This is a genomic window from Sporosarcina sp. P1, assembly GCF_002743155.1.
GTDB lineage: Bacteria > Bacillota > Bacilli > Bacillales_A > Planococcaceae > Sporosarcina > Sporosarcina ureae_B.
In genome coordinates, this window is sequence record NZ_PDYS01000008.1 from 57,672 (window position 1) to 115,342 (window position 57,671).

Annotated in this window: 51 protein-coding genes and 1 pseudogene (2 of these 52 cut by a window edge); 14 read left to right on the forward strand and 38 right to left on the reverse strand. The window is 47.7% G+C overall.

Annotation, left to right across the window (positions count from 1 at the left end):
- Both CSV73_RS09635 and CSV73_RS09640 read right to left on the reverse strand, forming a co-directional pair.
- Nucleotides 1–380, reverse strand: the 5' portion of a protein-coding gene (locus tag CSV73_RS09635; RefSeq protein WP_099627378.1) for a short-chain fatty acid transporter. 934 nt of this gene lie to the left of the window's left edge; only the first 380 of its 1,314 coding nucleotides appear in the window; it begins with the start codon at nt 378–380; its stop codon lies beyond the left edge, outside the window.
- 334 nt (nt 381–714) lie between these two features.
- Complete coding sequence (locus CSV73_RS09640) at nt 715–2,373, reverse strand: FAD-dependent oxidoreductase (protein WP_099627379.1); 1,659 nt, start codon at nt 2,371–2,373, stop codon at nt 715–717.
- A gap of 358 nt (nt 2,374–2,731) precedes the next feature.
- On the opposite strand from CSV73_RS09640, the gene CSV73_RS09645 reads away from it, so the two are divergent.
- Together CSV73_RS09645 and CSV73_RS09650 are read left to right on the forward strand one after the other, a co-directional pair.
- Entirely contained in the window at nt 2,732–4,471 is a 1,740-nt protein-coding gene (locus CSV73_RS09645; protein ID WP_099627380.1) for an amidohydrolase, read from the forward strand.
- Between the two features lie 237 nt (nt 4,472–4,708).
- Entirely contained in the window at nt 4,709–5,482 is a 774-nt protein-coding gene (locus CSV73_RS09650) for an SDR family NAD(P)-dependent oxidoreductase (RefSeq protein ID WP_085131520.1), read from the forward strand.
- A 77-nt stretch (nt 5,483–5,559) separates the two neighbouring features.
- Here the strand turns inward: CSV73_RS09650 and CSV73_RS09655 are convergent, their stop codons facing one another.
- The 4 genes from CSV73_RS09655 to CSV73_RS09670 form a co-directional block, all read right to left on the reverse strand.
- Nucleotides 5,560–6,225 (reverse strand): hypothetical protein, encoded by a 666-nt coding sequence (locus CSV73_RS09655; protein WP_085131521.1) that lies wholly within the window; start codon nt 6,223–6,225, stop codon nt 5,560–5,562.
- 249 nt (nt 6,226–6,474) lie between these two features.
- Nucleotides 6,475–6,624: a hypothetical protein gene (locus CSV73_RS16585; protein ID WP_099627381.1), complete on the reverse strand. Its 150-nt coding sequence runs from the start codon at nt 6,622–6,624 to the stop codon at nt 6,475–6,477.
- Between the two features lie 168 nt (nt 6,625–6,792).
- The gene (locus CSV73_RS09665) at nt 6,793–7,713 is read right to left on the reverse strand and encodes a S66 peptidase family protein (RefSeq protein ID WP_099627382.1); all 921 of its coding nucleotides are present in this window, start codon (nt 7,711–7,713) and stop codon (nt 6,793–6,795) included.
- Nucleotides 7,714–8,010: 297 nt separating this feature from the next.
- Complete coding sequence (locus tag CSV73_RS09670; RefSeq protein WP_085131531.1) at nt 8,011–8,274, reverse strand: hypothetical protein; 264 nt, start codon at nt 8,272–8,274, stop codon at nt 8,011–8,013.
- Between the two features lie 335 nt (nt 8,275–8,609).
- On the opposite strand from CSV73_RS09670, the gene CSV73_RS09675 reads away from it, so the two are divergent.
- The 4 genes from CSV73_RS09675 (at nt 8,610) to CSV73_RS09690 (ending at nt 12,269) form a co-directional block, all read left to right on the forward strand.
- A complete protein-coding gene (locus CSV73_RS09675; protein WP_099627383.1) occupies nt 8,610–9,746 on the forward strand; it encodes a betaine/proline/choline family ABC transporter ATP-binding protein in 1,137 nt (378 codons plus the stop codon).
- Complete coding sequence (locus CSV73_RS09680; RefSeq protein ID WP_099627384.1) at nt 9,739–10,392, forward strand: ABC transporter permease; 654 nt, start codon at nt 9,739–9,741, stop codon at nt 10,390–10,392. The genes CSV73_RS09675 and CSV73_RS09680 overlap by 8 nt, the downstream gene beginning before the upstream one ends.
- A complete protein-coding gene (locus tag CSV73_RS09685) occupies nt 10,389–11,285 on the forward strand; it encodes a glycine betaine ABC transporter substrate-binding protein (protein WP_233202870.1) in 897 nt (298 codons plus the stop codon). Before CSV73_RS09680 ends, CSV73_RS09685 begins: the two co-directional genes overlap by 4 nt.
- A gap of 225 nt (nt 11,286–11,510) precedes the next feature.
- Entirely contained in the window at nt 11,511–12,269 is a 759-nt protein-coding gene (locus tag CSV73_RS09690; protein WP_085131534.1) for a hypothetical protein, read from the forward strand.
- A gap of 76 nt (nt 12,270–12,345) precedes the next feature.
- Here CSV73_RS09690 and CSV73_RS09695 read toward each other — a convergent pair whose 3' ends face one another.
- The 16 genes from CSV73_RS09695 to CSV73_RS09770 form a co-directional block, all read right to left on the reverse strand.
- Nucleotides 12,346–13,023: an FG-GAP repeat domain-containing protein gene (locus CSV73_RS09695; protein ID WP_233202871.1), complete on the reverse strand. Its 678-nt coding sequence runs from the start codon at nt 13,021–13,023 to the stop codon at nt 12,346–12,348.
- A gap of 451 nt (nt 13,024–13,474) precedes the next feature.
- Nucleotides 13,475–14,626 (reverse strand): S-layer homology domain-containing protein, encoded by a 1,152-nt coding sequence (locus CSV73_RS09700; RefSeq protein ID WP_158232330.1) that lies wholly within the window; start codon nt 14,624–14,626, stop codon nt 13,475–13,477.
- A gap of 167 nt (nt 14,627–14,793) precedes the next feature.
- Nucleotides 14,794–15,810, reverse strand: coding sequence for a DUF1835 domain-containing protein (locus tag CSV73_RS09705; protein WP_158232331.1), 1,017 nt, complete (start codon nt 15,808–15,810; stop codon nt 14,794–14,796).
- Nucleotides 15,811–16,082: 272 nt separating this feature from the next.
- Nucleotides 16,083–17,492 (reverse strand): YfcC family protein, encoded by a 1,410-nt coding sequence (locus tag CSV73_RS09710; RefSeq protein ID WP_233191784.1) that lies wholly within the window; start codon nt 17,490–17,492, stop codon nt 16,083–16,085.
- 355 nt (nt 17,493–17,847) lie between these two features.
- Nucleotides 17,848–19,143, reverse strand: a complete 1,296-nt coding sequence (locus CSV73_RS09715) for an MFS transporter (RefSeq protein WP_158232332.1) — start codon at nt 19,141–19,143, stop codon at nt 17,848–17,850.
- A 325-nt stretch (nt 19,144–19,468) separates the two neighbouring features.
- On the reverse strand, nt 19,469–20,887 hold the full coding sequence (locus CSV73_RS09720; RefSeq protein WP_099627390.1) for an NAD-dependent succinate-semialdehyde dehydrogenase: 1,419 nt from the start codon (nt 20,885–20,887) through the stop codon (nt 19,469–19,471).
- A gap of 20 nt (nt 20,888–20,907) precedes the next feature.
- Nucleotides 20,908–21,936: a zinc-binding dehydrogenase gene (locus CSV73_RS09725; protein ID WP_099627391.1), complete on the reverse strand. Its 1,029-nt coding sequence runs from the start codon at nt 21,934–21,936 to the stop codon at nt 20,908–20,910.
- Nucleotides 21,933–23,594 carry a flavin-containing monooxygenase gene (locus tag CSV73_RS09730; RefSeq protein ID WP_304442430.1) on the reverse strand — a complete coding sequence of 554 codons (1,662 nt, stop codon included), beginning with the start codon at nt 23,592–23,594 and terminating at the stop codon, nt 21,933–21,935. Before CSV73_RS09730 ends, CSV73_RS09725 begins: the two co-directional genes overlap by 4 nt.
- Entirely contained in the window at nt 23,591–24,544 is a 954-nt protein-coding gene (locus CSV73_RS09735; RefSeq protein WP_099627392.1) for an alpha/beta hydrolase, read from the reverse strand. The genes CSV73_RS09730 and CSV73_RS09735 overlap by 4 nt, the downstream gene beginning before the upstream one ends.
- A gap of 324 nt (nt 24,545–24,868) precedes the next feature.
- Nucleotides 24,869–26,098: an MFS transporter gene (locus CSV73_RS09740; RefSeq protein WP_099627393.1), complete on the reverse strand. Its 1,230-nt coding sequence runs from the start codon at nt 26,096–26,098 to the stop codon at nt 24,869–24,871.
- Nucleotides 26,099–26,196: 98 nt separating this feature from the next.
- Complete coding sequence (locus CSV73_RS09745; RefSeq protein ID WP_099627394.1) at nt 26,197–27,180, reverse strand: Bug family tripartite tricarboxylate transporter substrate binding protein; 984 nt, start codon at nt 27,178–27,180, stop codon at nt 26,197–26,199.
- 41 nt (nt 27,181–27,221) lie between these two features.
- A complete protein-coding gene (locus CSV73_RS09750) occupies nt 27,222–28,187 on the reverse strand; it encodes an MBL fold metallo-hydrolase (RefSeq protein ID WP_158232333.1) in 966 nt (321 codons plus the stop codon).
- A gap of 31 nt (nt 28,188–28,218) precedes the next feature.
- A complete protein-coding gene (locus tag CSV73_RS09755; protein ID WP_099627396.1) occupies nt 28,219–29,238 on the reverse strand; it encodes a 3-keto-5-aminohexanoate cleavage protein in 1,020 nt (339 codons plus the stop codon).
- A gap of 35 nt (nt 29,239–29,273) precedes the next feature.
- Nucleotides 29,274–30,974 carry a class I adenylate-forming enzyme family protein gene (locus tag CSV73_RS09760; protein ID WP_099627397.1) on the reverse strand — a complete coding sequence of 567 codons (1,701 nt, stop codon included), beginning with the start codon at nt 30,972–30,974 and terminating at the stop codon, nt 29,274–29,276.
- A 41-nt stretch (nt 30,975–31,015) separates the two neighbouring features.
- On the reverse strand, nt 31,016–32,458 hold the full coding sequence (locus CSV73_RS09765) for a carotenoid oxygenase family protein (protein WP_199093045.1): 1,443 nt from the start codon (nt 32,456–32,458) through the stop codon (nt 31,016–31,018).
- Nucleotides 32,459–32,479: 21 nt separating this feature from the next.
- Complete coding sequence (locus CSV73_RS09770) at nt 32,480–33,454, reverse strand: NAD(P)H-dependent flavin oxidoreductase (RefSeq protein WP_099627399.1); 975 nt, start codon at nt 33,452–33,454, stop codon at nt 32,480–32,482.
- 300 nt (nt 33,455–33,754) lie between these two features.
- Here CSV73_RS09770 and CSV73_RS09775 point away from each other — a divergent pair, with 300 nt between their 5' ends.
- A complete protein-coding gene (locus tag CSV73_RS09775; protein ID WP_099627400.1) occupies nt 33,755–35,095 on the forward strand; it encodes a sigma-54 interaction domain-containing protein in 1,341 nt (446 codons plus the stop codon).
- 72 nt (nt 35,096–35,167) lie between these two features.
- Here the strand turns inward: CSV73_RS09775 and CSV73_RS09780 are convergent, their stop codons facing one another.
- The 5 genes and pseudogenes from CSV73_RS09780 to CSV73_RS09800 all read right to left on the reverse strand — a co-directional run bounded on the left by CSV73_RS09780 (nt 35,168) and on the right by CSV73_RS09800 (nt 40,282).
- On the reverse strand, nt 35,168–35,860 hold the full coding sequence (locus CSV73_RS09780) for an alpha/beta fold hydrolase (RefSeq protein WP_099627401.1): 693 nt from the start codon (nt 35,858–35,860) through the stop codon (nt 35,168–35,170).
- 24 nt (nt 35,861–35,884) lie between these two features.
- Nucleotides 35,885–37,390 carry a tripartite tricarboxylate transporter permease gene (locus CSV73_RS09785; protein WP_099627402.1) on the reverse strand — a complete coding sequence of 502 codons (1,506 nt, stop codon included), beginning with the start codon at nt 37,388–37,390 and terminating at the stop codon, nt 35,885–35,887.
- Nucleotides 37,391–37,451: 61 nt separating this feature from the next.
- Nucleotides 37,452–37,904, reverse strand: coding sequence for a tripartite tricarboxylate transporter TctB family protein (locus CSV73_RS09790; RefSeq protein ID WP_099627403.1), 453 nt, complete (start codon nt 37,902–37,904; stop codon nt 37,452–37,454).
- 34 nt (nt 37,905–37,938) lie between these two features.
- Nucleotides 37,939–38,883 (reverse strand): alpha/beta hydrolase, encoded by a 945-nt coding sequence (locus CSV73_RS09795; RefSeq protein WP_099627404.1) that lies wholly within the window; start codon nt 38,881–38,883, stop codon nt 37,939–37,941.
- A gap of 275 nt (nt 38,884–39,158) precedes the next feature.
- Nucleotides 39,159–40,282, reverse strand: a pseudogene (locus tag CSV73_RS09800) (IS4 family transposase).
- A 258-nt stretch (nt 40,283–40,540) separates the two neighbouring features.
- Between CSV73_RS09800 and CSV73_RS09805 the strand changes: the two are divergent.
- From CSV73_RS09805 to CSV73_RS09830, 6 genes are all read left to right on the forward strand, one after another.
- A complete protein-coding gene (locus CSV73_RS09805) occupies nt 40,541–41,323 on the forward strand; it encodes an IclR family transcriptional regulator (protein WP_158232334.1) in 783 nt (260 codons plus the stop codon).
- A 114-nt stretch (nt 41,324–41,437) separates the two neighbouring features.
- Complete coding sequence (locus CSV73_RS09810; protein ID WP_099627406.1) at nt 41,438–42,187, forward strand: SDR family NAD(P)-dependent oxidoreductase; 750 nt, start codon at nt 41,438–41,440, stop codon at nt 42,185–42,187.
- 43 nt (nt 42,188–42,230) lie between these two features.
- The gene (locus CSV73_RS09815; protein WP_099627407.1) at nt 42,231–42,989 is read left to right on the forward strand and encodes an SDR family NAD(P)-dependent oxidoreductase; all 759 of its coding nucleotides are present in this window, start codon (nt 42,231–42,233) and stop codon (nt 42,987–42,989) included.
- Between the two features lie 236 nt (nt 42,990–43,225).
- The gene (locus tag CSV73_RS09820) at nt 43,226–43,450 is read left to right on the forward strand and encodes a muconolactone Delta-isomerase family protein (protein WP_099627408.1); all 225 of its coding nucleotides are present in this window, start codon (nt 43,226–43,228) and stop codon (nt 43,448–43,450) included.
- A gap of 20 nt (nt 43,451–43,470) precedes the next feature.
- The gene (locus CSV73_RS09825) at nt 43,471–44,382 is read left to right on the forward strand and encodes an alpha/beta hydrolase (protein ID WP_099627409.1); all 912 of its coding nucleotides are present in this window, start codon (nt 43,471–43,473) and stop codon (nt 44,380–44,382) included.
- Entirely contained in the window at nt 44,379–44,837 is a 459-nt protein-coding gene (locus CSV73_RS09830) for an acyl-CoA thioesterase (protein WP_099627410.1), read from the forward strand. The genes CSV73_RS09825 and CSV73_RS09830 overlap by 4 nt, the downstream gene beginning before the upstream one ends.
- A 74-nt stretch (nt 44,838–44,911) precedes the next feature.
- Here CSV73_RS09830 and CSV73_RS09835 read toward each other — a convergent pair whose 3' ends face one another.
- Together CSV73_RS09835 and CSV73_RS09840 are read right to left on the reverse strand one after the other, a co-directional pair.
- On the reverse strand, nt 44,912–45,208 hold the full coding sequence (locus CSV73_RS09835; protein ID WP_099627411.1) for a substrate-binding domain-containing protein: 297 nt from the start codon (nt 45,206–45,208) through the stop codon (nt 44,912–44,914).
- A 57-nt stretch (nt 45,209–45,265) separates the two neighbouring features.
- On the reverse strand, nt 45,266–45,472 hold the full coding sequence (locus CSV73_RS09840) for a hypothetical protein (protein WP_099627412.1): 207 nt from the start codon (nt 45,470–45,472) through the stop codon (nt 45,266–45,268).
- Nucleotides 45,473–45,748: 276 nt separating this feature from the next.
- Here CSV73_RS09840 and CSV73_RS09845 point away from each other — a divergent pair, with 276 nt between their 5' ends.
- Entirely contained in the window at nt 45,749–46,669 is a 921-nt protein-coding gene (locus CSV73_RS09845) for a polysaccharide deacetylase family protein (protein ID WP_233202872.1), read from the forward strand.
- A gap of 143 nt (nt 46,670–46,812) precedes the next feature.
- Here CSV73_RS09845 and CSV73_RS09850 read toward each other — a convergent pair whose 3' ends face one another.
- The 9 genes from CSV73_RS09850 to CSV73_RS09885 all read right to left on the reverse strand — a co-directional run.
- On the reverse strand, nt 46,813–48,597 hold the full coding sequence (locus CSV73_RS09850) for a choline/carnitine O-acyltransferase (RefSeq protein ID WP_099627414.1): 1,785 nt from the start codon (nt 48,595–48,597) through the stop codon (nt 46,813–46,815).
- A gap of 294 nt (nt 48,598–48,891) precedes the next feature.
- Nucleotides 48,892–50,931, reverse strand: a complete 2,040-nt coding sequence (locus CSV73_RS09855) for a transglycosylase domain-containing protein (RefSeq protein ID WP_099627415.1) — start codon at nt 50,929–50,931, stop codon at nt 48,892–48,894.
- Between the two features lie 238 nt (nt 50,932–51,169).
- A complete protein-coding gene (locus CSV73_RS09860; RefSeq protein ID WP_158232336.1) occupies nt 51,170–52,672 on the reverse strand; it encodes an S-layer homology domain-containing protein in 1,503 nt (500 codons plus the stop codon).
- A 226-nt stretch (nt 52,673–52,898) separates the two neighbouring features.
- Nucleotides 52,899–53,417, reverse strand: a complete 519-nt coding sequence (locus CSV73_RS09865) for a hypothetical protein (protein WP_143560945.1) — start codon at nt 53,415–53,417, stop codon at nt 52,899–52,901.
- A gap of 146 nt (nt 53,418–53,563) precedes the next feature.
- Nucleotides 53,564–54,106, reverse strand: coding sequence for an AIM24 family protein (locus tag CSV73_RS09870; RefSeq protein WP_233191786.1), 543 nt, complete (start codon nt 54,104–54,106; stop codon nt 53,564–53,566).
- Between the two features lie 91 nt (nt 54,107–54,197).
- A complete protein-coding gene (locus CSV73_RS09875; RefSeq protein ID WP_099627419.1) occupies nt 54,198–55,457 on the reverse strand; it encodes a cytochrome P450 in 1,260 nt (419 codons plus the stop codon).
- Between the two features lie 230 nt (nt 55,458–55,687).
- Entirely contained in the window at nt 55,688–55,834 is a 147-nt protein-coding gene (locus CSV73_RS16960; RefSeq protein ID WP_143560950.1) for an arginase family protein, read from the reverse strand.
- A gap of 208 nt (nt 55,835–56,042) precedes the next feature.
- A complete protein-coding gene (locus tag CSV73_RS09880) occupies nt 56,043–57,134 on the reverse strand; it encodes an S-layer homology domain-containing protein (protein WP_099627420.1) in 1,092 nt (363 codons plus the stop codon).
- A gap of 95 nt (nt 57,135–57,229) precedes the next feature.
- On the reverse strand, nt 57,230–57,671 hold the 3' end of the coding sequence (locus CSV73_RS09885) for a DUF262 domain-containing protein (protein ID WP_099627421.1). Its footprint extends 1,250 nt past the window's final position; the window shows 442 of its 1,692 coding nt (coding positions 1,251–1,692); its start codon lies off the right edge, out of view; it ends in the stop codon at nt 57,230–57,232.

The window sequence follows — 57,671 nt, forward strand, 5'->3', positions numbered from 1 at the left end:
GCAATTTCCTTCGCGAAAAGGGCACCAATGACCAGACCGAACCCCCAGTTAATCCAACAAGCGATCAGTGCGACAACGGAAACAAGTATAATTGCGGAGCCAGGAGATTTTGCAACCCCTGCCAGCGTGCTCAATAGTTTCTTGAATATAGGGCTAATAGCCAAAACGTATCCCGCAACTAGCACGATCACCATTTGCATCGTGAACGATAACAGCCCCCAGAAGCCATCTCCCCAATGAACAATCATGTCGAGTGGACCCGAATCGGTGAATCCAAGACCGAGCGCGAATACAACCAGCGTTAAAATAGCAACGAAAATATACGGGTCTGGTAAATACCGCTCCATTAATGTGTTAGACCATCTAGTTAACAGTTTCATACTACCCCTCCCCTATCCTTAATTTTCATACAGATTTTTCTGTTAACTCAGTCTATATCCATTGAACTTATAAGTCTATCATTTCATCCAGTAATCGGTTAATCCCGATTAAAAGCGATACTGATTTCTTATCTCTATACCCACTGCGCAAGACCATGCTCTGAACTCAACTTGACGCAAGTATCCTGTATGATTTTTTATACTTCCGGGTAATTTCTTCACAGTCTGTTTTACTAGAGTCACGCTATAGCAAATAGAGAAGCATACATAATGCCTCTCCTAAGCCAATTTTGTGATGACTTGGCACTTTATCTTGTCGCACAGCTCCATACCACTAGTTCCCTTTGCAATGAAGGGCTGCGATATAACCGAATGTCATTCCAGGTCCGATTGTCGCACCAGGTCCCGGGTAGGATTCTCCCATGACAGCAGCTGAGCAATTGCCGCATGCATACAGTCCTTTGATTGGCGTGCCATCCTCTTTCAATACGCGGGCTTGAGTATCCATGACGACTCCGCCTTTTGTTCCAATATCACCGGGATATATTTTTAATCCGTAGAATGGCCCTTTGTTCAGCTCATCTAAGTTGGGATTTTTCAGCGTAGGATCGCCGTAATACAGATCATGCTGGGTTTCACCTCTATGGAAATCCAAATCCTTTCCTGTCTCCGCAAAGCCATTGAACCGATCCACTGTCTTCACGAGATTTCCATTCGGTATCGCTAATTTCTCTTCCAATCCTGCAATCGTGTCGCTTTTTAGAACCACACCGTGTTCATAATAGGCTTTAGGAAAATCCTGTCCCGGAAACAATCCCGCAAATAAATGCCGTTTCTTCGCTTTATGATCGAGGATGATCCACGAATAAATGGCCTTTCCGTCGGTTCTGTCATTGTGTGCATACATCGTATCCACAAATTCGTGATATGGCGTCGGCTCATTGATATAGCGGTTCCCGTCTTGATCTGTGATAATCATCGATGGAATTGCCCGGTCAGCCACTAAGAAGAAAGGCATTCCTGTATGATCAATGATAGATGGCGCTCCCCAAACTTTGTCCATGAAGCCGAATTTCGCGCCAAGCTTCTCGGCTGGATCCAATAAATCTCCCGTTTGTCCTGGTGGAGAGGATGTCCAATTTTTATCCGTCGGAGCTGGAAGATACTTCTCACGATACGATTGCTTCTGAGAGAAACCACCCGACGCGAAAATGACTCCTTTCGATGCCTTCACACGCGTCTCCTTGCCATCTTTCATAATCGTAATACCGACAATTAAATCGTCTTCAATAATAAAATCGATGAACGGGCTATCTAGCCAAAGCTCGCCACCCAATTCTTTGTACGTCAACGCGAGTCTACCGATCAACGCTTGGCCCAAAGCTGAATAGTTGGCTCTAAAAATCAAGTGCTTGACTAGACGCCAACCGAGCGTCAGACTTCTCGTCTTTCCTTTCCACGTTCTAGTAATCATATTAATATGACGGAAATCTTGACCTGTCATGACAAATCCTTTCGTATCCATCGCGGGCGGCTTCATCCGCTCTCTCCAATCGCCTAGCTGATTGAGGTTAAAGACCGTGGGCTCAATGGAACGCCCTTCTCCCTTTCCGCCTGCCAAATGAGGATAGTAGTCCGAGTAGTCTTTTGCATACGTAAACCGCATATGCTCGGAAGTTTCATGGAGATAGTCAAGCATCTCGATCCCTTTATTCAAATAGGTCTCTTTCATCTCGTCCGAAGTGTTGTCGCCGACCGTCGCGTCCAAATACGTCTTGGCCTCTTGAAAACTGTCCTTTACTCCACCTTCGACCAAATAGCGGTTGTTCGGAATCCATATCCCGCCTCCCGAAAGTGCCGACGCCCCTCCGAATCGTGACTCCTTTTCAATTAGGATCGTCTTCAAGCCCTCTTTCTTTCCTGTGATCGCGGCCGTAAACCCAGATGCTCCAGAACCGACTACAATTACATCATATTCGTAATCCCACTTCATAAAAATCCCCCTTTGTTTATGACTTCCTATGCTTATATGTAGGCAACTCCACCGGTCTAGTAATCTAGTTGCCTTTAAGCTTGCATGTAAATTATATGCATGCTTACAGCTTAATAGTATGTATTATTGTAAATAAAAGGTAGGAACTGCTCAACCATTGTGAATCGGTTGAAAGAACTATTCGATTCACACTTCCACATAACAAATCACCACGCTACTCACAATCATAGTACATCTTGACCGTTGACAATATATAGAATTGTCTGTAAATTATTACTAGCAAGATATTTTTTCCAGGAAAGGAGAAAATGGATAAAAAGCAGAAACTTACTTACATATATGGAAAAGAGGATGGATTATGGCTAACAAACTGATGATCACCACCACGCTTGTACTCGCTAGTGTAATTCTAGTAGGTCTTTCTGCAAATACTTTGCCGAAAAAATTGGACCCTCTTGCTCCCGACACCATCTACCATAACGGAACCGTCTTGACGATGGACAGCGATGAATCCTCGGCTGAAGCCATCGCTGTAAAAAACGGCAAAGTCATTGCAGTCGGTACTGACAAAGAGATGAGTCAATTGCAAGGACGGGATACCGTCATGAAAGACTTAAAAGGAAAAACGATACTTCCCGGATTTTATGATACGCATAGTCATTTCCCGGCTTCCGGATTACATGACATCGTCTTTGCTGATTTGAACAGCCCACCCGTCGGCGAGATTACTAGCATCGCAGATTTGATTGATGTTATGAAAGAGTGGGGGAAAGATGCTGCAGAAGGTGATTGGATACAAGGTCAAGGATATGATCAAACGCTTATGAAAGAAGGAAGACATCCGACACGCGAGGATTTGGATAAGATTTCAACTACGCATCCCATCCACATCATGCATTCATCCGGCCATTTAGCTGTCGTAAATTCGAAAGCTTTACAATTGGCAGGAATTACGAAAGAAACAGCCGACCCTAAAGGCGGCACGATAGTCAGAGATCCGAAAACAGGAGAACCAAATGGAATTTTAGAGGAGCATGCGACGGATCTAGTGAGCAAGATCATTCCTCCTATTACACAAGAACAAAATGAAAGCGCTACAATTCATGCAGTGGAACAATATGCCTCAGCAGGTGTGACGACTTCCATTATTGCCGGTGTAGATAAATCTGCTATGAGAAACCTTCAAAATCTTATAGAACGCAATGTAATTCCTATTCGAATCACCGCCATGGGAGCTGGCTGGGGTGGAATGATATCGCCTGGTGAAGAAGGTGGATTCACAACAGGATTCGGTAGCGACAGGTTCAAACTGGGACCAGTAAAAATTTCTTATGATGGTTCTATCCAAGGGTACACGGGGTATTTAACAGAACCCTATCATAAGACACCTGCTAATGACCCTGATTATAAAGGGTATCCTGGAATGGATAAAGAAGTACTGATCGAACGCGTAAAAACTCTCCATCAAGCTGGATACCAAATTGCAGTTCACGGAAATGGCGATGCGGCCATTGACGATATTATTGAAGCATACCGGATCGCTCAAGAAGAATTTCCGCGCCCTGATGCCCGCCATAGAATCGAACATGCACAAATGGCTAGAGAAGATCAGCTGGATTCCATGAAAGAGCTCGGGATCACACCTTCCTACTTCGTCTCCCACACGTATTATTGGGGTGATCAGCATCGAGACACATTTATGGGCCCAGAGCGCGCTTCTAGGATGAGCCCTCTCCAATCAACAATTGACAGAGACATCAAGTTTTCTATCCATTTAGATACATTCGTTGTGCCGATGTCTCCGCTACAGGCTATTTGGTCAGCAGTAAACAGGACATCAAGAAGTGGTGAAATCATTGGTCCTGAACAACGAATCACGCCTATGCAAGCACTCAAGTCCGTAACAAGCGATGCGGCTTGGCAAAACTTCGAAGAACAGAAGAAAGGTTCAATTGAAGTCGGAAAACTAGCAGATTTCGTGATTTTGGATGAAAATCCACTAACGGTCAAGCCTGAAAAAATCAAGGATATCCGTGTACATGAAACGATAGTCAATGATCAGATCATTTTCCCCGTCTCGACTAGCAGTAGTAAGTAACTCAAATAAGGGAAAAGCTTTTTGAAGCTTTTCCCTTATTGCTTTTTCCTCACCTTCTAAAAGGTAGATCACATTTGCCAGCTGTGCTACATCCATTCAACATGGTTTTAACATTTTATTGGCACGTAGTATACTTCGCTTAGTTAGACATTAAACTATATAGTTGATTCAACTTTAATTAGGGCGTATATTGGCCTTGTACAAATTAATAAATACTGACATAAAAGGAGTGTTTTCATGATAGGAATTATGGAAGGTAAAGCAGGATTAGTTACAGCATCGGGGTCAGGAATAGGTAGAGCAACTGCAGTCGCATTGGCAAAAGCGGGTGCGAAAGTCATGATTTCAGATGTGAGTGAAGAAACAGGGCACGAAACTGTACAAATTATTAAAGACCTTGGCGGTGAAGCAGCCTTTTTCAAATGTGACGTAAGTGACGAGGAGCAAGTAATTCAACTCGTCAATAAAACGGTTGAAACATTTGGCAAGCTCGACTTTGCCCATAACAATGCGGGCATTAACAAAGGGCAAAAGCCAATTGGTGAATTGGATTCAAAAGACTGGGATATTACATTGAAAGTCAATTTGTACGGCACATTTTACTGCATCAAGCATGAAGTAAATGCTATGCTGAAAACTGGCGGTGGTGCAATCGTCAACACATCATCAGGTTCGGGTCTTCAAGGCTCTCCAAATATGGCACCATATACTGCATCCAAACATGCTATTACCGGTTTAACTAAGTCAGTTGCATTGGAATACGGTCAAAAAGGAATTACGATTAACTCAATCGCTCCAGGTGCTACGATTACACCAGCGATTGAAAACTGGTCTAAAACTTCCACTGCACAATACGAGGCAGTACTTGCATCCCTTCCAGCTGGAAGAATGTCTACCGCAGAAGAACAAGCAAATGCCGTCGTATTCCTATGCTCAGACCTTGCAAGATCCATTAGTGGTGTAACACTTGCAGTAGATGGCGGATATACCGCGGGTAATATGCAACAGTAATTTATATAAATTATAGAAAAAGTGGATCAGGTAGGAAACCTGGTCCACTCTTTTTATTGTTTGGCACTTACCTGAGATTACAGACTCGGTATGCTGTGAACTAAACTCCATGAATTACTATCCGTCAATTCATTCATTTTCACTTCAATATCTCCGCCTAAATAAAGTGTTTCGCCTTGTACTGCGATAACCATCGCCTGTAGAGGGGGAACACTGTTGTTAGATTGGTAGACATCACCTACTTTAGGTATATGCGCTTCAGGTGTGAGGATTTCCAACTGTTCGTTTCCATGTTCAGTTATATAATTGACATCTGGTACTTCCAAATCAATAATATTCGCGCCTTCCTTAAACCCAGGGATCATCACCCAATATTCATTATGTTTAATTCCATTGGATTTATTGCTGATGACGCCGTTTCGTTCAATGGAAGACACCATTTCAATCGCGTGGAGATAGTGATAATCTAAAGAATCTGGCTGAGGGTTGATGATTAAAATATAATCGCCTACTTTAGCCTTCTCATCTTTATGCAATGTATATCGTTTATGATTCACTACAAAACTGTCCATATGTTTTGGTTTATACAAAGTAATTTCTTTAGCCGTTGCCAGTTGTTGTTCAAAATCTTCTAGTCGAACCAAGTGAACCGACTGCTTAAAAAAAGCTTTCACAGAGTAGACTTGATGCAGCTTATTTTGGTAATAAACAAATTGGCCTTTTCTAACATTTAAAAGATTCAATGGAATTCACACCTTCTTAAGTATTTTCTGATGGCAACTATCTTTTCTTCAGAATATAAACACATCATAACAATAATTATGGATTTACGATATTAAATCGGATCGTTTATAACATATTTCCCTAACGATTGTGTTAGATGAATACAAAAAACTCCAAGCAATAAATGCTGAGAGTTCTCCATGTATGCATATGATCCGTGCCAGTACCATTCAAAATAGTTCTCGAGTTATACGAGCACTTAATCTCACTTATTCATCTGCTTGTTTTTGCTTTTTTTCCAAATACGCCGTACGTATTTTTTCAAGATGCTTCTTTTTATCAAATAGCGCTGGCTTGTTCTTTTCATGATACTTCGCTACAGACGCCTTGCCTTTGCTATCCAATTGATACTTTCCCATATGATTCACCTACTATTCTTGTCGTCTTGAGAGAACATCTATTCAACTTATACACGTTACCTTATTTTACCAAACAGACCTTCTTACTTTATTAGTATACCCTAAATCTTACGGATAATAGTAAAAAATAAATAATGTATGTGAATGAATTGTATATGGACGTGACACCTACTTTACTACTGGCTCCATCACCGTCAACGTTCGATTCACCGTATCCATCCGAACACTCGCCCCAATAGGAACTGTGGCTTTATAGAAACTATGTGCGCTGGCTAGGTTGGTCAATAAAGGTTTGCCTAGTGGAACTAGAAATTCATTGATCAAATCTTCGTAGCTTTTCCCGTAGGCAGATTGACAGTTCGTGCATTGTCCCATAATGATGCCTACACAATCATCAAATTTCCCTGCCATCGCCAAGTGATTTAAGTATCGATACACCGTATTGACCGGCTCGTGCGTTTCTTCCAACAGAAGAATTCGGCCTTCTGTATTAATCTCAAACGATGTGCCTAATGTGCCCACGAATGACGTGAGATTCCCGCCTACAATCGGTCCTGTAACGTTTCCTGGAACTAATCCAATCAACGGAACTTCAGACGGATTCATAATCTGCCAAGGCGCCTTAACATTTGATGTCGCTGTAAAGAATTGATTGAAATTATATGAAGGCGTTCCTGGACTAAAGTCTAACAATAACAAACTTTGAAAACTGATAAGATCAGCGTATTCAAACAATACATTTAATAAAATCGTGATGTCGCTATATCCCGAAACAATTTTAGGATTTTGCTTAATGACGTTGAAATCCAGAAATGGTAAAATCCCTGCCACCCCGACTCCACCGCGAGTAGGTAAAATCCATTTCACTTCTGGATTTTTAAACATCTTCATTAAGTCCGAAGCCCTTTGCCGAGGAGTCGCTGCAAGAAATCCATTAGCGGAATACACATGCTCTCCCACCACGACTTTATATCCCATTCCTTGCAACATCCGAATCCCTTCCGTAATGCGATTAGCCGCCAGCGGACTTCCAAGCGTCACAACGCCTACTGTGTCGCCTCTTTTTAATTGTTGCGGTTTCGTAGCCATGAACTAGTAGCTCCTCTCCCCTTGTCAGTAGCACAAACTTTTTCTTTTGTATTAGCATATGTTTGTGTGGCTTTTTTGGGGACTGGAAACGGTACCAGGGGAACGAAAACGGTTGCGAACGGTACCTGCGAACGGTACCAGGTCCCCACACAACTCTCGTACAATTCTGAATTGTTTCCGAATTGTGTGGGGACCTGGTACCTTGAAAACACAAAAAACTCCGCCAGTTTGCATAAACCTGCGGAGTCTTTTTTAGAGTATTTGGATGCATAGTTTTGTACACAACTATCTGTGAAATCAGTCCCCTACGATATCTAAACACCACGTGAAATTTTCCCACGCCGAATACCAGCCGGTGAAAAGCTCGTGCGAATCATCCCAACGAACTTCAAATTTCTTTTGACCGTCAACCTCTACTAAATATAGCGCCAATGTAGAATCTTCCTTAGCGACCGCCAACTTCATACCGTTTTGAAGTTCTTCTTCAGTGAATGGCACATCAGACACCGATCGCAACTGTGCTTGCTCGAATACTTGCTTATTACTAATTCTATATTTCATAAAGACCCTCCACTAAAACATTTATTCATATGTACACTCGTACCTCTTCAGTATTTTATAAGAGTACAGAAGTATATTTTATACGTATTTACTCGTGAAATCAAATACAAAAGGTACCAGGTCCATACACAATTACAGAACTATTCAGAATTGTATATGATTTGTGTTGGGACCTGGCACCTAATCAATTCTTGAACAAACTTTACTAATATGTTAAGATATTATCTCAGACGACTTTCTTAATTTATTAAGGAGTGACGTCTATTTTTTAAATCCTAATTTCTAAAAGATTAGAGAAATCCGGATTTGCTTTTAATTACATACAGGAGGTACTTATGCTTAAGTTTGAAAACGTTACCAAAGTGTACGAAGGTGGATTTCAAGCCGTGAAATCTGTCAACTTCGAGATTGCTGAAGGTGAATTACTAGTTCTGATAGGACCTAGTGGTTCAGGCAAGTCTACTACAATGAAAATGATTAACCGGATTATTCCACACACCAGTGGGAAAATTTCTATCAACGGCAAAGATATCAAATCTTACAACGCCGCTGAACTCCGCAGAAATATTGGTTATGTCATTCAGCAAATCGGTCTTTTTCCTCATTATACGATTGAAAAGAATATTTCTATTGTACCCCAACTCAAAAATTGGGATGAAAAAGAAATTAAAACACGTGTAATAGAATTACTTGAACTAGTCGGGCTTGATCCCGAAATATATGCTACACGTTATCCGAAAGAATTATCAGGTGGACAACAACAACGTGTCGGCATTGCGAGAGCGCTTGCAGCAGATCCGGATGTTATTTTAATGGATGAACCATTCAGTGCACTTGATCCCATTACACGTGAACAGCTGCAAGAAGAATTACTTAAGCTACACAAAAAGTTAAAGAAGACCATTGTCTTTGTTACACACGACATGGACGAAGCGTTAAAGATGGGCGATCGTATTGCTATTATGAAAGACGGCAATTTACTTCAGTTAGACACTCCAGAGAAATTACTACACGAACCCGCTCACGGCTTTGTAGAAGAATTTATGGGTAAGCATCGAATTATCCAAAACCCTGAACTGATGCCTGTTACGGAAATAATGGCAGAGAAAGTTGTCACTACCCGTTCCAACATTTCTCCAGAACGAGCCATTTCGCTTATACGTCAACGAAAAATAACAGATCTTCTCGTCATAGATGATCATAAGAAGCTACTCGGGATTGTTTCTGCTTACGATTTAATTAAAAATGTAGATGGCATTAAAACCATTGATGAAGTGATGAAGCCAGCCGTACCTTTTTTAGTGGATACGGCAACAGCGAAAGATGCCATTATCATGATGGATACCTCACCGTTCGGCATGATTCCAATTGTTGATGAACATCATACACTGGTAGGACTCGTCAACCGCGGCTCCTTACTCTCTGCGATGTCTAGTCAATGGACAGATAAGGGGGCCGATCTACATGAATGATTTAAATATATGGCAACAACTAGTGGAACAAACCAAATTGCGCTGGCCGGAAGTGCTCGAAGCAACGTCCATCCATATTCAACTCGTATTCTTCTCGATGATCCTCGCGGTGCTCATTGCTGTAACGCTCGGGATTCTCATTACGCGCGTACCAAAACTTAAAACTGGAGTCCTTGGCGCGGCAGGCATCATGCAAACCATCCCTAGTTTAGCTGTACTGGGTTTTATGATTCCTATCTTCGGAATTGGCGTGAAAACCGCAATTGCTGCGTTATTCCTTTACTCTTTACTGCCTATTATGCGAAACACATACACGGGAATTAAAGACGTGGATCCAGCTACAATCGAAGCCGCGAGAGGTATGGGTATGACGAGCATGCAAATTTTGTTTAAAGTAGAATTGCCTCTTGCAGTCCCTATTATTATGGCCGGAATTCGAACAGCTGCGGTCATTAACGTCGGTAACGCGACACTGGCAGCATTCATCGGAGCAGGTGGGCTCGGCGACTTCATTTTCCTCGGAATTACACGTGGAATTGACGGATTGATTTTACTTGGAGCCATTCCAGCGGCGATCCTTGCGATTGCCCTTGAAACGTTCTTTAGCGCCGTTGAACGTTGGACGACGCCGGAAGGATTGAAATGATGTTAAAAAACAAACTTACACTATTACTTGTCACAATCTTACTGGCCAGCCTACTTTCAGGCTGTATATTCAATGAAAAAGATTCACTTAGACTCGGTTCCCGGAATAATACCGAAAGTATTATTTTGTCTCACATAATGGGACAATTAATTGAGGATAGATTAGGTATAGATATTCTCTACAAAGAAAACCTGGGTGGCTCGTCGGTCGTTTGGAACGCCATGACAAATGACCATATCGATGTCATCCCTGACTATACGGGAACTATTGTGGTAACGTATTACCACGAAGAACCCGGGACAGCTGAAGAAACATTAGCAACGACCAAAAGACTTGTCGCAGGTGACCATATCACCGCACTCGGTACGTTCGGATTCAATAATACGTATACACTAGCATTGGATGAGGCGAAAGCTGAAGAGCTCGGCCTTGTGACGTTTAGTGATTTCGCTAAAGTTTCGAAAGACTTTACATTGGGCGCAGTGTTCGAATTTATTGACCGGCCAGATGGATTACCTGGTTTCCAAACGGAATATGACATTGCGTTTAAAGATGTCAAAGGAATGGACCACGGCATGATGTATCGCGCGATTGGTGCAAATGAAGTAGATGTTATTAACTCCTACACGACAGATGGACAGCTGGCGATTGCGAATCTACGCGTGTTAGAAGATGACAAATCGTACTTCCCTCCCTACCACGCACTGCCGTTAGTACGGGATGAAACACTCAAAGAATACCCAGAACTTAAAGAAATTCTCGGCCTTCTCGAAGGTAAAATCGATGAAGAAACCATGCAAGTCATGAATGGAAAAGTCGATAATGACGGTATTATGGTTGAACTCGTCGCCAAGGAATTCTTGGTGGATAGTGGGTTAATTGAAGAGAAGTAAATGGAAACAGCGCATTTCTTGTGTGTAAACAAGAAATGCGCTGTTTTTTCGTAGACGGTACCAGGTCCGCACACAACTTCAACACAATTCAGAATAGTTTCTGAATTGTGTCAGGACCTGGTACCCGTTTCAAAATAGAACCATATGTAGTGCTTCCTTTACTGATATACTAAAGGTAACGATTGTTAAGAATATACTACCTATTAGTACAAGTGAGGGATGATAGTGAGAAAAGCTTGGAAGTTAGCAGACTTTAGAAAATTGAGTGGTATGGAGATTCCACTATATATCTTGATGTTTTTTGCCGTCCCAATAAGCTTGACCTTTCATAGCAAATTACCGATTTTATTTATTTTCTATATGGTATTCGCGATCGTCTTATTTTTAGCCATATGGTATCGCAAACATAAAAAGGAAAGAACTTATCCAAAATATTACGGAATTTCACTCTCGTTCTTTCTAACAGTCTCCATTGCCGCTTTTTATTCTTTACTTACTCCGAATTTAAACGCAGCAGGATATGGCTACGTGATAGGCTTCTTTGCTTATCTGGCAGCGGTATATATTTTACTGATTTATTTATTTAACTTCATTTACTTCCTTGTACTTAAGCGAGTGTTTCCTTCAGAAAAGGAAAACAATGAGGATGAAGTAGAGGAATTGAGCTTGAAAGAAATCTCAAAAACTATGGACTTGGATAGACAAAAGCAGTATTTGAATATCACCATTGTGAACAGTTTATTATCTGTCATACTCATAGCATATTTCACTTTATTTGGTATGAAGAAGTGGAAGTCCAAAGTAGAATTTGAAGAATCTCAGGCATTAAAAAGTTTATTTGCTTGGCTAGAAAACCAGGATTCCATCACCTTATTTAATGGAGTCAGCTTATTATCAATAGTCATCACGATCTATGCACTAACATTTTCTGCTCAAATTAAAATTTTCGATGAAGCTAAGAAAAAGTATACTGAGGAGTATTAGTTTTAAAGGTACCAGGTTCGCACACAAATCCAGATCAATTCAGAATTGTTTCCGATTTGCGTTGGGACCTAGCACCTCAGTTAAGATTCACATCAAATACAGACACAGTCAGTCGATTTGAAATAAATTCGACATCTTGCCACGTCAATAGATTTTCAACATATCCTAATGTATCTGAATTAGTTGGCCCAATAATACGTTGCATGGCTAATAAATCAAAATAATTATTAGTGTTTGTTGTATTAATTGGAAATAAGGCTCCTATCCCAAGAACTCCGCCTTGAACTGGATTTTTTAATATCCCATTACCATTATAAAACTGGGATAAATAATCAATGCCTCTGTTACCTATGTCTATGATGAATAAAACGTTAAGCTGTGAACTTTCCACACGCACTTTATAAAAATCCTCATAATGTGCTTCGAATTCATACTTTTCATCGTAATGATCACTGTTGAACAATTCCTGTAACCTGTCATTTCTAAAGGAATAGATATAAAAAATACGATATCCCCCACTGCCGCCCATGTCCATACTTACCATCATGTCAAGGACACCATCTTTGTTAAAATCCCCAAGAAACAAGCGCGCATTATAGCCCGCGTTATTTTTCAGATGGACGGTTGTACTTTTAGTTGACCGTCCATCATGTATCACAATCGTAATGTTATCAGCATAAATACCTGGTGGCCCATCGAACTGACCATACAAATAAACGGTGTCCAAAATACCATCCCCGTTGACATCTCCCATTTTCATATCCAACAATGTACGTTTGCCGTTAACCTCAATCTCTCCTATTCAAATGTAATCGATGTTCATTGTATAATATGCCGATACAGTCTAGTTGATTTTCTTCTAATGAATAAGTAACCAATTCCATAACACAGAAAAAAATACTCCAATGTTAAGAAAACCAAAAGAGGATTTTCACTATTCCGGATAGGCATTTTTAAATATATTATTTCCACTTACATAGTTGTGTGGGGACTTGGTACTTACTTTAAATTAAACAGGTCCCGAAACAATCAGGAATTGTTTCGGGACCTCGTATACTCACTTAGTTTTTTTACACGTTTCACCAATCCATACAGCTCTTTCCCCTAACTGTCCACTCGTTGAATTACAAAAGGTACCAGGTACACGCACAATTTCGACACAATTCTGAATAGTTTCCAAGCTGTGTCGGAACCTGATACCCACTTCAATCAGCCGGCCCTATTTCCATGGCATATGCGCCATAGAAAAAGCTGTCCTTAACTTCAAAAGCTGTCACACTGTATCGAACTTCTTTTCCATTCGCAAAGCGGATTGTCGCGATATAGTCACCTGGCTTTTCAAGCATAATATACGTAAAATTGTATTCATTTCTTTCTATTTTTACGTTGTCAGAGATTTTCTCACCATCTACTTTGGCGAGAGCTATATTTTCCACCGTTTTATATTTCGTATTGAGCGCTACCTCTGTTGGCAGTGAATCATCCGTCTTTTCTAACGTCAAACGTAGATCGCTGCCCTCTTTTTTCACATGAACATAATACTTCTGATACATCCATTCATTTCCCGCTCTTCCCGCAATGACAAATCCACCTTTTCCTTCCTTGATCGGAATTAGTTGAACTTGATCTTGCATGCCATCTTTCTTCCCTTTCACTGCTCGGAATACGCCCGGATTCACTTCATCTGTGAGAATCGATTCGATGGTATCCCATCCTAAATCGCCCACTTCCACTGTCACGGCATTCTTCATCATTACTTGCTCTGTCGCCGCAAGCATTTTCGCGGCTTGCCCTCGTGTAATCGATGCGTTCGGGCTGAATGTTGTAGGAGATGTACCCGAAGTAATGCCGAGCTGGTAAATCACAAGTACGTCATTTGTAATGCCGACTTCCCCTTTGAACGGGTTTTTTACATCCACACTACGTGGTAAATCAAATGCTTTCACAAGAATCGCAGCCATATTTTTACGCTTAATCGGCTCATTCGGTTTGAAACTGCCGTCCGGATAACCACCGATCATTCCTTCTTCCGCCATTTTCACAATCGCTTTATAAAAACCATGAGACGCGGGTACATCTTTGAATTTCTGTCCTTTTACATCCGATGTATCCAGACCTCTCATCTTCGCAATAATCGCCGCTGCTTGTCCTCGCGTAATCGAATTCCCCGGCTTGAACGTCCCGTCTGGATAGCCACCTATGATGTTACGCTCAGCCAACTCATTCACTGCATCCGCAAAATGCTTTGACGGCGGCACATCCTTGAACGGCTGGCTACTTTCTGCGTGTGCTGCGGATAAAGGTAGGCTGCACGCCAGTAGTAGCGCACACAACCCGCCTAATAATTTCTTTTTCATCGTCTGATCTCCCCTGTCTTTTAATGTTTTTATGTATTTGTTCGCGGTATAGACGTAGGTTAGTGTATATAGTTTCATTTTATTTTCGAGAAATAAAAAAACGATAGAGCAACTGTTTTTCACAGTTTTTCTATCGTTTGGTTTGTAAGTATCAGATCAGGATTATTTCAAAGTCCATCACGATCTATGTTAGGAATAGTACGATGATCTTCTATTACCCCGATCTCATATTTCCGCCAGTCCCCAAGATCCCCTTTGGACGCGAGCTCTCCGTGCCGGATCAGTTCCTTTACACGGTATTCAATCCACGTATCACCTGTGTACTGTTCTAGTTCTCCATATACTTGTCCAATGAGACGCAGTACGTTGTAATATTCACCGGGATACTCCGATTGTAGCTGACGTGCACATTCCATGATGAACGAGTCGTGGCGATCTTCATCCGAGCTCCACAGTTCGTCGTATTGCCAAGTTCGTAAGTAAGACCCATCATACATGAGTGATTTGCCTTCCTGTTCAATTGCTATGCGGCGGGCTGGATTCCATTTCCATGGTTCGTAGTGCGCGTACAGTTCGAGCAGCTGTTCAGGCGACAGTTCACTAGAACGTAGGATGTGAATTTCTTCGCTATGCTTTGTGGTTCTGTACAGAGATTCGAATGCTTTGGTCGTGTTGAGTTCGCTGATTTCATTTGGCCGACCACTCAGGAGGTAAGTGGCAAATCGCAGGCCAGTTTGTTCTGCTGCGTTATTACCTGCCCAGAGGATGATTGGTAAGTGTGGAGGAATGCGTTTGATATCCTGTACCGCACAACGGAATTCGTTCTCTTGTTCTTGGATGTCACCACGAAGATGTTCTTGAAGCCAACAGAATCGATTCTTGATTCCCTCATCTGTATGGAGTGATTCAACTGGACCGATTGATAGGATGTCGGGTAGTGATATGATTTGCTCGGTTGACTTTAAGGGCTCTTTGCGGAATGCATGTCGTAGAGCTCCCGCAAACGCACGATCAAAGACGATGTGGACGGTTTGTGGGCGAATTTCATCCACAGAGAGCAGCGACCTTGTTATTTGCCCAAGCGCCGTATCGTCCAATCGCTCCGCTTGAATGAACAGCTGCTCGACAATTGTTTTTGCTTGTTGCGGAGTGAATGGTTTTCTTGGTTGGTAATTTTCATTCATTTGCATTGTACTCCTTTTGGTTGCTTTCTTGTAAAAAGTACCAGGTCCGCACACAACTTAAACACAATTCAGAATGGTTTCCGAATTGTGTCGGGACCTGGTACTCGTTTCAAAACTGATGATTTCCTGAAATAAGAAGCGTGGAATTCGAAGAGAACATGAATACAGGTACCTGCGCTTGAAACTCTCATGATGGTTTAAACATTCATGGGTGTTTCTTGCATAGGTACCTGCTTTTTGATCTGTTCGAGGAGCGATAGTTCGCCTATCCCTTAAGCATAATTAATCAGTTGAGCAATGACTAAGAATACAATGGCAAGCCCATACCATATTAAAAGGAGTGGCCAAATGAATTTCACCCATTTGCTCCACTGGATACCGACAATTGCTAAAGCTGCCATAAAGTATCCTGACGTCGGGTAGAAGATGTTGGAGAAACCATCTCCGAATAAGAATGCAAGGACTGCTGTTTGTCTAGATACACCTGACAAGTCTGCAAGCCCAGACATAATGGGCATAGTAACCATCGCTTGTCCACTTCCCGATGGAATCAGGAAGTTCAGTAACGCTTGGACGACTAACATAATCGTGGCGGTAACACTACTTGGCATTGCTGCTACTAGATTCCCAGCTGCATATGTGATCGTATCCATAATATTTCCATCATTTAGCACAACTGCGACTCCACGTGCAACACCAACGACTAACGCTCCTAAAAGGATATTTTTAAAACCCTCTATAAATGATTCCGAAATTTGAGATACTCCGAGACCTGCAACCAGACCCACAACGATCCCGGTCATAATATATAAACCAGATAGTTCCCGGAAATACCAGCCGTGTTCGAACAAGCCCCAGAGTAAAACGCCAAATGCAATCAACACAATAACAGAAGCAAGTTTTTGCCTGGTTGTTGCTTTCAGCTCATCTGTAACTAGCATTGCTTCACTCTGAGTTACATCAGAAGCATCATATGTAATACTTAACTCGGGATTACTTCGCACTTTTTTAGCGTAGCGAACGACGAATAATATACCAACTAAAAGTATAGTAGCAAGAATAACAACTCGATAACCCATTCCAGAATATAACGGCAGTTGAGAAACCGTCTGGGAAACACCTAAGTTTGGAGGAGATGTAAGTCCGATAGTAAATCCGGAGATTGTGGCTACAAGTACTGTTCCTGCTGCTGTAACCTTATCAAAACCCAATTTAAGCATAAGTGGTAAAATAGCAGGCAAGTAAATTAAGGATAATTCCACTTGACCCGTAAACGTAGTAATAATGGCAAAAGGGATCATCAAGATCGGAATCACCCATAGTCCTCTAGTTGAAAACATATTAGCTAATTTTCCAACGCCGATACTAATAATTCCAGTTCGTTCAATGACTGCGAACATACCGCCAATCATTAACACTCCAAAAATAATTTCTGCTGTCTCAATCAACCCAGTTGGAATGGCAAACATAAAGTCAAATAGACCAACCGGTGTTCTTTCAACCAATTCGAAAGTGTCGGGATTAATAACCTCCCTACCGTCTTCCATCGTCACACGCTCGTATTCACCTGCAGGTACGATATAACTTGCAAGGGAAGCTAAGATAATAATCATAAATAGGACAACGAAAATATGGGGCATGGAGAATTTCTTCTTTTCACTCTTCACTTCATTTTCTTTCACTAAAACGTATCTCCTTTTTACCATTCAAACGACTCATCACACTTGTTTTTTGGAGTCTAGAACTTTGATGTTATTTTTCTTGTTACCTATCTCCTTCCTATTCATTCGCAGTAAACAGGAGTTTCAAGAATGAAAAGATTCCATCAATTACGGCAAACGAATACGTTCTATACTATATAGTTTGTTCGTATTAATCAAGACCTCCTTCACCAAAGGTACCAGGTCCCCACACAACTTTAGTTTAATTCTGAATTGTTTCTGAATTGTGTGGGGACCTGTAGTCGCCTCTATACTTACAACACGCAGCACCGCACTCGAACAGGCCTCCTGCCAGTTTGGAGGGAGGCCTGTTCTATTATTCTGCCGTTGCAGCCGCTTCTGCCGTTTTGAGTTCCTGCTTTCTATTAAACGTGAATTCTTTCCGGCTGGAAGCAAACAGCGCAATGGCGGAGACCGCATAGAGGCAAACCGCTACCAGTACGCCGTAGTTGAAACCAAGCCGCATGTTATCGCCGGATATATCGACGAAATAACCGGTGAGCAGCGGCGCGATGATGCCGGCAAAACTGCCGACAGCCATTTTGAAGCCCAGCACGAAGCCGATTTGGCGGCTCGGAACGATGGCGCTGATAATACTGGCCGTGCACGGCGCTACTGCGGCATTTACGGTAATGCCGATCAGCAGGAAGATGATGGCCAGAACCGGTGTCTGGACAACTGTCAGCGCACCGAATGCAAGAGCGGAAGAGACAAGAGATACGAGTGCGATGAAAACATAGGACTTCCTGAGATTTTTCGTCTTATTGAACAGCACATCGCTGATCTTCCCAAGAACAATTGTGCCGACAGCCGCACTGATGCCGATGAACGCAAACGTTGCGGCCATCTTATCCGGCGTCAAGCCGACGATTTGCAACAGGTATGTCGGTGCCCAGACTACAATCCAGGCAATCATCCACATCACGATGAAGAATGAAGACAATATCGCCAGGAAATAAGGAGTCGCCAGCATCCTCATCACTTCACTTATACGCATATCCTGCTTTTCTTCGACCGGCGGCACTGCCTCCCCTTCCGCCGAATATCCGGCCAGCCTCAAGGTATCCGGTTTCTCCTTGAAGAATCCGAAGGCAATGAGCCAGATGAAACTCGACACGCCCAGAGCCGCAAAGGTGAATTGCCAGCCGAAGCCGCCAATCAATCTCACGAGCAGCGGAGCCGTCAGATACGCTCCGAAAGTGGCGCCGGATAAGAGAATCGCGGTAGCCGTTCCGCGTGCTCCCGGGGCAAACCATTTCGTCAGATGCGTGATGCAGAGAGCCAGCGTAGCTCCTTCGAAAAAGCCGAGCAGGACCCTGACGACCACAAGCAGCGTCAGAGTGTTCACCAGATAGGCGGACACCAGCGAAATGGTCCAGCCCAGCGCCAGAAACATCAGTAACTTCTTCGTCCCGAACCGATTGGACAATCCCGCAATGAAAATGCTTCCGACTGCATACATCCAGTAAAAACTGCTTCCCGCCAGACCGAATTGCTCGTAATTCAAATTAAGATCATTCATGATCGGTTCAGATGCCAGTCCCAGCACAGATTTATCGGCAAAATTGATCACATAGAAAATAAATAATAAAGCAAGAATCACCCAACGCATACAACCACGCTCCCTTGAATGGTATCGAAATGAAGAGCGTATGACAGCTAAGCAGTCATACGCCCCTCCCAATGCAGCAAAGACGTACTGTTTTTTCATTTCTTACTGTTCAAACATCCGGAACATGGCTCATGTGGAAAGCTGCTGTATTCCCTCCCCTGGCAAGGTTAGGACAATGACATCCCGCTCGGGCATGCACCGAATTCCTTGCGCTCCAGCTTCCTGTTTCAAACGGGGGCGTGCACCATCCGCCGCTTTTCACAGACTCATCCCATTCCCTTTTCTTTATCACCCCTTTCACGGCGCAATACCGTTCATATGCCGATTAAATAGTGACGGAAATCAATTTTGTTTCCAAATAGTCATCCAGGCCGTATTTTCCGCCTTCCCGTCCAAGGCCGCTCTCTTTCACACCGCCGAAAGGCGCCTGGACAGAAAACGGGGACACATCATTCACTCCGACCATGCCGTATTCCAATCGCTCGGACATCCGGTACACAAGCGACAGGTCCCTCGTATAGAAATAGGCTGCCAGCCCGTATTCCGTATCGTTCGCTCTTTCCAGCACCTCTTCCGCAGTGGAGAAGGTCAGCAGCGGAATGACCGGCCCGAAGGTTTCTTCCCTGGTAATCAGCATCTCTTCCGTTACACCCGAAAGAATGGTCGGCGGATAGAAGAACCCTTTCTCATGTTCACCTTCCGTCAGCCTGCGGCCCCCGCAGACCAGCACCGCTCCCTGCGTCACCGCGTCCTCCACTTGCCTGTCCATCCGTTCCACCGCTTCCCCGTTGATCAGCGCCCCCATCCCGGTTTCTTCATCCAGACCGTTACCGACTTTGATTTCCTCCGTCTTCCGGCGCAGTGCTTCCGCAAACTCCCCGGCTATGTTTTCGTGTACATAGATCCGGTTCGGGCAGACACATTGCTGGCCGGTGGATGAAAACTTCCCTTTCACCAGTCCTTCGACCGCCAGTTCGATATCCGCATCCTCGAAAACGATGAATGGTGCGTGACCTCCCAACTCCATCGAAACGCGTTTTATGGTGGAAGCTGACTGCGCAATCAGCTTTTTCCCTATGCCGGTCGAGCCTGTAAATGAAATTTTACTGACGGCCCTTTCATTCATCAGCACATCGCCGATCACACGGGATTCACCCGTCACGAGATTCACTACACCTTTCGGCAGATCTATCTCTTCGAAAATCCGGCACAGCGCGGCAGATGAAAGCGGAGCCTCTTTGGAAGGCTTCAATACTACCGTACAGCCGACCGCGAGCGCAGGCGCCAATTTCCGTGCCGCCATCGCCAGCGGAAAGTTCCACGGCGTAATAGCCGCCACGACGCCCACCGGCTGCCTGATTACCTGCACCCGCTTATTCGGTGCGGAGGCCGGTATGACATCGCCGTACACTCTGCGCGCCTCCTCTGCATACCATTGGAAAAAGCCGATGGCGCTGCCGACTTCGAACCTGGCATCATGGATGGTCTTGCCCATTTCTTTCGTGATGATTTCAGCCAACTCTTCCTTCTTTTCGGTTAATTTGCCGGCCAACTGCCGAAGATAGGCGCCGCGCTGATCCGCCGTTAATTCCGACCATCCCGGAAAAGCCCGTTTTGCGGCCTGCACCGCACGCTTTGTTTCTTCGGTTCCGGCCATCGGTACGGTATCCACGACTTCTCCGGTTGCAGGATTCCTGACTTCCATAACCCGGTCCGCAGTGATCCATTCTCCATCAATATACATTGCTGTTCCCCCTGTCGTTATCAATTAAAAGACGTCACGATGGACGTTCCCGTCAGTGCATTCCGGCTCATCGCCTGGAACAGACCATTCACATCAGACAGCGATACTTCGCTGTTCACCATTTTCCCCGGGGTCAGTTTTCCCTGCGCCACTAGCGGAAGCAATGACGTGTACCGCTGGACCGGCATGCCGAAAGCGGTTAAGAAACGGATTTCCTTTGTCAACAGTTCATTGGCCGGAAGTAAAACCTTCCCTTCATTATTGGAGATGACTCCGATTTGCAGGTGCCGTCCGTCCTTCTGCAGACTGCCGATGGAACTGAGACAAGTTTCCGTCCGGCCGATGGCGTCGACGGATATATGGGCACCGCCGTTCGTCAGCTCACGGATCGCTTCCGCGGGGTCCGTCTTGCTGCTGTTGATCGTATGAACAGCGCCCATTTTCTTTGCCAGTTCCAGATTCCCTTCGTTGATGTCCACGCCGATCACTGCGGCACCCATGGCGGCAGCTATATTGATGAGGGACAAGCCGACCCCGCCGCAGCCATAGACCGCCACCCATTCGCCCGGCATCAGCTGCGCGCGGTCGACGAGGCCGTGAAAAGCCGTCATGAACCGGCAGCCGAGTGCCGATGCATCCAGATAGCTTACTTCGTCCGGCAGATGGATCACATTCCTGTCCCCCATCGGGATGGCCACATATTCCGCGTAGCCGCCATCATGCGTGATACCCGGGGATGATCTCGAATCGCAAAGATGGCTTCTTCCGCTCAGGCAGTACGGACAGGAACCTTCACTTCCTGTAAACGGGCTGATCACCCTGTCGCCTCTTTTGAAGTTTGTAACGTTTTTCCCCACTTCTTCTACCGTACCGCTGAATTCATGTCCCAAGATGCGGCCGATGAAGGCCCCTTCCTTCCAGAAATGCCAGTCGCTTCTGCATACGCCGTTAGCTTTTACTTTGATAATGACGCCATTTTCATCAATAGTCGGATCTGCGACATTCCGGACTTCACAATTCTCCTTATCCGTCAGTACAAGCGCTTTCATAAATTCCCCTCCTCACTCGGTACGGTTTCCTTGGCCTTCGATGAGATAAGATCGAATCCTCCATACTTCTCGGCTGCGACGCGGTCACAGATATTCCGGTAATTGTCGACTCCGCCGAGATAAATCAAGAACCCGCGCGGCTTCCCTTCGATATTTGCCCCGGTGTACCAGGAATCCACCTTTGAATAAAGCGTACTGTCGGCTACTTCCCTGCAATGCCTGCTCCATTCTTTTTCTGCATCCTGCTGGGCCTCGATTGCTTCCAGATCATGGTCGCGGATATACTCGATGCAGTCGCCGATCCATTCGACATGCTGTTCAATGGAGGTCGGCACATTCGACAGGACGGAAGGACTTTCAGGACCGGTAATCATGAAGAAATTCGGGAAACCGGCATTCGCAATCCCCAGATATGTCCTGGTATCAGCACCATCCTGCCACTTATCTCTCAAAGAGAGCCCTTCCCTTCCGCGGATATCGATGCCGAATAACGGACCGGTCATCGCGTCGTAGCCTGTGGCAAACACGATGATGTCGAGTTCATATTCACTGTCCGCGGTCTGGATTCCGCGAGGCGTAATGCACGTAATCGACGCTTCTTTCACGTCCACCAGCTGGACATGATCCATGTTGAACGTTTCATAGTAATCCGTATGCAGCACCGGTCGTTTTGCTCCGAAGTAATAGCGCGGCTTCAGCTTTTCGGCAAGTTCCGGGTCTTTTATGGTTTCCGCAATCTTCGCATGCACGAAATTTTTGACGGTTTCATTGGATTGTTCATTCCGCATGATGTCGTTGTACGTGAGGTTCAGGTCCACCAATTTGCCGCTGTTCCATGCTTCCTGGTAATGTTTTTCACGATTTCCGGTTGTATCTTCCATCGCGGAGAAATCATTTGTCATTTTTTCGAGATAGCCGTTCCTCGATTCCCTTGTCTGTTTGCGGATGCCTGAATAATTGTTCTTCATTTCTTCAATGAACGCCTCATCGTACTGGAAATTTTTTGCCGGTTTGGCGTATGCCGGCGTCCGCTGGAACACATATAATTGTTCCGCCCTGCGGGCGATCACCGGAATTGACTGAATCCCGCTCGACCCGGTGCCGATGACGCCTACGCGCTTGCCTGTGAAGTCCACATCCTCATGCGGCCAGCGGCCTGTATGGTACATATCCCCGGTAAAACTTCCGATCCCTTCGAACTTGGGTATATTCGCGCTCGACAGGCAGCCCACGCCAGTAATGAAGTACTTGGAGGACAGCCGCTCACCGTCATTGGTTTCGATATCCCACCTATTCACATTCTCATTGAAATGTGCAGACTTGATGCGGGTGTTGAATTGGATATCCTTGCGCAGGCTGAATTTATCCGCCACGAAGTTCAGGTAGCGGAGAATCTCTGCCTGCTCGGGATAGCGGGAAGACCAAGTCCATTCCTTGAACAATTCTTCCGAAAACGTATAGTTATAGATGATGCTTTCCGAATCACAGCGCGCTCCCGGATAACGGTTTGCATACCAGACACCGCCGACGTCCGGCGCCGCCTCATATGAGCGGACGGAAAAACCCGCTTCGCGGAGCCTGTAGAGCATATATAAGCCCGAAAAGCCCGCTCCGACGATGACCGCATCCAATACCTTCACGTTGTTTGATATATTCATATCTTCAGCTCCTCTTTTTTCTTTCTCTCAGTCTGTAAAAAGTCATGGATCGCGGAGATCGTCTGGCCGATTCTCTCAAGGAAGACTCCCGCATTGGTGAAATATGCATGGATCATGCCGGATTCACAGCGGTATTCCGCAACGTTTCCAGCCTCTTTCAGCCTGGCTGCATACTGCTCCCCTTCTTCCCGCAGAACATCAAATTCCGCTGTCACGATTATGGCAGGCGGCAGCCCGCCGAGATCCTCCGCACGCAATGGAGAGATATACGGCAGCTGCCTGTCTTTTTCCGAACGAATATAGTGGCTCCCGAACCACTTCATCAAATCTGCATCCAGGCCGAATCCCTCGGCGAACTCGGTGTACGTCACCGTGTCATGGCTTAGATCCGTGACCGGGTATAAAAGAATCTGGGCTTCGGGAACAGACGTGCCCCGGTCTCTCGCCATCATGGAAACGACCGTTGCCAAATTGCCTCCCGCGCTGTCACCGCAGACGGAAATATGCGAAGCATCGCCATTCAGGGAAGCGGCATGTTCATATACCCACTCCAAGGCTTTATAGGCATCTTCAGCAGGTGCAGGAAATTTGAATTCGGGAGACAGCCGGTACTCGGCGGATATGACGATACTGTTCGTGCCGTTCGCCAGCATTCTGCAGCTCGCATCCGAAAAGCTCAAATCACCGATCACCCAGCCGCCGCCATGATAATAGACGATGACCGGAAACGGGCCCGTCCCTTCCGGCGTATATATACGAAGCGTGATTTCCTGTGCCTGATCCACTTCTATCTTGATGTCCTCTATTTTTGAAAGGGCTTCCAATTCTACTGCCGGGCGCGGTATCGATGCCAAAGCATCCCTCGCTTCTGTTGGTTTCATGTGTTGGATCACCGGCAGTTTCCTGAAATTCTCAAGGAACCGCTTTGATTCTGCTGCCAATCCGGACATATGCATCCTCCTTTTTCTTTCCTCATTAAAGACTAGTTGCAAGTTTCATGCCAAAAAGTCTGAAAAGTTGAAATGACAAGCTAAGTGCTGAATAAACAGCCGTGCACCGCGGACAGGACTGCGTCCGAGCAAATAGGAACGTCCCTGCTGCCGTTCCCGCGCAGCAAAAGACCTCCCAATCCCCCTGCAATCCCCCTTACAATTGAGCACTAAAAGAATCACTTGATTCCCAAATGAATCAACTATCCCGCCATTCCTCTTCATTACTTCCTATTGCCATAGTAACGGCACCGCCCAAATTGTTTCGGGACCTGGTACCTCCCGCTATCTCCCATCCCCCCGCACTGCCGCGTCATTCCTCCACAAATACCAGAACGCGCAAAGCACGAACAGCGCCGCCGCGAAGAATGGCACTTGGGGCTGAAAGATTTCGCCGAGTTTGCTCGCCATGAACGGTGCGATGGCTGCTCCTATGAAACGCAAGAAGCTGTAGCCGGAGGATGCGGTAGCCCTGTCCAGCGCGGTGGCATCCATCGCCGCCGATGTGATGAGCGTATTGGTGATGCCGAGGATGAAGCCCGAGGCGATGGCCGTTGCCGCCACCGCCTGCCGGTTATCCGCGAAAAGGCCGATGAACGCCAGATCCGCAGTGAGCGCCAGCAGCATGAAATATACGGATCGCAGAGTCCCTAGCCTCTCCTTCAGCCATGGCGCGACGAACACGGATGACACCGCGAGCATGACACCCCAGCCGAGGAACACGAAGCCGAGACTGCGCGTAGTCATCCGCAATACGAAGGGGACATAGGCCATGATCGTGAAGAACCCGATATTGTACAGCGCGGCCGACACACCCCATATGCGCAGTTTCCGTTCCTTCAGCGCCTCGAGCGGGATTTTCCACATGCGGGAAAGTGCCGGTCCGCCTGTTTCCGCATATTCCTCGCGATCGGGATTTTTCAGGAACAGTGCAAGCGCCGCCATCGTAACGGTCATCATCGAGGCGATCGCGAAGAACGGCAGCTGCCAGGAGACGGTCCCCAGGATCCCGCCGAGCAGCGGTCCGATCGAGATGCCGATGCCGACCGCTGCTTCATACTGGATGACCGCTTTGTCGACGCCTCCCTCGCAATAGGAGACGATGAGTGCCAGAGCCGTGGCGATGAAGCAGGCATTGCCGAATCCCCACACGCCCCGCAGTGCGACCAGCACCCATATATGGTCCGTAAAGCCGCTCGCCAGGGAGACGGAGACGATGATCGCCACTCCCAGGATCAGCGTCAGCTTATAGCCGAACCTTCTCGCCAGTATGCCGGTGAACAGCATGGAAAACGCCATGATCAGATTGTAGCTGGTCAGCATCAGGCTGACTTCGCTCGGCGAAGCACCGAGCTGCTGGGCGATTCTCGGCAAAATCGGGTTGATCAGCCCGATCCCCATGAACGCCACTGCACAGGCTGCAATTACCGCAGCTGCCGGCGCCGACAGCTGCCAGGGGATGGTTTTCCGTCCCCGCGCCTCCTCAAGCAGGACTGTCTGCTTATCCGCGTTCATGAAATCACTCCCTTTCTATGTTCCGGCTCGGCCGGTCCCGCAAAAAGCCGGACAGCCCGTGCATCGCTGCAGCGTAACTGTCCGGCAGGTAAATGCCCTTATTTAATCAATCCGGCTTCCTTCATCAGTGTTTCATTCTTGCCGGAGGCATTCTGGATGATTTCCTTGAATTCTTCCGGGTTCGCGTAGGCGCCTGTGAGCATCTGGTTTTTCATGATGTCATCGAGCTTGCCGCTGTCGAGGATTTCCTTGACGCCGGCGTGGATGATCTCGATGATTTCATCCGGCGTATCTTTCGGCGCGATCAGGCCGGCGTAGAAATCGCTTTTCGCTTCCAGGCCGAGATCGTCCGTATTCGGGATGTCCGTGTAGAAATCGGTAGGGCCTTTCGTGTCCGTCGTGAACAGCAGCGGGCGGATGTTGCCGCCGGTTTCCGTGTCCGGGCTCAGGATGGCACTTTCGATCTGGCCGGTCATCAGCGCGTTCTTCAGATCCGCCACACCTTCAAACGGAACATGCTTCGTTTCCACTCCGAGTTCCTTGCTCAGCTGCTCCATGGCGATGTGGCCGGAGCTGCCCGTGCCGCCCGGTGAAGCGTACGTGAACTTGCCCGGATTCTCCTTCACGTAAGCCAGCCAGTCGTCATAAGTCTTCAGGGGGGAATCGTCCAGCACGGTGATTGCCGTGGCGATGTCATATACTTTGGCAATCGGCGCGAAACTGTCGATCTGGTAAGCTGTCTTGCCGTAATGCGGCTGGATATCCAGTCCGGAACTCGTCGTGAAACCGAGCGTGTAGCCGTCCGGCTTGGCCTTCGCCACTTCCGTGAGGCCGAGCGTCGTACCGGCGCCAGGCTTGTTGATGACCGCCACCTGCTGCTTGTCCGGCAAGTACTGCGGCAGTTCCTTCGCGATCGCACGCGCCATGACGTCCGTGGATCCGCCCGGCGGGAACGGCACGACAATTTCAATCGGCTTCTTCGGATAATCGGAAGCGGCCTCCGCCTTGCCTTTGGCGCCGTTGGAGCAGCCTCCTGCGATCAGCAGCAGGATCAGCGACAGTAACAGTAGATTTCTTTTCATAGTAATTCTCCCCCTGTATATTTCGAATTGGTTCCAGCAACTTACCTGTTCGTTTGTTTCTCCAATTGCACGGCATACCGCCCGTCATCACGCATATACACCATTCCGCGGCTTTCGAGCACGTCCAGATGCCCCGCCGTTTCGGAAAGCACGGTGTACGGCAGTTTAGCATAATGCCTGGCGTACACTTCCCGGCAGACAGTATCCACCGAGGCCGTTTCCAATGAAGAGAGCACCTGCAGGATCCTGGCGCAGTTGCGTTCCACTTTCCGCCGCCTGCCCTCGATCCAGCTTTTCCCGTCCGTAAACACTTCGCCATGTCCCGGGAAAATCAATGTGCCTGCCTCGCACGGGATCTTCGCCAGCGAGTCCATATACTGCAGCAGCGGCTTGGCCCTTGCCGCCTCGCCGGCCAAAGGCGGTTCCACGTAAGCGGTCGGCGCGATGTCCGGCAGCAGTACATCCCCGCAGATCAGCAGCCAGTGTTCTTCGTTATGCAGACAGATATCCAGCCGTGAGTGTCCGGGTGTCTCGAGTACGTCGAACCAATAGTCCCCCGCCTGTATCCGGTCGCCTTCCCGCAGGAACTTGATCCGCTCCAGATCCAGGAACTCAGGATAAAACCGTCCCCAGACCCGGATAGCGGGGGCCGCTCCCCAGCCGGCGAAGCAGCCCCTCATATAGCGGGCCAGACGCTCCTGCTCTTCTTTCCATCCGTCCGTACCGGCGAATGAATCAACAGCCTGTCCATGGACATAGAGCGTGGCGCGGCTCTGCTCCATCAGCCCCGACAGCAGGCCGACATGGTCCTCGTGCAGGTGCGTGAGGATGATGCGGTCGATATCCCCGACGCCGAGCCTGAGATCAGTAAGCCGCTCTGTCAGCTGCCGGAAGCACTCTTCACTGTTGAGACCCGTGTCGATCAGCGTCACGACAGCTCCTGTCAGTACATATACATTCACAGTTTCCTTGCCGGATCTCAGTTCAATCCTGTGAATACCGTGCATCGCCGGCACCTTCCTTTCAGAGCAGATGTTTTTACACCTTCGCTTTTCTCCGCTCCACGCCGAGCCAGTCGGCATATTCCTCCTGCGTCATCACTTCGCGCCCTGCAAGTTTCGCCATCAGCTTCGCCGCCTCGAGCTGCTCCAGGTTGCTCTTGATCAGGTCATCGCGGTGCGGCCACTTCCAGACCGTGTCTTCCATGCCGACGCGGACGTGCAGGCCGAGAATCATCGCGAACATCGTCAGGTAGGAAGAGGCCCTGCCTGCGCCCGCCACCATGATGCGGCTGTCTTCATCGATATCGTAGATCACTTCCACCATGCGCATCAGGCCGTTGACCATCTGGCGCGGATTGTGCATCGGGCTGCAGCCAGGCAGTGCCGGTAGGATGATCCATGTATACGGCTTCTGCAGCAGGCCGGAGTCGATCAGATAGCGCTTCGCATTGTCGATATCCGCATCGGTATAGACCGCGAGCTCCACTTTCAAGCCCGCCTCCTGGATGCGCCGCGTTTTCTCGATCATGACATGCGGCGGCTTGACGAACATGCTGTCCCCGTTGAACGCGGCGAGCGTATTGACCGGCACGGCATCGAGCGTTTTCCGTTCCAGCACTTTGTTCATATTGTCCCATTCTTCCTGGCGCGTCGCCACCATGCATCCGTCGATCATCGCACTCGGATACTTCTCCCGCAGCGGATCGACGATGGACTGGAATGCGTCCGCATCGAGCACGTTGAAGCCGTTCTCATCGCGTGCATGGAGGTGGACGGTCGTCGCGCCTGCCGCCAGGCACTCGTCGGCGGACTGCAGGATGCTGTCATTGTCGACCAGCTGATCCGGATTGTCGTTCTGTCCGAAGAATGCGCCCGTCATCGCGGCGGAAATCGCCACTTTCTCCGGCACCGGCCACTTCGGCATCACTTCGACATCCGCGAATACGGACTTGAACGGGTCGATGATTTCCGGAATCCCGTACGGCTTCCACACTGCGTAATACCCGTCCTTCTTCCCTCTGTGCTCTACGTATTTCCAGTTGATTTTATCCGACATAGTATCTTCTCCTTTTTCCAGTTGAATGGTTGTATTTATACAGTCATTGCTTCACGCAAATGATGCTTCAGTATTTTGCCGACCGGATTGCGCGGCAGCTCGGTCATGATGCGCAGGTGCTCCGGCAGTTTATAGGAGGCGATTTTCTTGTCGCGCAAAAATGCGGACAGCTCCTCGATCGTGACGTCCTGCCCCGCTTTCGACACGATGCAGGCGCACACTTTCTCCCCGAGCACTTCATCCGCCATGCCGATGACGGATACTTCGGCCACTTTCGGATGGCTCTGGATGAGGCCCTCTAGCTCCAGTGGGGAGATGTTCATACCGCCGCGGATGATGATATCCTTGGAGCGCCCGACCATCCGGTAGAACTTGTAGTCTTCGCCGGGACCGACGATTTCGAGCAGATCCCCTGTGCAGTAGTAGCCGTCCTCGTCAAATGATTTCCTTGTCAGGATATCGTCCTTCCAGTAGCCCGAAAATACGCTTGCCCCGCGGATCCTCAGCTCGCCGGGCACGCCCGGTTCCACGATCACTTCCCCGGTCTGCAGGTTCACGAGCTTCGTCTCGATCCGCTGCGCGGTGCGGGAGATCCACGTGTAGTCCTTCACACCGTAACGCGGGAAGAAGTGCGCCCGCTTTTCGTAATCCGGCATTTCGATATGGCCGCTCGAGAAGGATGTGCCTTCATTCGAGCCGAAGAAGTTGATGACGTGGATGCCGTACTTCTCATGCCACATGCGGATCATCCACGGGGACAGCGGCGCCGACCCCGAACCGAGCCTCCTGAGCGAGCTGACATCAGTGCCGGCAAGCAGCTCCTCATCCTTCAGCAGCATCGTCAGGATGGCGGGCGCTGCCATCGAATAGGTGACCCGCTCGGTCTCGATCTGCTCGAGGAAGACTTGCAGATCGAACGGGTGGTGCTGGACGAGCCTGCAGCCGGTCAGCAGCCAGGGGACGAACAGGCCGGCGATCCCCGCCATGTTCACCATCGGGAACGGGTTCATGATGACATCGCTTTCATTCAGTTCCGTCAAGTCGATGGAAGCGTACGCGGAGCAGTACCATTCGTTCTGGCTCCTCGGCACTCCTTTCGGGGCGCCTTCCGTGCCGGACGTCCAGCAGATCGTGAAGATATCGTTCGCGGTCGGCTTGCGCGCTTCCAGCTGTTCGTTCAGCGCGATCCTGCTGTAGGAGATGTTCTCCAGATCCAGCTGCACCGCTTCATCCGGAACATTTTCTCCCCAGGCCAGCACCGTTTCCAGCGAAGGGACATTCGGTTTCATGGAAGCGATGATCTTCGCGTTTTCCCTGCCGCGGATCCGGGACATCGTGATGAACGCTTTCGCTTCCAGCCGGTTTAGCAACTGCTCGAGTTCATACTCCCTGTACTGGACAGGCAGGGGGCTGACGACCGCCCCTACCCGCATGATTGCCAGGAACGCCGCGACAATCTCCACACTGTTCGGCAGCTGCACCGCCACGACATCATCCTTCTGGATATTATTTTCAATCAGCACCGCCGCCAGCCGGTTCACTTCGTCTTCAAGCTCCGCGAACGTCAGCTGACGCGGGGCGCCGTCGGTGATCGAAGCGCGGTTCAGCGGGTCGGCCACTGCGGGCTTATTCGGGGATCTCAGCACGTTCCGCTTGAATAAGTCATCGAAAGTGACAGTTGTCCACCAGCCCTTTTCCGTATACTCTCTGATTCTCTCTTCCGAACTTAAAATCAAATCGCTCAGCTCCCTTACCTGTTATCTGTGATCATCAGCCCTCAAAGCTGGTCGCCCTGCACCCACGTCGCATGCGCGCCCATCGGAACGCGCTGCGGCATCTTGATCCTTGCGATCGGGCCGAGCGAGAAATGCTGGGCATCGAGGATCAGCAGCTCCGAGCGGTCTTCGATCTCATCGTAGACGAACGTCAGCACATAGCCGTCATCCTCCGTCTTCGAGTTGATGCGCGGTGCGAATGCCGGTTCATTGCCGTAGCGCCCTTTGCCGAATAAATACTTCTCCGATTTCGCGCCGGTCGAAATATCGTATTTCGCGATGCCCTCGAATGAAACATCCTCTTCCGGCGAGTAGAGCACGTGATAGGAATAATTGGACTTCCTGCCCGCATAGCTCAAGTTCACGACCGGGAACTCGCTGACCATATCGTCGAGCGGCCCTTCCGTCACCTTCCCTGTCTTCAGGTTGAATCTCCAGTAATACATATAGGCCTTCAGCTTGCGGATTGCGGACATCCTGCGCACCCAGTCGCTGCGCTTGATGTGCGAGATATCCGGGATCGGCTCGGGCATCCGGCAGCCCACCATGACGACCTCGTCGCCGTCTTCCCAGGAATTGACGACGTGGTAGATATAGCATGGCTTCGCCTCGAACCAGCGCAGCTGATCGCTCGTGCCGTGTCTCGGGATGATGCCGAACCTCGCCGGCAAATCGCGGTAGAACTTGATTTTGTAGCGGCCGTTCTTCAAAGCCTCCTCGTCATGGAACAGCGGCAGGTCCATCAGGATGGAATAGTGCTTCGTGAACGCCATGTCATGCGGCAGACGCGCACCCGGTAGGTTGATCGGCACGCAGGTCGTCAATTCCCCGTCCGCGGACACGACGCCGTAGGTCATGTAAGGCGGCTTCGTGAAGTAATCGAAGAACAGCATCTCGCCGGTATGCTCATCCACTTTCGCGTGTGCGGATACTTTATCGAGCAGCTTCCCTTTGAATGTCTCCTTGCCGATCGTCTCGAGCGTCTTCGGATCCACTTTATAAGGAACACCCGTGCCGTAGTACAGTGTCAGCAGGTTGGAATTGTGGAAGATGACATCCGTCCAGGACGTATCGCGGATCGGCATGTCGGCCGGATTGTTCTTCGGATCTTCGAACAGTCCGCCCCACAGCGTCTGTCCCGCCGCTTTCTCCCTCTCGAACACTTCCGTCTGGATATATTTGTTGCGGTAGCTCACCCTGCCGTCTTCCACGTACACCGCATGCAGCATGCCGTCTCCGTCATACCAGTGGTGGCGTCCTTTCGGCTCGAATTGCGGGTTCGGGCCGTTGCGCACATAGGAGCCGTGGAAGTCATTTGGGACGTGGCCTTCCAGCACTTCACAGTCCAGGATGTCGAGCTCCTGATCGATCGGCGAATAAAGCTTTCTGTGCAGATACGGGTTATGTTCGTTGATGGATCCCTCTATAGAATTTTTTCCTGTCATGGAATGTACCATTCTGATCACTCATTTCATTAGTATTTTTTCTGCCCACGGATTCGGCTGCTGCGCCCGTTCAACTGCTTCCTCATACTCTGTCCGGAGCTCCGAGATGATGTCAGAAGCGCTCTGGATTTTCCGGATCGTGCCTACCCCGTGCCCCGCAGACCAGACATCACGCCATGCTTTCGGCCTGCCCTCGCTTTTATCGAACGTCAGATTCTCGAGATCGAAACCGGCCCTCTGCAGACTCGGCTTCAGCATATTGGCATGCACGCCGGTGACCGCATTCGTATAGACGACATCCTCCACGGAGGAATCGAGCAGCATTTCCCGGTATTCGTCGCACGCCATGCTCTCGGTCGCTGCGATGAACTTCGAGCCGATATAGGCCAGGTCCGCCCCGAGCGTCTGCGCCGCCAGGATTCCCCTTCCGGTCGAGATGCTCCCGGCCAACACGAGGATGCCGTCCCAGAATTCCCTGACCGCATCGACAAAAGCGAATCCAGCGATCGTGCCCGTATGGCCGCCTGCCCCCGAACTGATCAGGATCAGGCCGTCGACTCCGGCTTCCGCCGCCTTCTTCGCATGCTTGACTGACGCCACATCCGCAAACACGAGACCGCCGTAACCATGGACGACGTCGACGACTTCCGCCGGGCTGCCCAGACCCGTGATCACGATCGGCGCTTTATGTTTGACGATCAGCCTCAGCTGATCCTCGAGACTGTGCGCTTTGCTTTTGATCAGAATATTGGCCGCCCACGGAGCGATCGTCTGATGCGGATTTTCCGCCTTCGCTTTCTCCAGCTCCGCGGTGATGGTCGTCATCCATTCATCCAGCACTTCGATCGTCCGCGCATTCGGCGACGGGAAGGCGCTGATGACTCCGCTCTTGCAGCAGGCAAGCACCAGTTCCGGACCGGTCACGAGGAACATCGGAGACGCAATCATCGGCAGCACGGTATGATCGGTAATACTTGCCGGTAATCTATTATTCATGTAGAAATCCCCTTTCAGCAAAATGAATCAACTTGCTTGCATAACTATATTGCAAGAAGCGTGCCAACTTTGAAAACGCCTTCATGTACATGTTTTCTCATCAGCAGCAAGAAAATCGGATACAATTTCGATTCGTTTAGGAATCAATTGAATAGTTTTCGAATCGATACGGTTATTCAACATATTCACTTACTGTATTTTCCATTTTCTTTCATTGCTATTTTACTGATTAGTCATATAATTGATTATATAAGGAATCATTTGATTCCTTATATAATCAATTGCTGAAAGGAGATGCTTATGGACTATCAAACTCTTTATGATATTTTCCAGAACAGCTATGACGGGATTCTGCTTCTCGACAACAGCGGCTATGCTGTCACCGCAAACGAATCCTATACACGCATCACCGGCACGCCGCTCCATGACGTCATCGGCAAAAATTACCGAGAAGTGACGAGCCTGCATGACATGGTCACGCCGAAGGTGCTCGAGCAGAAGCGCCCCGCCACGATCATCAACTTTGTCAGAGGCAAAGGCATTCTCGTGACAGGCAACCCGGTCTTCAATGAAACCGGCAAGATCACCCACGTCGTGATCAACGTACGCGACATCTCGATGCTGAAAAGCGTCAATATCGAAATGCTGCTGTCCATTGCCTTGAAGGAGCTGCACAGCCCCGCCAAACCGGAAGAGGAAGCATCCATCCCCGTCAAGGCAAGCGGGCTGATCTCCAAAAGTGCCTGCTTCAACAAAGTCGTCCAGATGGCATCCAAGATCGCCAAGGTCGATACGACGGTGCTGCTGCTCGGGGAATCGGGAGCCGGCAAAGAAGTCATCGCCAATCTCATCCACACGCAGAGCAACCGGGCGGATAATCCGCTCATCAAAGTGAACTGCGCTGCGATCCCGCATAACCTGCTCGAATCCGAGCTGTTCGGTTATGAAAAAGGCGCGTTCACGGGGGCGGATAAAAAAGGCAGGCCAGGGCTGTTCGAACAGGCCGATAAAGGCACGATTTTCCTCGATGAAATCGGCGACATCCACCTGGACATGCAGGTCAAGCTGCTGCGGGTGCTGCAGGAACGCGAAATCACGAGGATCGGCGGCACTTCAAGCATCCCCGTGGACGTCCGGGTGATCACCGCCACCAATAAGGACCTCGAAGACATGACGGAGAAAGGCGAATTCCGGAAAGACCTGTTCTACCGGCTGAATGTCGTCCCGATAGCGATTCCTTCATTGAAAGACCGGCAGGCGGACATTGCGCCCCTGGCATTCGACTTCCTGAACCGGTTCAACGAAAAATACCAGCAGAACAAAAAGCTGCATCTCATTACCGTGCAGGTGATGGAGCAGTATGAGTGGCCGGGGAATATCCGCGAGCTCGAAAACTTGATGGAGCGGCTGGTTGTCACGCTCGACCATGATGAAATCATCTGGGATGATCTGCCCTTCGTGCTCAAGGAGCCGCCGAAGCCTGAAAACATCCCGCTGAAGCAGCTCCTGCAGGACGTGGAGAAAAAAGTGATCTACCAGAAACTCGACGAATACAAGACGACGAGAAAAACAGCGGAAGCACTCGGCATCAGCCAGTCCGCGCTCGTCAAGAAGCTGCAGAAATTTAAGGAAGACTCCTGATTCGGCAAAAAGCCTTGCTTCTTTCATTCAGAAGCAAGGCTGTTACTGCTGTTATGTTAAAAAGACGGCTGTTCACCGGCATGCCCATCCGCTGATAAGCTCCGCACACCGTCCGGGCTGTTCGAGCGGAATCATATGCCCGGTATTCTCGATGACTGCGAATTCGGCATCTTCCGCGGCATCCGCCATCTTCTTCATCAGCTTCGCCGGGATGATGCGGTCCTGTTCCCCCGCGATCAGCAGCTTGGGCAGAGGGGACTCGGCGAAAACGTCCGTCCGATCGGGTCTTGCCATCGTCGCTCCCGTATGCGCCGCATAGCGTTCAGGCCCGTAATCGCGGATCATCTCCGACTGGGTGTCCATCATCTCTCCATCTTCCAGATGGGCCGGCAGGAACATATAAGGAAGGGACTCCTCCACCATGTCCTTGAACCCGCCGTTCTCCGCCCGCTCGATGGAGGCCTTCCGCGCGGCGATCTGCGCTTCTCTGTCCGCAAACGCGGAGGAAGCCGCCAGGCAGATTCCTTCAATCCGTTCCGGCGCCCTGTCGAGCATCGCCAGCGATACATAGCCGCCGAACGAAAACCCGCATACATAGAACGTTTCCGGAAGCTCCGCCAGCAAACGCTCCGCGATTTCCTCCACCGTATCACCGGCTGGCACTTCGACCGCATGCGCCCTCACCGATGAAGGCAGCTCCCGGATGACGCCGTCCCACACCCTCGCCGTATTATTCAAACCGTGTACGAACACTATATTGACCATTCATGATCATCCTCCTGTTTGTTTTCATTGATGGACCGATTCACCTTCCGCTTCCCGGCGGTGCGTTAATTTCGCCAGCTTGCGGTCTTTCAGCGTGTTCTTCAGCGCCACGAGCAGAATCACCGCCACTACCGCCGCCAGCACAACGAAGATCGGCCGGCCGAAATAGAAGCTGATATCCCCTTGCGCCAGGATGATCATCCTCCGCATGCTTGTCTCAATGATCGGGCAGAGCACGAATGCGAGGATGAAATACGCGACCGAGAAATCGAGCAGCCGCAGTACATACGCAATCACCCCGAGCACGAGCGCCAGCCACAGATCGAAGTGGCTGTTCTGCGACGTGTACACACCGATCAGCGAGAATACGAGGATCGCAGGCACGAGGAACGACTCCCTCAGTACCAGGATGCGCGCGAACAGGCTTGTCATGAACTTCCCCATGATATACATGCCGACCGTCGTGAACATGAAGCCGATGAAGATGGCATTGATCAGTTCCGGATTGTTTTTCAGCACTTGCGGTCCCGGCTGGATCCCGTGAATGATGAACGCCCCTGCGATGATGGCAATGGAAGCCGAACCCGGAATGCCTAGGGTCAGCAGCGGAAGGAGCGCCCCGCCGACCGTCGCGTTATTGGCCGATTCCGGCGCCGCGATGCCGTCCGGATTCCCCTTGCCGAAGCTCAGTGGATCTTTCGCGGTCTTCTTCGCCGCCATGTAGGCGAACCAGCTCGACGCATTCGAACCGAGCCCCGGTATGATGCCGACGACTGCTCCCATCAGCGAGCCGATGCCGATCGGCTTGGCGACTTCCCTCAATTCCTTGAAGGACAGCTTGACCTTCAGTTCCTTCGACAGCAGCTTCCGTTTCTTATTCAGATCGCCCGAAATCATAGAGAAAATTTCCGTGAAGGCGAACAGTGCCACTACGAGCGCGATGATGTTGATGCCGTCCGACATCGCCAGCACGCCGCCGGTGAAGCGGGGCATGCCCGTGAACATATCGATTCCGACCGTCGCGGCCATCAAGCCGAGGATGATCGAGATGGACGCTTTGACGGAATCCGCGGAACCGAGAGCCGCCACAGCCAGCAGGCCGATGACACCGAGCATGAAATATTCGGGTTCGCCGAGCTTCAGGGCAAACGCCGTGAGAGGCTTCGACAGGAAAATCAGTACCAGACCGCCGAACAGGCCGCCGATCGTGCTCGCCGTTAGGGAATAGGCCAGCGCTTTCCCCGGCGATTTATTCTGCGCGAACGGCTGTCCGTCCAGCTGGGTGGCTGCAGCCATGGCCGTTCCCGGTATCCCGAGCAGGATCGCCGAGATGGAGCCGCCATACTCCGCGCCCTGGTATACGCCGAGCAGCATCAGAATGGAAGGCAGCGCCTCCATATTGTATGAAAGCGGTAACAAAAGTGAAATTGCCAGCATCAGTCCGAGTCCCGGAAGTGCACCCATCAGCATGCCGACGAACAGGCCGATCAGGATCGCCATGCCGCTGGTCAAGAAAATCGATATATCCATAACTGCTTCACCCTTTTCTTTTGGAGTCTAGTATTATTCCACTGTATGGAAGCCCGTTTTCTCAGAAGTCGATATACATCAGATTGTTGAACAGAAAGTAGATGAAAAGAATCAGTCCGGCAGACACTGCCAGATTCACGAGCGCCAGGCGGGACAGCTTCATCCCGATCGGCTTGCGGTAGATCGTAAACAGCACGAACAGCAGAAGGAACGTCAGCACATAGAAGTATCCGGCGAACTGCCAGATCAGAAAGTACGCGATAACGATCCCGATCGTCAGGGCGATTTTGCCGATCCCCTCAAAAGAGACCGTCTCCTCCTCTTTCTTCAGCCTCTTCAGTATCCCGACGACGCAGAAAATAATCAGCACGGTCCCGAGAAGCATCGGGAAGAATGAAGACTTCACTTCCCCTTCTACCGCTACCTCGTACAGGCCGTTCGCGGAATAAATATAGTAGCCGCCGAGTGCGCTCAGCAGCAGCAGCACGATAATGTCCAGTTTCTTCTTGCTCATCCTCTTCCACCTCTTTCGTTAGTCTCTGCAGTGCTCACAGCGGCATTGCCTGCTCCAGATGCTGCTTGAACCAGCGGACCGCCTCACCGCTGGAATAGTCGAATTCCTTCACGTACGGATCAAAATGCCCGCCGCGCAGCAGCGCCAGCCGCTTCGGCTCCAATGCCTTTTCATATGCCTTGAGCGCCAGATCCGCAGGCGTCACCGTATCCTCCGTCCCGACGATCATCAGCAGCGGAACCGGACTGACCATCTCTATCAAATGCCCGGGATCATACCAGCGCGAGTATTCCACGGAGCGGAGCGTCACTTCATTCGTCCAGTTCGGAGACAGCATGCCCGCCGTCATATACCAGTCCGCCGCCTCGCCGCTACCGTAGATCGACCGGTCCGCCGCCTCCAATGAAGCGACCGTACGCACGGCCGGCTGCCCACCTTCCATCCTGCAGAGCCGGTCCTCCTGGAAGGAAGCATGCAGCGCCTGCACCTGCTCCGCGGGCACCCGGCGCTTCGAGCTTTCCGTGCCGCTGACCGTTGGCACCTGCGAAACTGCACAGCGGACTCTTTTATCCGCTGCCGCCACGGCCAGCACATGCCCGCCGCTGTAGCTGGTGCCCCAGATGCCGATGCGGTTTTCATCCACTTCCGCAATGGAGCCGGCATATGTGATCGCGTGGCGGTAATCATCGATCTGCCTCCACGGATTCACTTCATTGCGCGGTAGGCCGTCGCTGTCCCCAAAACTTCGGTAGTCGAAGACGACCACTGCAAATCCGGCCCCCGCAAAACGCTCGGCATAGCGGTCCAGATACATCTCCTTCAGGGCGCCGAACCCGTGCGCCATGACAATCACCGGCAAATCCTCCCCCGCCGGCAGATACAGCCAGCCCCTGATCCGATAATCTTCGGTGCCAAATGATATGTCTTTCCTTGTGAAAGCTTCCTCGCGATGAGCGGGTGCCTGCTCGGTCTGCTTCATTCCTTTCTCCTCCATCCTTAAAAGTTCCATATGCGGAACTTTGTTTTATTTTCATTAAAATATACACGCCGGAATTCTATTTGTCAATGCAATAATTATAAATATTCAGTTTTAATTAATGAATAATTGCACCAGTGTCACATAAATAAGCTCGCAATATTCCGTCAATGTTTTTTGTCTTTAAGGAAAAAAACGAAGACAGCTGAACAGTGACAGTCAACATCCATTTTTTCACTATACCTATTGGCTACTGTTACAGAAACGGATTGCCATGTTTACAGCACATTTTTATCCTCAAACTTTCGAATCCAAACATGCGCAGACTTCCATAAAGACGCCTTTAAATAGCGGCTAATCTGCAAATAGGTTCGTTTACTTTTTGTCCGTAACTGCGCCAGCACATTTAAGCAGTAGACAATCATCGCCAAATACACTTGGTTGTGCACGCCCTGTTCGCTCTGTGTGTAGAATTTCTTGATGTTCAAATGTTGTTTCATCCATTTAAAGAACAGTTCAATCGCTCAGCGAGACTTGTACAGTTCTGCGATTTCATCTGCAGACAAATCGAAACGATTCGTTACCAGGTTCAGTTGGTTGCCTTTTAAATCCAGTACTTTCAACAAGCGGAACACATTTTCTGATCGGTTTTGCGTGGTGCCGATCACGACCATTTCATCCGACAACACGACAGTATCTTCCGGCAGGTTGAAGTGTTCAAGTGTCCGTACGACTGCGTTTTTTCGCAGACGAGAGACGAAGAAATAGCCCTCATCTGTCATGCGGTCAAACCGTTCGTAATCCAAATAACCGCGATCAAACACATACAGGCACTCTTTGTCATCGACCAGTACTTCCAGCTGGCCACGATCGTGTTCCTTGGCGTTTGTCAAAACTGCCTGGTCAGGATAGGAATAACCATTTTCCAAGAACACAAGCAGCAGATGAAGCTTGATACCGGATTTCGTTTTTCGGAATTCCGCCCAGCGGTGGTTATTCAAATTCAAGGGCAGTGTACTGGAATCGATGATTTTCAGTGGCGTCGTCCGTTTGCGTCGCGTCTTAAAATCCGTTGCTTCATGGATCTGTGACACCAGATCAAGAAAATGGTCTGGAAGAATTCCGTCGGCACTTGTCGAAGACGCCTGCCCAGCTGCGAGAAGCTGATGGAATCCAAGTTCGTGGCTTCTTGAAGTTCTTCAGAAAAGACACTGTCACTGACGGCACGTAAACTTTCCGTTTCATGAAGCTGTGCGTACAAAAGTACGTTCATAAACGAAGCCATATGTAGCTTCTTTGTATAGTGATCGAGACAATGGAGCTGAACCTGTTCCGCAAATAATTCGTTGGAAATCGGTTCTGCCCATTGCTCAAATGCTGTTTTTCGTGTATTCTTATCCATGAGATTGTCCTTTATTTTGGATTTGGATGGATTACTGCCTCCAAGCCATTATAAAGGATTTTTTTATGGAAAATAGTAAGTAAAAAGTATTTAGAATTCGGAACCCCGACTAATTAGTTTAATGCGACACTAGTGGAATAATTGCTTCTCTATATGAATATATGGCTGATTTGTTTGACACTTTAATTTTGTCACTCTATAATTTATTTCATATACGGAACCAAGTTTCTCATTTTACAACCGAAGGGAATGTCTGCCATGGAACCGAAGGATAAAGTGCCCGCCGTCGATACGGCGATCCGCATGCTGAAGCTTTTGACAAAGGAGGAATACCGCGAATCTACATTGACTTCGCTGACAAATGCGCTGGAGATCAACAAGAGCACTTGTCTGCGGATCCTGAAAACGTTGGAGTACCATTCATTTCTGACGTACAGCGAGACAAGCAAAACATACTCGCTCGGCACGGCTCTGATTCCGCTCGGACAGCGCGCCAAAGAGCTGAACGACTATATCGTCACCGCAAGTGCTTATCTGCCCGAACTGGCGAGGCTCGGCCTCACTTCCGTCCTCGTAAAGAAAGGACGCGGCAGCGATCTGATCTATGTGGCGAAACAGGAGCCGCCGCTAAAGATCCGCCTGACAATCTCGACCGGCGATTCATTCCCGATTCCGGCAGGTGCGCTCGGGAAATGCTTCTTTTCCTATCTGCCCGAAGAAGAAGCCGACCAGATCGTCGAACAGGAACTGAATAATGGCGTGCTTCCTATCTACACACCGAATTCCATCGTCACGCTCGACCAGCTCAAAGAGCAGCGCACGGTCATCCGGCAGGAAGGAATCGCCGAAAGCCATGAAGAATATTCATTGGGTTTCTCCGGATTCGCCTGTCCGATCTTCGACAGCTCCCGCAACATCGTCCTGGCGCTCGGCGTCTACCTGCCGAGCTCCTTCCGAAATTATATGGAGGTCGGGGAACTGAAGGATGCCGTCCGGAAAACTGCCCAGGATATTACGGATGCCATCTCCGACATCAGCTGACCGATCGAAGGCCGGTTTCCGGGATACCGATTCACTTATGGCACGATTCTTGCAACATACATTCATAAAAGCCTGCCAGCCCGGGCAAAATATTTCCGAAAAGAGGGATGTCATATGGATAAACGATTTATGAATAAAACCGCCCTGGTCACCGGAGCGGCAAGCGGTATTGGAGAAGCAGCCGTCAGGGCCTTTGCGGCGGAAGGGGCCAATGTAGTGATTTCAGATATATCTGCGGACGGACAGAACTTGTCCGAGGAATTGAACCGGCAAGGCGGCAGCACTGTATTCATCCAGGCGGATGTCACAAAAGAAGAGGACGTCAAGCGCATGATCGATGCTGCCGTCGACCGCTACGGACAATTGGACGTATTATTCGCGAATGCGGGTATCGGCGTTCCCTCTCTCATCCATGAAACCTCATTCGATGATTGGAAGAAAGTGATTGACGTGAATCTGCACGGTGTGTTCCTGTGCAATAAATACACTATCACGCAAATGCTTAAGCAAGCTGCGGGCGGTGCGATCGTCAATAACGACTCCATACACGGACTTGTCGGCAGGCAGCGGACAGGTTCATACAGTGCAGCTAAAGGCGCAGTGAAGCTGCTCACACAAACGGGCTGCGCGGAATACTCCAGCAGAGGAATTCGCATTAACAATGTCAATCCGGGTTATATCGAGACACCTTTAGTCGACAGGCTGCCGGAACCTGTCAAGCAGGAACTGGTGAAGCTCCATCCGATAGGAAGACTCGGCAGACCCGAAGAAGTCGCCAAAGCGGTGCTGTTCCTGGCCAGTGATGATGCTTCCTTCATCACTGGCGCCAGCCTGGTTGTAGACGGCGGCTATACTTCCGTTTAACAGGACAGTTTGTGCTGAATAACAGTAACCTAGGAGGGATACAATGGAAAGACTGAAAGGGAAAACCGCTGTCATTACTGGGGGAGCCACAGGAATTGGCAGGGAAACAGCCTTGCTTTTCGCAAAGGAAGGCGCACAGGTGGCCATTACCGATATCGACGAAGCCGCCGGGCAGAACACATTGGAAGAATTGCGGCAAATCACCGGCCAGGCCACTTTCATCAAGCATGATGTCAGCAGTGAAGCGGATTGGATTACGGTTGCCGCCGCCCTGAAAGCCCGCTTCTCACGCGTGGATATTCTATTTAACAATGCTGGAGTCTATGTAATCAAACCGATTCGCGAGATCGAATTGGAGACTTGGAACCGGGTAATGTCGATCAATGTAACCGGCGTTTTTCTGGGAATCAAGCACATCGTCCCTCTGATGGAAACAGCCGGGGGCGGATCCATCATCAACGCCTCCTCCATTGCGGGGCTGATTGGCGGACCGGGCCATTCACTGTACGGAGCCAGCAAAGGAGCCGTACGCATCATGACAAAAGATGCTGCAGCGGAATATGCCAAAAGCCGAATCCGCGTCAACTCCATTCATCCCGGCTATATTACGACAGGCATGGTCGATTACGCTTCGGAAACATCGGGCAAAACCCCAGAGGAACTGGCAGCCGCTTACCCGCTCGGTCGCATGGGAACGGCCGATGAAGTCAGCAGGCTGGTTCTGTTCCTGGCATCCGATGAGTCTTCTTTTTGTACGGGCTCCGAATTTGTAATCGACGGAGGAGCCGTGAATATTCTGTAAACAGGATACGTGATGCTTGACCTGTCATTAAAATTCAGTCCTACTATAGGAAATGCCTTTTGAACAAAAATGGAATTCCTTGATTCGAAAAGGAGTCGGTTTAATTAAATATATGAGTCCCTGTGAATAATGATTGGAAAGGAAGATCTTTTATGTTATTTTACATTCGCGCTTCTGTGCAGCAGAAGCATCTGACAAACGAGAAGCTCTGGGCTCGTTGAGAAAAAGAAGTCGCAATCGGCAGAAAAGCGCTCGAAGCGGGCAAACTTGTGGGCGCATACAAAGTGGCGGGCAAAAAAGAGGTGATCCTGATCTATGACGCCGATTCGCATGATGAACTCGACCGGGTATTCACCGCCCAGCTGCCGCTGGCAGATTACATCACTATCGAGGAAATGACGCCGATCCGGCCGTATCTGGATTTCGGAGAAGACGTCAAGAAACGCTTGAAAAGCCATTGATTTCAAAGGAGTTGAAAAATATGAAGCATGAGAAAATCACATTCACGAGCGAAGGCGTACCCTGCAGCGGGCTGCTCTACAAGCCCGAGGGGGAAGGCCCCTTCCCTGCAGTCGTCATGGCGCACGGATTCAGTCTGGTAAAAGAAGTGTTCTTGCCGGAATACGCGAAGAAATTCGCAGATGCAGGGCTCGCGGTTCTCGTCTTTGATTACCGGAACTTCGGGGAAAGCGGCGGAGAGCCAAGGCAATTGATGGATCCGCAGATGCAGATCGAGGATTACCGCAATGCGATCTCCTGGATGGCATCTCAGGACTTTATCGACGGCGGGCAAATCGGCATCTGGGGCAGCTCCTACAGCGGCGGCCACGTGCTGCAGATCGGAGCGGCCGACCGGCGGGTGAAAGCGATCGTTTCACAGATTCCGACCATCCGGGGAAGGATCGGGATGGAAAAGAAGATGGGAACAGAACATGTGGATGCCTACAGGCAGAGATTGATGGATTACCGGCAGGCACGCTACGAAGGCGCGCCGATCGAATATGTACAAGTGGTCAACGCTGAAGGAAAGAACTGCGCGCATACACACCCAGAAGCCTTTGAGTGGTTCACGCAGAAATCCGAGAAAATGGCGCCGTCCTGGGAAAACCGGCTGACGCTCGAATCGATGGAACGGTATATGGAGTACTTTCCGACCACAAACGCTGACCTGATTTCCCCAACGCCGCTGCTCATGGTCGTAGCAATGAAAGACGGCATCACGCCGCCGGGTCCCGCCATCGAAGTCTTCCGTGAAAAGATCGGAGAACCGAAGAAACTCGTCCAGCTGCCGAAAGGCCACTTCGATCTGTACGACGGCGAAACATTCGAACGCGCACAGCAGGAAGCAGCCGACTGGTTCACCAAACATCTCATAAAGGAGGCGGTCAGATGAGCACCGACTACATCAAGCCGAACATGACAGAATGGCTGGAGCAATTCTGCTACGAAACATCCACCAAAGTGCGCGTCTGCGAAACCGACCTGTACGCGCACGTCAACAACACCAGCTACGGTCTGTATTTCGAGCAAGGCCGCGCCGATTACCTCGAAGCACTCGGCTTCTACGAAGAAAACCTGATGTTCGTCGTCGGAGACATCTATTGCCGCTACCACAGCGAAGCATACGTCCGAGAAGAACTCGTCATCAAAGTGCGCACCGCCCGCTTCGGCACCAAATCCTTCACCATCGAAAGCGCCATCCAGCGCAAAACAACCGGCGACGTCATCGCCACAGGCTGGGCCACCCTCATCGTCATGGACAGCAAAACCAAAACCTCCATGCCCATCCCCCAATGGGCAAAACAGCGCATCATCGACAACGAACGCACCTTGCAAACATCCATATAAGTACAGGTGCCAGATCCGTCACATCCTCGAGCCGGTAATGCAAGGACTCATATGTGATCCAGGCATCGAACTCCTCACTTTCCTTCCACAGATCGATCAATCGCCTCCGCACTCGAAGTCACCGAACGCCCGATATTCCGGCTGATCCCCGGAATCAAATCCTTCCGTCCCGCCAGATCCTCCCACAAACCGAGCTGCCCGGCTCCGTTCACGTCAATAATCTTTACACCGTCCTTGGTCAAATCCTCCAGCGACTGAATCTGCTTCGGATTGCCTTTGCGCACCAGAATCCCGGCAGCCCGCGGATAAAGCTCCCGCTGCGACTCCCCGTCAATCAAATCGGGATACTCCAGCATCAGATCACGCAGCATATATTCAGAACCTCCGAACAGCAGATCCGCATTCTTCTCGGCATCCTTGATCCACTTCTACTTCGGTCCCGTCGTCACCTCCACCTGGATTTCGGTTTCATTCGAAAACTTCTTGGTAGGCTCCTCTAACGGACCAAGCGGACCACCGGGACCATACACACGCACCACATCATCAGCCATCCCTTGCCCGGCAGCATCACCGGCCGGCTCATCCGAAGCGCAGCCCCACAGCGCAACCATCGCCAGCATGCCCAGTACCATCATCCATCTCTTCACCTCATCTCCTCTCCACTGAATAGTCACTAGACTACTAGAAACAGGCGGAATAATCTAACGACTCGCTGTTCCTTTCTCTGTAGAATGCCAGGTCCCGACATAACTAATAAACAACTCCGAATAGTATATAAATCGTTTGGGGACCTGGTACCCAAATCAGCATACTTATTCAAGTACAGGAAACACTACTGACTAGAGAAGAGGTGATATAAACTGAAACGGTTCTGGCTTATTTCTTTTATTGCTTGTATAGGAATACTTTACTTGGTTCTTTTCACCAATCATTTTGGAACAAACCCGAATCGAGTAAGCACTGTCGCCGCAACTAAAAATGACAATGACAGACTGACGACAGAATTAGAATCATTCAGCAAGGCGCATCATATCCCCGCGGTGGATGCAAAGGTCGACAGAGTCTGGAAAGCCATCCCCGGTTACAATGGACTGGAAGTGGATCTGAAAGCCAGTTACAAAAAAATGAAAGCGACTGGTAAATTGGATGAAGCAAAAATCGTGTACAAAGAAACTTCCCCCTCTATTCATTTGAATGATCTAGGCCCACACCCCATTTTCAAAGGAAATCCCGATAAACCGATGGTGTCTTTTTTAATTAATGTTGCCTGGGGTAATGAATATATTCCTGAAATTTTGGATGTACTAAAGAAGCATAACATCCAAGCCTCCTTCTTCTTCGACGGTAGCTGGGTAAGTAAAAATCCCGATTTAGCTAAAATGATTCACAATGAGGGGCATGAAATTGGGAACCATGCTTACAGCCATCCCGATTTACAGCAGAAATCAGAAGCTGAAACAATGGAAGAACTGAAAAAAACAAATGATGTCATCATGAAAACACTCGGGATCACATCGCCCAAGTGGTTCGGCCCGCCCAGCGGCAGTTTTAATCAGCAAACGGTTGAAACCGCAAGCCAGCTAGGAATGCATACAGTTTTATGGACGGTTGATACAGTCGACTGGAAAAAGCCGGCGATCAATGAAATGGTCAATAGGGTCGTATCTCAAGTGGAGAACGGCTCGATGGTTTTAATGCACCCGACTAAACCTGTAGCTGAAGGAATGGAAGATATGATTACACAAATCACAGAGAAAGGTTTTCGTCTGGGGACCGTCAGTGAACTGATGAATGAAAAACGTGTGAACGGCACAGCATGGGATGATGAATGAGGTGACTATGCAAAACAAAAAACTCTCCTGACCGTAACCGGTTCGGAGAGTTTTTTTACAAACGGTACCACAAACGGTACCAGGTCCCCACACAACTCTAGTTCAATTCAGAATTGTTTCCAAGTTGTGTGGGGACCTGGTACCTAAAGAATACGTTTCGCAATCTGTCTTAATTCTAAAAATGCATCTACCAAATGATTGGTTAACTTCTGCGCATGATGTGCTTCATCAGCATTGGAGGAAATATTAATAGAAATCGTTTGATCCAATAAAATATAAGCGAGTCCAAAACCGCCTTCAACGACTGGGCCGAATATCCGATACTTTACATTGTCATAAGCCATACCACTCGTCGAAATAAAATCATGACGCATTGTCAAATAGCCAGCGTCGGAAAATAGTGCAGGAGTATCCTTCATACCGATGTCTCCACCATGTAACTTATACATTTGCTCCAGGCCATACATATGTCTTTCAACACCGAATCCTTTACGGCATGTTATGATTCGATTTGTATGAGCCGCGCTCGCCTTTTGCATTAAGGTATACAACACTTCATTACTTTCTGCACCGCTTTCTAGCGCTTTCACCAAGTTCAGCTTCTCCATACTGGTCGCTCTCGCACATTCTGTTCTTCCCTCATAAAATGCACGGACTGAAACGGGTTCATAAACGCTTCTACATACGCCAAACGTTCTGTACTGTGCAATTTGTAAGGCCATATGAAAAAAAGCGTCCGGACTAATATTCATGTTTTTGATTTCATCTGAACCAAAGCTGTTGAAAGTTCGCGTTTTAATAGAAAACTCTTTTTTGGCTCTCGCATTATCTTTTTCGAATCGCATTAACGACTTCTCAATTTCCGCAGATAATTCCCATTGTTGTTTTTCCATTCGAGTGGGTTCAGTCGTATATATTGTTTCAGGCTCTTCACTTTCCAGGCCTTCATTTACATAGCTGATGACAGCAAATATCGTCGTACCATCAACCGATGAATGCTCGATGCTATAACCCAACTCACCTTTTTTAGTGAGGATTACTTGGATGGTTTTATCAAAGTATTTGTTCGTTCCATTTAACATTAAGTTCTCAATCGCTTCTTCCGAATTACTACTTTCCTCATCCATAGACAAGACAATTAGCGAATCCGCTATCGTTTGTAGAATATCCGCATTCACTTTAGATACGGTGAGTTGATCATATATCTTCGCAGCTTCGTCTCTTTTGGCAGTTGTAAAAATCCCTACGTTGTTGCCTTCACTTTGCTCTTCTTGAAAGGATCTTTCAATAGCATTTGCGATTTCACTGCTTTGATACATTTCTCCTTTACTATTGGTTACGTTCACTTTATAAACATTTCTTTTATATAAAAGAATGACATGGTTATTTCTTTTCTCGAATGCCGCCAGCCTAAATTCATCTCTTTCGACTCTCGGAATGCGAATGGACTTAAAAAACTTCTTATATTGACTCATATCTTGGGGCACGCCATTTTGTATGACTGGCGCTACTTCGCCATCAATTATTAAATGATATAATTCCGTGACTAAACGGCTTACCCTTCCGGCAAGTTCGGCACGTGTATATCGATTTTCATGCTTTTTATTATCTAATAAAATATTGAAATGCATGCCTGTTGGTAAAGGGTCGCGAAAATTTAAATACATATTATCCCATAAAGGCTTGAGCCAACTACCTTCCATTTTGCTATCCCATTCGCACAATTTTTTTTGAAGTCTTTCTGCGTCTCCATCCACTTTGAAGAAATGGTTAACAGCCTTCGTAGTTTCTTTAAGTTGTTCATCGTTTAAAAGAGGTTCAACCCATTCAAGCAGTTTCTCCTTTGTACTCGTTAACGGCGGTATTGGTAAAGATGGTAATTCATTTTCGTAAGCAAATGTCTTTTTTATAATAATTAGTCCCTTCATGATTCATTTCTAAGCGATTATCATTTTTCACGCTAAAAAGAAGATCGGATTTCCAATCTTCTTTTCGAGCAATTTATTTGTTGTTGTTTTAGCATTCAATAAAATCGTTTGACCGAAATCGAATTTCAATCGCGATATGTACTGATAATAATTGTAAACAGTTGGTTTAACAAAATCAAACATTATAACATTTTTACGTTCACGATAACAATAAAGGTACCTGTGCCTGAAACTTTCATGATGGTTTAAATGACCATGTTTGTTTCTCACACAAGCACCTTATTTCCGTTGCCTTTAGTCCTCTTTACCTGTAAACCAGTTCCGTCCCCACCTTTCAATTTCTTCCCAAAACTCTTTTTTCTTCTCTTTCTTTTCTCTTTCTTCTTTTGTCTTTTTCTTCTGCTTATTCAGCTCTTTTATTTCTTCATCAATTAACGACAAATCAAACTTCTTCACAGTCAATTCGCTGGATGACTTTGAAACAACTTGCGCAAAAATGGGCGGTGCGGTAACGCTACTAGTGGAGGTTAAATAATGGTCGGCATCTGTTTGATCATATCCGAGCCAGACCGCACCGGCAATATCCGGTGTATAGCCAACGAACCAATGATCTTTTGAACCGTCCACTCCTTCAAACGGGAGCTGTGTAGTGCCCGTCTTCCCCGCCACATCTATACCGGATATTTGTGCTTTTTTCGCAGTGCCTTCCGTAACAGCCCCTTGCAGCATATAGGTCATTTGCTGGGCGACTTCCGCATCTGTCACCTGTACAGACTTTCCTCGCCACTTCCCGAGCACTTTTCCTTCCGAATCTTTTATTTCTGTAATCGCATGGGCTTCCTCCATCACTCCATCATTCGCAAACGCAGAAAACGCTTGAGCCATCCGCAAAGGGGAGGTTCCTTTGTTCAGCCCGCCAAGCGCCAATCCAAGCGTACGGTCCTTTTTCTCTAATGAAATTCCAAACCGTTTCGCCGCATCCACACCGTTTTTGATACCAATCTGATCCAACAGCCAAACGGCAGGGATATTATACGATTGTGCGACTGCATCGTACATCGTCACTTTCCCTCTATAGTTCTGATCAAAATTTTTCGGAGAGTAGCCATCCATATCGATCGGTTCATCTACAAGCAAATCCGACAGATGGTACCCGTTCTCAAGTGCTGGAGTATAGACGGCAAGCGGCTTGAACGCAGATCCAGGCTGCCGGATAAGGTCCGTCGCATTATTGAAGCTTCCATGCGTATATTCTCCTCTCCCACCGACTAACGCCAGGATCCCGCCCGTGTTAGGGTTCAAGAAAACAGAGGCACTCTGCAACAGTTGATCTGGCGTGCTCTTTGGAAAATACCTATCATCCGCATACACTTCTTCCAGTGCATTCTGGACTACCGGATTGATTTCTGTCGTAATATGCAACCCGCCGGACAGCACTTCATTTCTCGTCAAATCATACCTATTAACCGCCTCGTCCACAACACGATCGATATAATACGGATATTTCGCTTTATAATCTGGCACTGTCGAATCAGCCAGTGCTAGTTTCTGTCCAATCGCTTCATCGTATTCTTCCTGACTAATATACTGTTCGCGAAGCATCAACGACAACACCAGATTGCGCCGATTCACCGACTTTTCCATATTTTTCGTAGGCGATAAATGCGACGGCGCTTTAATGATGCCTGCTATTGTCGCAGATTCGCTTAACGTCAATTCACTGACATCCTTACCGAAATAGGTCTGCGCCGCACGTTGAACTCCCCACGCCCCGTCGCCAAAATAAATTTGGTTAAGGTAACGTTCCATGATCTCCTCTTTCGAATACACCCGTTCAATCTTCTTTGCGAGGATCAGTTCTTTGAATTTACGTGAGTACGTACGCTCCTGCGTCAAAAAGACATTTTTCGCAAGTTGCTGCGTAATCGTACTGCCCCCTGCCACGATTTTACCTTTGAATGCGTTCTCGAGTAAGGCGCGTCCCATCGTAAAATAATTAATGCCGTGATGTTTATAAAATCGCTGATCTTCCACGGAAATGACTGCTTCGATCAACGTATTCGGAATCTGGTCGATCAATACACCTTCAATATTTGAATTCGAAACCTTACTGATGATTTCTCCGTTCGGATCGTAAATAACCGTCGATCTAGGTGCGGGCCCTTCAAGTTTACTTACATCGCTGAACGTTATGAAGACATTCAGTACGAGTAGTGTGCAAAGAACGGCAAGCAGTACACTGATGGATACGAAACGGATGATCTTTTTCTTCAGGCTAATTTTCTTTATTGGCGTTTTTTTACGCTGTTGTTCTTTATATTCGGATCTTTTCATATAGGTTTCACCTGCTTTATGCTGCGGATTTTTATTGGTAGTATACAGCATAGTATAGACGATGGAGGTGTTTGAAAGTTGCGGATTTTGTCTTTTGGGGGATTTTGGTACGAGTGTATGTAAAAAAGATAGTACTCAGAAGTTGTTCTTTTTGATAATATCTTAATAAAAATACCTGTGCACGAAACTTTCATGATGGTTTACACATTCACGTTTGTTTCGCGTACAGGTACCTTATTTAATAATTAAGTTCGTAAATTTGTGAAGCAGAAACCTGAATCAAACCATTCAGATCACGGACCTTTATTTCCATGCCAGTGATCATACCTGATACCCCGTCCCCCACTTCACCCGTAAAATAAACGGGTTTTTCAAACTCCACTTCAACTGTGCCGACTTTCTTAGCTGTAACATGAAATACATTCGTTCCGGGATCTCTTGTAATTTTTGCAATGTATTCCGCATTTTTCGTGACAACAGTGTGCTTCCCGATATTTCGTGCCGCTATCTTATCATAATATCCATTCTTTTCAAACAGCTCTTCCACGTTGAATGTATAAGACGGCCGCTCTCTCAGCACATCCATGTCGTAATGAAAATAAGCATGCTCCGGCTCTTTCACATGAATCGCATAGCGGATTTCTTCACCGCTCCCCAATTGAGCAACGGCATAATAGTTGCCCGGCTGGCGAATCGTGATACAAGTCTTTTGATCCTCTTTGCATATATGGAGAGCTGCGTCACCCTCTAGCAATTTACCCGTTGCTGAATACAGTCTGACTTTCTTGATTTTCTCAGCTTTAGACAATTCCAGCGGTGCCTCTGTCGGCAAGTAATCATCTGTTTGCTCAATCGATAGTTTCAGTCCGTCCGCTGTTTTTTTAACATGTACATAATATTTCCGGTAGATATCTTCATCTTCATTCATCGGCGAGTCCCCGTTATATCCGCTGACATTCAGTGTCGCAGTTCCTTCTTTCAGTGCCATAAGTTGCAGTCTACCCGGTCCATACGCTGTGTCGCGAGCGACAATCGACTCGTACACGTCCTGATCCTCTTTCCAAATCACTGAATATATTCCGTCCATCCCAAGCTCTTCCGGTTTAAATGAAACCATCGCAGGTTTTTCATCTTCTGTTGCTTTCATCATTTTGGCTGCTTGCCCTCTCGTCACCGGCTGATTCACACCAAAACGGTCGGGCGCAATGCCGCCCGCAATTCCAAACTGGTGAAGTATCAAAATGCTGGCACTGTGAGACTGGTTGCCCGCGACGTCTTTAAACGGATTTTTCATTCCGTAGAAATCATAACGCGGCAAATCGAAAGCTTTTACAAGAATAGAAGCGAGCTGTCCCCGTTTCACTGGATCATTCGGACCAAACCGGCCATCTTCATAACCGCCAATGACATTTGCCTGCGCCAGTGCGGCAATTGCCTGATAAGAACCGTTTGTTTTTGCCACATCCTTGAAATGCGGATCTTTCACGTTTGAAGTGTCCATACCTGTCAGTTTCACAATAATTGCAGCAGCCTGTCCGCGTGTCACTGGATTGCCGGGCTTAAATGTTCCATCTGGATAGCCACCAATGACATGCCGTTCCGCCAGTTCATTCACCGCCTGCGCAAAATGCTTGCTCGCCGGCACATCAGAAAATATTTGTTCTCCAGCGGCATAGCCAGCAAATGGAGAACTGCACGCCAGCACCAATGCGCCAAACATCGTTATAATTTTCTTCTTCACATTTGTTATCCTCCCCATCATGGATCTGTTTGTCGATTCATCGTACAGACGGAGATGTCTGGAAAAAGTTTCAATCTTTTTGGAGATTTCTTTTTAAAAAACTTATCATTGGGGTTTTGTTTACCTATGCATTAGTAAAAGGTACCTGCGCGTGAAACTTTTATGAATGGTTAAAAATTCATATTTGTTTCTTGCACAGGTACCTTATTTTAAACAGAACGTCTATTTACATTTTTGAATAGATGTCCTTCATTTTATTTTCGAATTCGATATACTTCGTTTCATACCCTTCAAGATGTTCACCGCTTGTCCCAAACTTCTCCACTACTTCTGCTGCGGCCGTCTTTAGTTTTTCGAAGTCTTCAGTCATGCCAAGTTCTTCAATTTCTTTGTGGAAATATCCGATATATGTAATTGTAGATTTAGCAAGAAATTGTTCAGCGTGCGCAAAATTCTCTCGATAGTCAGAGCCCTCTTTCATGCTATTTACGGAGTCTTCAACGAAACTTTTCACGCTTGAATATTCCGAGAAGAAGGCTTCTTCCAAGTCGTCGGTTTCTTCATTGAATTCGTTGACCATTGGTGGACGTTCCATCACTTCGACTTTTGACTCATTGTCTTGTGCCGGCTCGACTTTTTGCACTGGTGAATCGACTTGCTGCGTTTTTTCGTCATCCGTTCCGCAACTCGCTAACAATAGCCCAAGGATCACAAACGATCCCAATGCATGATTCATCTTTTTCAATTCAAACTCCCCTTCCATTTTTACTTTATCCTAACATATTGCTTGAAATTTAAAATACCTGCGCGTGAAACTTCCATGAATGGTTAAACATTCATGTTTGTTTCTCACACAAGTACCTTATTTTAATAGAATCCTGTATTCCGAATTTATTGAAGGAACGGCGCCATTAATACTTTTCCTGTTCCGCGGTAGACATTTACCAATCCTTCGCCTGAAGCCGCCGAACCCATAAGTGTTTTTCCAGAGCGCTCGACAGTAAATTCTAAACCGCCTGACCAAGCAATCGCCATATTCCCATCGATTTTCAACTCATCATTTTCTAACTCGATTTCTATAAGTTCCTCTCTCGAAACGGAAGATTCCAGTGCAATTGTTCCTTGTCCAGTAAGTCCAAGATTGAAAAGACCTTCCCCACCGAGTGCAGCAGAAGAAAGATTTGAGCGCATTACGGCCTTATGTTTTAATCCTGAATCACAAGCTAAAAAGAGTCCGTCTTCAATGACGAGTGACTGATCCCACTCGTCAACATCCAGTAGCAAAATATGCTTGAACGTAGGTTCTAAAACAAGTGTACCGGTTCCCGTGTATTCAGGTTTAACAAACGGTACCAGGTCCCCACACAATTTGGAAGCTATTCTGAATTCAAACAGAGTTGTGTGAGGACCTGGCACTCGCTTTCTTCCAATCAAAAAAGAGCTTCCTGATCCAATTCGATCAGAAAGCTCCTCTATTTACTTGATTCAACTAATACCTACTTTACGTAATAAACAGATAAACGGTTTACTCTTTGAACAACAATGCTTTACTAGTCGGATAAGTTGGGAACTGATTCATCGGAATCGTCCAATCTTGCTCCGGTACAGTAAATTCGTATTTATTCACTAACTGGTCAGAAAAGACGCGCATGCTGTGAAGAGTAATCCATTCGCCCGCACAACGGTGCATTTCTCTGAACTTCCCGCCACCTTGTGCAATCATTTCATATTGCTCTTCATAAGAAATATCTTTCGCTTTCCCTACATATCGCCTACTGTCAAACTGTTCTGGAGAAGCGATAGTTCGCTCATCATGGTTACTTCCGTAAAGATCTAGCACTACCCAGCTATCTTTCGGAATCAAGTACCCATCCACTTCTACATCCTTCACAGTAATCGCAGGTAGCATAGGGAAAAATGGATAGTAACGACGCATTTCTTGAATGAAAGAATCTTGTAAGTTGTCAAAATCAGCTTTTAACTCTTCAAAAACATCTTTCTTAGCGAAAAGCGCGTGCCCCATCAATGCCACCCAGACAGTTAATGCTACAGTTGGACGAATGATATTTAACAGCTCAACTGCTGCTACTTCCACCGGTAACAATTCTCCGTTGAGATTAGTCGCATTGGCAAAAACATACAAAGCCAAATGTTCTTTTCCTGGAACGGGGTGCTTTCTTGCTTCTTCTATGAGATCCTGAGCCCATTTTTCGGACTCCTTGCGATCCGTCATTCCTTTTACATGATCAATTGGAGAAGTAACCGCGCCACTAATCATGGAAATTTGGTTTCTTGCAAGCTTTTCTACCATTTTTGTATCAAACTTTTCCAAGTTAATACCAGCCCATTCCGAAATGGTAGTAAACAACACTCTATTGGCGAGGTCAAATAACTCAAATTCACCGTGCTGTTTGTCTAGCTCCTTTGATACATTCTCCGCTAACAACTCACGGTACTCTTCCATTCTATCGGGAGTCATCAAATCCATGAAATAGTTCTTGCGATGATGGTGCTCTTCTCCATCTAACGTCTGTACACCGTCTTCACCAAACAAAGTTTTCAACACTGGTTTAGGCATGGCGCCAGTTCGTGTAAAGTACTCCGGATTATAAAATGTACGAGCAGCTTCTTCCCCGTAAATGGCCGTGATTTCCTTCGTTAAAAAACTAGCTTTTACAACGGGTGCACTCACGTCTTCACGCAACTCACCTAAAAGATTATATCCTGAATTGATCAGTTCCTTCACATCAGTTAATTTAACTTTTGTTTCGGGTACTTTTTTCATTCATTCTCACTCCTGTTATATTTTCATATATCACGTAATAGATTCATGCGTTACTGTCCTATTACCTTATATGTACTCTGATAAACATTAACAAAAGGTACCAGGTCCCCGCACAACTCTAGTTCAATTCAGAATTTTTTCTAATTTGTATCGGGACCTGGTACCCACTCAAAAAAAGCCATGCACCGAATAAAATATATTCGTTGCATGGCTAAAGTAGTTTTTATTAGTTAGTATGGTTTAAGAATATGTCCCATAAAGTTCAGCATTGTCATTGCTGCTATCCGAGTCGTGGCGTCAGTAGAATTATATTGAGGAGCAACTTCAACTAGGTCAAAACAAACGATGTTTCCTGTTTCAGTGATTTCAATTACAATGTCATTTGGGAAATTGAATGAGAAACTTCAGGTGAAGAAGACCCTGTATCCGTAGCTAATGATATATCAAAGCAGTCAATTTCGATCGTAACATAGTACTTGATTAAAGGCCGTGCGTGAAACGTGCATGATGGTTTACACATTCACATTTGTTTTTCACACAGGTACCTTTTTATAAAGCTTCTACGCTCCACGTCTTTTTTGTCTTTTAGTTCCGCACCCGCTTGACAAGGCCGTATAGCTCGTTACCTTTTCCGTCCGTCTTCTGAATGAGTCCAATGTCTTTGGCGTAGTATTCGATGATGGTTTCTTTGTTCCACCATAAATAGTTCTCCACGACAAGTACATCATGATACTTTATGCCATGTACAGATTTCACCGCATTTGTGGAATTAATCCAGATATCGCCGTAGTCTTCCGGTCCTATGCCGTCATCTTTATGTGTCTGCATCACAGCAAATGGATGTGCAAGATAAGTGTCAAAGTGCATCCAGTCTTCAGCGCCCGCCCCGTAGTGAGACTTATTTTGCATATATCCGATGCGCGGAACCTCTTCATACTCTGTTTCATTTGTAATTCTCCAGTAATCCAACCCATTTTCTTTATTGATACCTTCATGATCATAGCGATACATACTTTCACCGTCTGTATAGTAATACGTATAATCGCTGTTTGGCAATATATTCATTTGTTTCACCGTCATCGCCCGAGTAAGAAATGCCGCAAAGTGTCCCCGTGTGATCAGGTGCTTCGGCTTAAATTTACCATCGGGATAGCCAGTTGCTACGTTATTCGTCGAAAGACGCATGATATCAGTATAAAACTCTGATTTTTTGCTTACATCCGTATATGTTGGCTGATAATCTCCCTTGTCCAGCACTTTCAATTGAAATGCTTTACTCATCAGACGTGCCATGAACGCACGGGAAATACTTGACTCCGGTTTGAACTGATCCGCTTTAGAAAACAATCCTGCCGTGTAGGCTGCCGCGATTTCTTTATAGTATGGGTGATTTTTCGGTACGTCACGGTAGCTAGGATCTTTCAAATTATCTGTCGGCAGTTTCAGCGCTTTGACAAACATCGCAGCTATATGCTTTTTAGCAATCGGCTCGTTCGGCTTGAAACGACCGTCCGGATAGCCGCTGATAATTCCTTCATCTGCTAGATAATTCACTTCCACGTATAGCGAGGTTTTGTATTTTTTCATATCTTTAAAACTAGCAGCCTGCACCCCCTTCCCCATCACTGTTACTGCCAGCACGCTGATTAGCAACGCTGTCATCCATTTCTTCCACACGCCAACCGCCTCCTTCTCTTTTTTGCATGCTCATTATAAATATTGAACCGTAAGATTAAAGGTACCTGTGCCTGAACCTCTTCACAAAGATTTTCTCACTTCAACAACATCTGAATCTTCTCCGCCAATACCGTCTTTCTAGTCTCATAAAACACATCAAAATCGTCAATCTCAAGTGATACATCATTCGCGATCATCGCCTGATTATGAAAATCTTTCTTCTGGTCATCATTCATATCATTATAATAATCAATGAGACGCATATCGCTCTTACTACCGTTGCTTCTTCCTTCAAGTAAATGCAAGTTGGGTAGCCGGTTACGATTACCTCTCCATGTTTTCCAATTGTCGATACTGACTGAGACGGGTTTCGCTTCATTGAATCTATTGTCAGGATGCAAGTGATCTTGTTCGTATTTAAAGTTTTTGTTAGTCCAGTCGAGATTCAGATAATACATGACTTCCCCTGCTACTCTACTGCCTTTTTCCATGTTTAGTATATCCTCGATTTTCCCATCTGTGATTCTCAAATCATTC

Bases quoted from the DNA above. Each gene is read 5' to 3' on its own strand.
- CSV73_RS09640 (WP_099627379.1), bottom strand. From the start codon at position 2,373: ATGAAGTGGGATTACGAATATGATGTAATTGTAGTCGGTTCTGGAGCA.
- CSV73_RS09645 (WP_099627380.1), top strand. From the start codon at position 2,732: ATGGCTAACAAACTGATGATCACCACCACGCTTGTACTCGCTAGTGTA.
- CSV73_RS09650 (WP_085131520.1), top strand. From the start codon at position 4,709: ATGATAGGAATTATGGAAGGTAAAGCAGGATTAGTTACAGCATCGGGG.
- CSV73_RS16585 (WP_099627381.1), bottom strand. From the start codon at position 6,624: ATGGGAAAGTATCAATTGGATAGCAAAGGCAAGGCGTCTGTAGCGAAG.
- CSV73_RS09665 (WP_099627382.1), bottom strand. From the start codon at position 7,713: ATGGCTACGAAACCGCAACAATTAAAAAGAGGCGACACAGTAGGCGTT.
- CSV73_RS09670 (WP_085131531.1), bottom strand. From the start codon at position 8,274: ATGAAATATAGAATTAGTAATAAGCAAGTATTCGAGCAAGCACAGTTG.
- CSV73_RS09675 (WP_099627383.1), top strand. From the start codon at position 8,610: ATGCTTAAGTTTGAAAACGTTACCAAAGTGTACGAAGGTGGATTTCAA.
- CSV73_RS09680 (WP_099627384.1), top strand. From the start codon at position 9,739: ATGAATGATTTAAATATATGGCAACAACTAGTGGAACAAACCAAATTG.
- CSV73_RS09685 (WP_233202870.1), top strand. From the start codon at position 10,389: ATGATGTTAAAAAACAAACTTACACTATTACTTGTCACAATCTTACTG.
- CSV73_RS09695 (WP_233202871.1), bottom strand. From the start codon at position 13,023: ATGGGAGATGTCAACGGGGATGGTATTTTGGACACCGTTTATTTGTAT.
- CSV73_RS09700 (WP_158232330.1), bottom strand. From the start codon at position 14,626: ATGAAAAAGAAATTATTAGGCGGGTTGTGTGCGCTACTACTGGCGTGC.
- CSV73_RS09705 (WP_158232331.1), bottom strand. From the start codon at position 15,810: ATGAATGAAAATTACCAACCAAGAAAACCATTCACTCCGCAACAAGCA.
- CSV73_RS09715 (WP_158232332.1), bottom strand. From the start codon at position 19,143: ATGCGTTGGGTGATTCTTGCTTTATTATTTATTTTCTATGTGATCAAT.
- CSV73_RS09720 (WP_099627390.1), bottom strand. From the start codon at position 20,887: ATGTATATTGATGGAGAATGGATCACTGCGGACCGGGTTATGGAAGTC.
- CSV73_RS09725 (WP_099627391.1), bottom strand. From the start codon at position 21,936: ATGAAAGCGCTTGTACTGACGGATAAGGAGAATTGTGAAGTCCGGAAT.
- CSV73_RS09730 (WP_304442430.1), bottom strand. From the start codon at position 23,594: ATGAATATATCAAACAACGTGAAGGTATTGGATGCGGTCATCGTCGGA.
- CSV73_RS09735 (WP_099627392.1), bottom strand. From the start codon at position 24,544: ATGTCCGGATTGGCAGCAGAATCAAAGCGGTTCCTTGAGAATTTCAGG.
- CSV73_RS09740 (WP_099627393.1), bottom strand. From the start codon at position 26,098: ATGAACGCGGATAAGCAGACAGTCCTGCTTGAGGAGGCGCGGGGACGG.
- CSV73_RS09745 (WP_099627394.1), bottom strand. From the start codon at position 27,180: ATGAAAAGAAATCTACTGTTACTGTCGCTGATCCTGCTGCTGATCGCA.
- CSV73_RS09750 (WP_158232333.1), bottom strand. From the start codon at position 28,187: ATGCACGGTATTCACAGGATTGAACTGAGATCCGGCAAGGAAACTGTG.
- CSV73_RS09755 (WP_099627396.1), bottom strand. From the start codon at position 29,238: ATGTCGGATAAAATCAACTGGAAATACGTAGAGCACAGAGGGAAGAAG.
- CSV73_RS09765 (WP_199093045.1), bottom strand. From the start codon at position 32,458: ATGACAGGAAAAAATTCTATAGAGGGATCCATCAACGAACATAACCCG.
- CSV73_RS09770 (WP_099627399.1), bottom strand. From the start codon at position 33,454: ATGAATAATAGATTACCGGCAAGTATTACCGATCATACCGTGCTGCCG.
- CSV73_RS09775 (WP_099627400.1), top strand. From the start codon at position 33,755: ATGGACTATCAAACTCTTTATGATATTTTCCAGAACAGCTATGACGGG.
- CSV73_RS09780 (WP_099627401.1), bottom strand. From the start codon at position 35,860: ATGGTCAATATAGTGTTCGTACACGGTTTGAATAATACGGCGAGGGTG.
- CSV73_RS09785 (WP_099627402.1), bottom strand. From the start codon at position 37,390: ATGGATATATCGATTTTCTTGACCAGCGGCATGGCGATCCTGATCGGC.
- CSV73_RS09790 (WP_099627403.1), bottom strand. From the start codon at position 37,904: ATGAGCAAGAAGAAACTGGACATTATCGTGCTGCTGCTGCTGAGCGCA.
- CSV73_RS09795 (WP_099627404.1), bottom strand. From the start codon at position 38,883: ATGAAGCAGACCGAGCAGGCACCCGCTCATCGCGAGGAAGCTTTCACA.
- CSV73_RS09805 (WP_158232334.1), top strand. From the start codon at position 40,541: ATGGAACCGAAGGATAAAGTGCCCGCCGTCGATACGGCGATCCGCATG.
- CSV73_RS09810 (WP_099627406.1), top strand. From the start codon at position 41,438: ATGGATAAACGATTTATGAATAAAACCGCCCTGGTCACCGGAGCGGCA.
- CSV73_RS09815 (WP_099627407.1), top strand. From the start codon at position 42,231: ATGGAAAGACTGAAAGGGAAAACCGCTGTCATTACTGGGGGAGCCACA.
- CSV73_RS09825 (WP_099627409.1), top strand. From the start codon at position 43,471: ATGAAGCATGAGAAAATCACATTCACGAGCGAAGGCGTACCCTGCAGC.
- CSV73_RS09830 (WP_099627410.1), top strand. From the start codon at position 44,379: ATGAGCACCGACTACATCAAGCCGAACATGACAGAATGGCTGGAGCAA.
- CSV73_RS09835 (WP_099627411.1), bottom strand. From the start codon at position 45,208: ATGCTGCGTGATCTGATGCTGGAGTATCCCGATTTGATTGACGGGGAG.
- CSV73_RS09840 (WP_099627412.1), bottom strand. From the start codon at position 45,472: ATGATGGTACTGGGCATGCTGGCGATGGTTGCGCTGTGGGGCTGCGCT.
- CSV73_RS09850 (WP_099627414.1), bottom strand. From the start codon at position 48,597: ATGAAGGGACTAATTATTATAAAAAAGACATTTGCTTACGAAAATGAA.
- CSV73_RS09855 (WP_099627415.1), bottom strand. From the start codon at position 50,931: ATGAAAAGATCCGAATATAAAGAACAACAGCGTAAAAAAACGCCAATA.
- CSV73_RS09875 (WP_099627419.1), bottom strand. From the start codon at position 55,457: ATGAAAAAAGTACCCGAAACAAAAGTTAAATTAACTGATGTGAAGGAA.